At 70.3% G+C, this 57,322-nt stretch carries 52 protein-coding genes (2 of these 52 only partly in view); 16 read left to right on the top strand and 36 right to left on the bottom strand.

Annotation, left to right across the window (positions count from 1 at the left end):
• On the bottom strand, nucleotides 1–176 hold the beginning of the coding sequence (gene rpe, locus OG194_RS39125; RefSeq protein WP_327405456.1) for a ribulose-phosphate 3-epimerase. 511 nt of this gene lie to the left of the window's left edge; 176 of the gene's 687 nt are visible here — the first part of the coding sequence; the start codon lies at nucleotides 174–176; the stop codon falls past the left edge of the window.
• 337 nt (nucleotides 177–513) lie between these two features.
• On the opposite strand from rpe, the gene OG194_RS39120 reads away from it, so the two are divergent.
• From OG194_RS39120 to OG194_RS39090, 7 genes are all read left to right on the top strand, one after another.
• Nucleotides 514–1,680: an aspartate aminotransferase family protein gene (locus OG194_RS39120; RefSeq protein WP_327405455.1), complete on the top strand. Its 1,167-nt coding sequence runs from the start codon at nucleotides 514–516 to the stop codon at nucleotides 1,678–1,680.
• Nucleotides 1,681–1,739: 59 nt separating this feature from the next.
• Complete coding sequence (locus OG194_RS39115) at nucleotides 1,740–2,864, top strand: SDR family oxidoreductase (protein WP_327405454.1); 1,125 nt, start codon at nucleotides 1,740–1,742, stop codon at nucleotides 2,862–2,864.
• 72 nt (nucleotides 2,865–2,936) lie between these two features.
• Complete coding sequence (locus OG194_RS39110; protein WP_327405453.1) at nucleotides 2,937–4,100, top strand: acyl-CoA dehydrogenase family protein; 1,164 nt, start codon at nucleotides 2,937–2,939, stop codon at nucleotides 4,098–4,100.
• A gap of 53 nt (nucleotides 4,101–4,153) precedes the next feature.
• Nucleotides 4,154–4,633 (top strand): type II toxin-antitoxin system RatA family toxin, encoded by a 480-nt coding sequence (locus tag OG194_RS39105; protein ID WP_327405452.1) that lies wholly within the window; start codon nucleotides 4,154–4,156, stop codon nucleotides 4,631–4,633.
• A gap of 99 nt (nucleotides 4,634–4,732) precedes the next feature.
• Nucleotides 4,733–5,974: a cytochrome P450 family protein gene (locus OG194_RS39100; protein ID WP_327405451.1), complete on the top strand. Its 1,242-nt coding sequence runs from the start codon at nucleotides 4,733–4,735 to the stop codon at nucleotides 5,972–5,974.
• A gap of 132 nt (nucleotides 5,975–6,106) precedes the next feature.
• A complete protein-coding gene (locus tag OG194_RS39095; RefSeq protein ID WP_327405450.1) occupies nucleotides 6,107–7,279 on the top strand; it encodes an alpha-hydroxy-acid oxidizing protein in 1,173 nt (390 codons plus the stop codon).
• Nucleotides 7,280–7,404: 125 nt separating this feature from the next.
• The gene (locus OG194_RS39090; protein ID WP_327405449.1) at nucleotides 7,405–7,971 is read left to right on the top strand and encodes a dihydrofolate reductase family protein; all 567 of its coding nucleotides are present in this window, start codon (nucleotides 7,405–7,407) and stop codon (nucleotides 7,969–7,971) included.
• 72 nt (nucleotides 7,972–8,043) lie between these two features.
• Here OG194_RS39090 and OG194_RS39085 read toward each other — a convergent pair whose 3' ends face one another.
• Nucleotides 8,044–9,462, bottom strand: a complete 1,419-nt coding sequence (locus tag OG194_RS39085; protein WP_327405448.1) for an RsmB/NOP family class I SAM-dependent RNA methyltransferase — start codon at nucleotides 9,460–9,462, stop codon at nucleotides 8,044–8,046.
• A gap of 850 nt (nucleotides 9,463–10,312) precedes the next feature.
• Complete coding sequence (gene fmt / locus OG194_RS39080; protein ID WP_327405447.1) at nucleotides 10,313–11,257, bottom strand: methionyl-tRNA formyltransferase; 945 nt, start codon at nucleotides 11,255–11,257, stop codon at nucleotides 10,313–10,315.
• A gap of 308 nt (nucleotides 11,258–11,565) precedes the next feature.
• Between fmt and OG194_RS39075 the strand changes: the two genes are divergently transcribed.
• The gene (locus tag OG194_RS39075; RefSeq protein WP_327405446.1) at nucleotides 11,566–12,126 is read left to right on the top strand and encodes a hypothetical protein; all 561 of its coding nucleotides are present in this window, start codon (nucleotides 11,566–11,568) and stop codon (nucleotides 12,124–12,126) included.
• Between the two features lie 408 nt (nucleotides 12,127–12,534).
• On the opposite strand, the gene OG194_RS39070 is transcribed toward OG194_RS39075, so the two are convergent.
• Together OG194_RS39070 and OG194_RS39065 are read right to left on the bottom strand one after the other, a co-directional pair.
• Nucleotides 12,535–14,685 carry a primosomal protein N' gene (locus OG194_RS39070; RefSeq protein ID WP_327405445.1) on the bottom strand — a complete coding sequence of 717 codons (2,151 nt, stop codon included), beginning with the start codon at nucleotides 14,683–14,685 and terminating at the stop codon, nucleotides 12,535–12,537.
• Nucleotides 14,686–14,746: 61 nt separating this feature from the next.
• Nucleotides 14,747–15,277, bottom strand: a complete 531-nt coding sequence (locus tag OG194_RS39065; protein ID WP_327405444.1) for a TetR/AcrR family transcriptional regulator — start codon at nucleotides 15,275–15,277, stop codon at nucleotides 14,747–14,749.
• A 77-nt stretch (nucleotides 15,278–15,354) separates the two neighbouring features.
• Here OG194_RS39065 and OG194_RS39060 point away from each other — a divergent pair, with 77 nt between their 5' ends.
• Both OG194_RS39060 and OG194_RS39055 read left to right on the top strand, forming a co-directional pair.
• Entirely contained in the window at nucleotides 15,355–16,269 is a 915-nt protein-coding gene (locus tag OG194_RS39060) for an ABC transporter ATP-binding protein (protein ID WP_327405443.1), read from the top strand.
• A complete protein-coding gene (locus OG194_RS39055; protein ID WP_327405442.1) occupies nucleotides 16,259–17,020 on the top strand; it encodes an ABC transporter permease in 762 nt (253 codons plus the stop codon). The genes OG194_RS39060 and OG194_RS39055 overlap by 11 nt, the downstream gene beginning before the upstream one ends.
• Before the next feature lie 77 nt (nucleotides 17,021–17,097).
• Here OG194_RS39055 and metK read toward each other — a convergent pair whose 3' ends face one another.
• From metK to pyrR, 13 genes are all read right to left on the bottom strand, one after another.
• Nucleotides 17,098–18,306, bottom strand: a complete 1,209-nt coding sequence (gene metK / locus OG194_RS39050; RefSeq protein WP_327405441.1) for a methionine adenosyltransferase — start codon at nucleotides 18,304–18,306, stop codon at nucleotides 17,098–17,100.
• A 249-nt stretch (nucleotides 18,307–18,555) separates the two neighbouring features.
• Nucleotides 18,556–19,758, bottom strand: a complete 1,203-nt coding sequence (gene coaBC, locus OG194_RS39045; protein WP_327405440.1) for a bifunctional phosphopantothenoylcysteine decarboxylase/phosphopantothenate--cysteine ligase CoaBC — start codon at nucleotides 19,756–19,758, stop codon at nucleotides 18,556–18,558.
• 121 nt (nucleotides 19,759–19,879) lie between these two features.
• A complete protein-coding gene (rpoZ, locus tag OG194_RS39040; protein WP_019059732.1) occupies nucleotides 19,880–20,152 on the bottom strand; it encodes a DNA-directed RNA polymerase subunit omega in 273 nt (90 codons plus the stop codon).
• 40 nt (nucleotides 20,153–20,192) lie between these two features.
• Nucleotides 20,193–20,786 carry a guanylate kinase gene (gene gmk, locus OG194_RS39035; RefSeq protein ID WP_327405439.1) on the bottom strand — a complete coding sequence of 198 codons (594 nt, stop codon included), beginning with the start codon at nucleotides 20,784–20,786 and terminating at the stop codon, nucleotides 20,193–20,195.
• A gap of 59 nt (nucleotides 20,787–20,845) precedes the next feature.
• Nucleotides 20,846–21,169, bottom strand: a complete 324-nt coding sequence (locus tag OG194_RS39030; protein WP_019059734.1) for an integration host factor — start codon at nucleotides 21,167–21,169, stop codon at nucleotides 20,846–20,848.
• 289 nt (nucleotides 21,170–21,458) lie between these two features.
• On the bottom strand, nucleotides 21,459–22,304 hold the full coding sequence (gene pyrF / locus OG194_RS39025) for an orotidine-5'-phosphate decarboxylase (RefSeq protein ID WP_327405438.1): 846 nt from the start codon (nucleotides 22,302–22,304) through the stop codon (nucleotides 21,459–21,461).
• Complete coding sequence (locus OG194_RS39020; protein WP_327405437.1) at nucleotides 22,301–23,407, bottom strand: quinone-dependent dihydroorotate dehydrogenase; 1,107 nt, start codon at nucleotides 23,405–23,407, stop codon at nucleotides 22,301–22,303. Before OG194_RS39020 ends, pyrF begins: the two co-directional genes overlap by 4 nt.
• Before the next feature lie 75 nt (nucleotides 23,408–23,482).
• Entirely contained in the window at nucleotides 23,483–26,791 is a 3,309-nt protein-coding gene (carB, locus tag OG194_RS39015; RefSeq protein ID WP_327405436.1) for a carbamoyl-phosphate synthase large subunit, read from the bottom strand.
• The gene (carA, locus tag OG194_RS39010) at nucleotides 26,784–27,926 is read right to left on the bottom strand and encodes a glutamine-hydrolyzing carbamoyl-phosphate synthase small subunit (RefSeq protein ID WP_327405435.1); all 1,143 of its coding nucleotides are present in this window, start codon (nucleotides 27,924–27,926) and stop codon (nucleotides 26,784–26,786) included. Before carA ends, carB begins: the two co-directional genes overlap by 8 nt.
• Nucleotides 27,923–28,516, bottom strand: a complete 594-nt coding sequence (locus OG194_RS39005) for a PH-like domain-containing protein (RefSeq protein ID WP_327405434.1) — start codon at nucleotides 28,514–28,516, stop codon at nucleotides 27,923–27,925. Before OG194_RS39005 ends, carA begins: the two co-directional genes overlap by 4 nt.
• Nucleotides 28,513–29,799, bottom strand: a complete 1,287-nt coding sequence (locus OG194_RS39000; protein WP_327405433.1) for a dihydroorotase — start codon at nucleotides 29,797–29,799, stop codon at nucleotides 28,513–28,515. Before OG194_RS39000 ends, OG194_RS39005 begins: the two co-directional genes overlap by 4 nt.
• A 5-nt stretch (nucleotides 29,800–29,804) precedes the next feature.
• Nucleotides 29,805–30,782, bottom strand: coding sequence for an aspartate carbamoyltransferase catalytic subunit (locus OG194_RS38995; protein WP_327405432.1), 978 nt, complete (start codon nucleotides 30,780–30,782; stop codon nucleotides 29,805–29,807).
• Nucleotides 30,783–30,898: 116 nt separating this feature from the next.
• The gene (gene pyrR / locus OG194_RS38990) at nucleotides 30,899–31,462 is read right to left on the bottom strand and encodes a bifunctional pyr operon transcriptional regulator/uracil phosphoribosyltransferase PyrR (RefSeq protein ID WP_019059742.1); all 564 of its coding nucleotides are present in this window, start codon (nucleotides 31,460–31,462) and stop codon (nucleotides 30,899–30,901) included.
• Nucleotides 31,463–31,714: 252 nt separating this feature from the next.
• On the opposite strand from pyrR, the gene bldD reads away from it, so the two are divergent.
• Nucleotides 31,715–32,215, top strand: a complete 501-nt coding sequence (bldD, locus tag OG194_RS38985; protein WP_019059743.1) for a transcriptional regulator BldD — start codon at nucleotides 31,715–31,717, stop codon at nucleotides 32,213–32,215.
• A gap of 201 nt (nucleotides 32,216–32,416) precedes the next feature.
• Here bldD and nusB read toward each other — a convergent pair whose 3' ends face one another.
• The 13 genes from nusB to OG194_RS38920 all read right to left on the bottom strand — a co-directional run bounded on the left by nusB (nucleotide 32,417) and on the right by OG194_RS38920 (nucleotide 46,217).
• Complete coding sequence (gene nusB / locus OG194_RS38980) at nucleotides 32,417–32,851, bottom strand: transcription antitermination factor NusB (protein WP_019066395.1); 435 nt, start codon at nucleotides 32,849–32,851, stop codon at nucleotides 32,417–32,419.
• A gap of 2 nt (nucleotides 32,852–32,853) precedes the next feature.
• Nucleotides 32,854–33,420 carry an elongation factor P gene (gene efp, locus OG194_RS38975; RefSeq protein ID WP_317882246.1) on the bottom strand — a complete coding sequence of 189 codons (567 nt, stop codon included), beginning with the start codon at nucleotides 33,418–33,420 and terminating at the stop codon, nucleotides 32,854–32,856.
• A 61-nt stretch (nucleotides 33,421–33,481) separates the two neighbouring features.
• Complete coding sequence (locus OG194_RS38970) at nucleotides 33,482–34,588, bottom strand: aminopeptidase P family protein (protein WP_327405431.1); 1,107 nt, start codon at nucleotides 34,586–34,588, stop codon at nucleotides 33,482–33,484.
• A gap of 141 nt (nucleotides 34,589–34,729) precedes the next feature.
• Nucleotides 34,730–35,566, bottom strand: a complete 837-nt coding sequence (locus OG194_RS38965; protein ID WP_327405430.1) for a Pro-rich N-terminal domain-containing protein — start codon at nucleotides 35,564–35,566, stop codon at nucleotides 34,730–34,732.
• Nucleotides 35,567–35,731: 165 nt separating this feature from the next.
• Nucleotides 35,732–36,823 carry a 3-dehydroquinate synthase gene (aroB, locus tag OG194_RS38960; RefSeq protein ID WP_327405429.1) on the bottom strand — a complete coding sequence of 364 codons (1,092 nt, stop codon included), beginning with the start codon at nucleotides 36,821–36,823 and terminating at the stop codon, nucleotides 35,732–35,734.
• Nucleotides 36,820–37,302 (bottom strand): shikimate kinase, encoded by a 483-nt coding sequence (locus OG194_RS38955; RefSeq protein WP_327407352.1) that lies wholly within the window; start codon nucleotides 37,300–37,302, stop codon nucleotides 36,820–36,822. The genes aroB and OG194_RS38955 overlap by 4 nt, the downstream gene beginning before the upstream one ends.
• Before the next feature lie 32 nt (nucleotides 37,303–37,334).
• On the bottom strand, nucleotides 37,335–38,519 hold the full coding sequence (aroC, locus tag OG194_RS38950) for a chorismate synthase (protein ID WP_327405428.1): 1,185 nt from the start codon (nucleotides 38,517–38,519) through the stop codon (nucleotides 37,335–37,337).
• Nucleotides 38,520–39,578: 1,059 nt separating this feature from the next.
• On the bottom strand, nucleotides 39,579–40,418 hold the full coding sequence (locus OG194_RS38945) for a shikimate dehydrogenase (RefSeq protein ID WP_327405427.1): 840 nt from the start codon (nucleotides 40,416–40,418) through the stop codon (nucleotides 39,579–39,581).
• Nucleotides 40,399–42,129, bottom strand: a complete 1,731-nt coding sequence (mltG, locus tag OG194_RS38940; RefSeq protein WP_327405426.1) for an endolytic transglycosylase MltG — start codon at nucleotides 42,127–42,129, stop codon at nucleotides 40,399–40,401. The genes OG194_RS38945 and mltG overlap by 20 nt, the downstream gene beginning before the upstream one ends.
• A 122-nt stretch (nucleotides 42,130–42,251) precedes the next feature.
• Nucleotides 42,252–42,716, bottom strand: a complete 465-nt coding sequence (ruvX, locus tag OG194_RS38935) for a Holliday junction resolvase RuvX (RefSeq protein WP_033282278.1) — start codon at nucleotides 42,714–42,716, stop codon at nucleotides 42,252–42,254.
• Between the two features lie 15 nt (nucleotides 42,717–42,731).
• A complete protein-coding gene (gene alaS, locus OG194_RS38930) occupies nucleotides 42,732–45,404 on the bottom strand; it encodes an alanine--tRNA ligase (RefSeq protein ID WP_327405425.1) in 2,673 nt (890 codons plus the stop codon).
• The gene (locus OG194_RS38925; protein ID WP_019059756.1) at nucleotides 45,404–45,763 is read right to left on the bottom strand and encodes a hypothetical protein; all 360 of its coding nucleotides are present in this window, start codon (nucleotides 45,761–45,763) and stop codon (nucleotides 45,404–45,406) included. The genes alaS and OG194_RS38925 overlap by 1 nt, the downstream gene beginning before the upstream one ends.
• A 7-nt stretch (nucleotides 45,764–45,770) precedes the next feature.
• A complete protein-coding gene (locus tag OG194_RS38920; protein ID WP_063739143.1) occupies nucleotides 45,771–46,217 on the bottom strand; it encodes a DUF948 domain-containing protein in 447 nt (148 codons plus the stop codon).
• Nucleotides 46,218–46,422: 205 nt separating this feature from the next.
• Here OG194_RS38920 and OG194_RS38915 point away from each other — a divergent pair, with 205 nt between their 5' ends.
• Nucleotides 46,423–48,594, top strand: a complete 2,172-nt coding sequence (locus tag OG194_RS38915; protein WP_327405424.1) for an ATP-binding protein — start codon at nucleotides 46,423–46,425, stop codon at nucleotides 48,592–48,594.
• A 31-nt stretch (nucleotides 48,595–48,625) separates the two neighbouring features.
• Here OG194_RS38915 and rpsD read toward each other — a convergent pair whose 3' ends face one another.
• From rpsD to OG194_RS38900, 3 genes are all read right to left on the bottom strand, one after another.
• A complete protein-coding gene (gene rpsD, locus OG194_RS38910) occupies nucleotides 48,626–49,240 on the bottom strand; it encodes a 30S ribosomal protein S4 (protein WP_327405423.1) in 615 nt (204 codons plus the stop codon).
• A gap of 300 nt (nucleotides 49,241–49,540) precedes the next feature.
• Entirely contained in the window at nucleotides 49,541–50,896 is a 1,356-nt protein-coding gene (locus OG194_RS38905; RefSeq protein WP_327405422.1) for a replication-associated recombination protein A, read from the bottom strand.
• 47 nt (nucleotides 50,897–50,943) lie between these two features.
• A complete protein-coding gene (locus OG194_RS38900) occupies nucleotides 50,944–51,600 on the bottom strand; it encodes a vitamin K epoxide reductase family protein (RefSeq protein ID WP_327405421.1) in 657 nt (218 codons plus the stop codon).
• 142 nt (nucleotides 51,601–51,742) lie between these two features.
• Between OG194_RS38900 and OG194_RS38895 the strand changes: the two genes are divergently transcribed.
• From OG194_RS38895 to OG194_RS38880, 4 genes are read left to right on the top strand one after another with little or no spacing between them, the layout of a single operon-like run.
• Nucleotides 51,743–52,609: an ABC transporter ATP-binding protein gene (locus OG194_RS38895; protein ID WP_327405420.1), complete on the top strand. Its 867-nt coding sequence runs from the start codon at nucleotides 51,743–51,745 to the stop codon at nucleotides 52,607–52,609.
• A complete protein-coding gene (locus OG194_RS38890; protein WP_327405419.1) occupies nucleotides 52,606–53,457 on the top strand; it encodes an ABC transporter permease in 852 nt (283 codons plus the stop codon). Before OG194_RS38895 ends, OG194_RS38890 begins: the two co-directional genes overlap by 4 nt.
• Nucleotides 53,454–54,698 carry a sensor histidine kinase gene (locus tag OG194_RS38885; RefSeq protein ID WP_327405418.1) on the top strand — a complete coding sequence of 415 codons (1,245 nt, stop codon included), beginning with the start codon at nucleotides 53,454–53,456 and terminating at the stop codon, nucleotides 54,696–54,698. The genes OG194_RS38890 and OG194_RS38885 overlap by 4 nt, the downstream gene beginning before the upstream one ends.
• Entirely contained in the window at nucleotides 54,695–55,318 is a 624-nt protein-coding gene (locus tag OG194_RS38880) for a response regulator transcription factor (RefSeq protein ID WP_327405416.1), read from the top strand. The genes OG194_RS38885 and OG194_RS38880 overlap by 4 nt, the downstream gene beginning before the upstream one ends.
• A 223-nt stretch (nucleotides 55,319–55,541) precedes the next feature.
• On the opposite strand, the gene hisS is transcribed toward OG194_RS38880, so the two are convergent.
• Entirely contained in the window at nucleotides 55,542–56,804 is a 1,263-nt protein-coding gene (gene hisS / locus OG194_RS38875) for a histidine--tRNA ligase (protein WP_327405415.1), read from the bottom strand.
• Nucleotides 56,805–56,816: 12 nt separating this feature from the next.
• A protein-coding gene (locus tag OG194_RS38870) for an MBL fold metallo-hydrolase (protein WP_327405414.1) crosses the window boundary here: on the bottom strand, nucleotides 56,817–57,322 show its 3' portion. It continues 205 nt past the right edge of the window; only the last 506 of its 711 coding nucleotides appear in the window; its start codon lies beyond the right edge, outside the window; it ends in the stop codon at nucleotides 56,817–56,819.

The following is a 57,322-nucleotide window of genomic DNA, read 5'->3' as shown; positions in this document are numbered from 1 at the left end:
GTGTCCGTCGCCCGGGCCAGCGACTCTACGACCGGTACACCGAGGGTGAGGTTCGGGACGAAGTGGTTGTCCATGACGTCGACGTGGAGCCAGTCGGCGCCGGACACCGCGTTCGCTTCGTCGGCGAGGCGGGCGAAGTCTGCGGACAGGATGCTGGGGTTGATCTGGACGGCCATGCCCCAAGCCTGCCATGCCCTCCGGGGGTTGGCCGCATCGGTCCGGTTGGGATGCGGTGGGATTTCGGGTGCCGGTTCGCTGTGGCTGGGCGCGCCCCGCGGCGGAGCCGCAAATCGACACTGCCCCGCGCCCCTTCGGGGGCGCCCCCTGCGGACGGTGTGGAGGCCGTGCCGTTCCGGTGAGTGGACCCGGGCGTGACCCGGGGTTCGGGCAGCGCCCATGCTCGGCGGCACGTCACACGTCGTCACGGGGGAATGCGTAGTGGGTCGGACAGAGACAGAGTTGGTCGCGCTGCACGCACGGCATCTCAGCAGCGGTCGTGGGCGGCTGGCCGCAATGTTCGGAAACATTGTGGAGGAGTCCGCGCGCGGCGCTGAAATCACCTCCACCGACGGCACGAACTACCTCAACTGCGGTGGGTACGGCGTGTTCTTCGTCGGGGGTGGGCATCCTCGGGTCGTCGCGGCGGTGCGGGAGCAGGCGGGGCGGCTGGCGTTGTCGACCCGGCTGTTTCTGGACCCTGTCTCCGGGCTCGCCGCCGAGGCCCTCACCGGGGTCGCGCCGGCCGGTCTGGACCGGGTGCACTTCTCCGGCTCGGGGACGGAGGCCGTCGAGGCCGCCGTGAAGCTCGCCCGCGCGCACGGCCGACGGCGGTTGATCTCGATGCGGAACGGCTATCACGGCAAGACGCTCGGCGCGCTGTCCCTGACGGCGAAGGCGCTCTACCAGGACCCGTTCCGGCCCCTGCTGCCGGATGTCCAGCATGTGCCGTTCGGCGACACCGATGCGCTGGCTGCGGTGCTGCGTGATGGCGGCGCAGATGCCTGTGTGGTCGTCGAGCCGGTGCAGAGCGAGGCCGGGGTGATCGTGCCGCCGTCCGGATATCTGGCGGCGGTGGCCGCGCTGTGCCGGGAGCATCGCGCGTTCCTGGTGGTCGACGAGGTGATGACCGGGCTGGGTCGGCTCGGTTCCTGGTGGGGCTGCGCCGCCGAGGGGGTACGGCCCGACGTGCTCGTGACGGGCAAGGCGCTGTCCGGCGGGGTGATGCCGGTGGCGGCCACGCTCGCCACCCAGGAGGTGTTCGAGCCGTTCGACAGCGACCCCTTCCTGCACACCTCCACCTACTCCGGCGCTCCGATCGCCATGGCCGCCGTCAGCGCGACCGTCGGGGTCATCCGGGACGAGGGGCTCGTCGAACGGGCCGCCGCCATCGGTGCCCGGCTGCTTCCCGCGCTCCGGGCCGTCGCCGCCGACCGCGCGCCCGGCCTGGTCCGCGAAGTCCGCGGTGCGGGGCTGCTGATCGGGATCGAGCTGGTGGACGCGGGGGCGGCCGGTGAGTTCGTGCTGGAGATGGTCGACCGCGGGGTGGTGGTCAACCACTCCCTCAACGCCCATCCGGTCGTCCGGCTGACCCCGCCCGCCGTGCTCTCGCCATCCCAGGAGGCCCGGCTGCTGGAGGCCGTCGAGGGTGCCCTGACCGCGATGGCGAAGTCCCTGACCTGACCCGGCGAACCCACCCGGCGACCCGCACCCGGCCACGAGGCTCCCGAAAGGCTGACGACATGCCGACGCACCCCGAGAACCCCAACCACCTTGAGAAGACGGCGAGTTCGCGCACCCCGACCGACCCACCGCACCCGGCACGCCCGCAGACCGTGTTACTCACCGGCGCCACCGGCGTCCTCGGCACCGCCCTGCTGCCGTATCTGCGTCTGCGCCACCACAAGGTGATCGCGCTGGCGCACCGCAGGCAGCCGTCCGCGTGCGCCGAGGTCCTGGCCGGTGACATCACCCGGCCCCAACTGGGCCTGGACTCCGTCTCCTACCGCCGCCTGTGCGCACGTACGGACGCGGTGGTCCACGCCGCCGGCATGGTCGCCTTCGGGTCCGGCCGCACCTCGATGCACACGGTCAACGTCGAAGGGGCCGGACGGGTCGCCCGGTTCGCGGCCGACGCCGGTGTTCCGCTGATCCATGTCAGCACCGCGTACGTGGCCCGCTACCGGGAGATCCTGGCCGCCGGGGGCAACCGCGCCGAGCGGGCCGGGAACAGTCCCGCGGACTACGTGGCCTCCAAGATGGCCGGCGAGGAGGCGGTCGCCGCGGCGGGCGGCAGCGTGACGGTCGTCCGCCCGTCGATCATCATCGGCGACTCCGTCACCGGCGAGATCGCCGAACCGCAGGGGCTGCACACCTTCGCCCAACAGGTGCTCCGCAACCGCCTGCCCTTCGTGCCCAGCGACCCCGCGAGCTACGTCGACTTCGTACCGCAGGACGTGGTGGCCCGCGCGATCGTGTCGCTGCTGGACGACGGCGCACACCCCGCCGAGCACTGGCTCAGCGGCGGGGCCCACGCGCTGGCCTGCGACCGGTTGGTCCGGGTGATCGTCGAGGAGGCGGCGGAGGCGGGCATCGCGGTCCGGCCGCTGCGGGTGCTGGCGCCCGATGTCGTCGAACGGCTGGTCCGCCCCGCGTTCTTCGACGTGGTGCCGGAGTGGGCGCAGACCCGGTTGGACCGGCTGCTGGACATGTCGTCGGTGCTCTTCAACGAGGAGCCGCTGCCCAGTTCGCTCGCGGACCTCCCGGGTCTGGAGGCCGCGGCGGAGACACAGGCCAACGAGGACGCGTGGCGGGCGTCGGTGCGGCGCCTGATCGCCGACCGGCTCGGCGCCCGGGCGTCGGCGTGAGCGCCCGACCGAGGACACTCACGGTCGGTATGGGCGCCCGGCCGAAGACACCAGCGGTCCCCCGTGGCTCCCGTGGCAATCCCGCAGATCGAGGAGGAGACGGCGATGTACTTTCTTGAACCCGAACGCGCGGTGCTGGACCGGTTCCTGCCCGGTCTTGACGAGCGGCTCGCCGAACTGCCGCAACGCGAACGGGAGCGTCCGGGCGGACCCGCGCTCCCCCTGTTCAAGGCCGCGGGCGGCCCCGCCCTGCTGGTACCGGCGGAACACCGCGGTCTCGGCATCGGCGCCGAGGACGCCGTGTCGTTGCAGCGTGCGATCGGCGCGCGCAGCCCCTCGCTGGCGGTGGCGACCACCATGCACCACCTGTCGGTGGCCGGGCTGGTCCAGGCGTACGAGGTCGCGCAGGGCATGGAGTGGATGCTGCTGGAGGCCGTGGCGGACCAACGGCTGCTGGTCGCCTCGGGGTTCGCCGAGGGCCGGTCGGGACAGTCGATCCTCGACTCCTCCATCAAGGCGCACCAGGACGGCGACGACGTGGTGCTCAACGGCGCCAAGAAGCCGTGCAGTCTGTCCGCCTCGATGGACCTGCTGAGCGTGTCGGTGACACTCGACGACGGGCAGGGCCCGGAACTCGCCGTGGCCGTGGTCCCCGCGGCCACACCCGGCATCTCCGTGCACCCGTTCTGGGGCAGCTTCGTCCTCGCCGGCGCGGAGAGCGACGAGGTCCGGCTGCACGACGTCCACGTCCCGCCGGATCTCGTGGTCCGCACCGGGCTCGGCGAGGACCGCACGCTGGACCCCGTCCAGACCGTGGGCTTCGTGTGGTTCGAGCTGCTGATGGCCGCGTCGTACCTGGGGATGGCCAGCGCGCTGGCCGAGCGCGTACTGCTGGCGAAGCGGGCGAGCGCCGCCGAACGGGCCGCGATCCTGGTCGAGTTGGAGTCCGCCATGGGCGGCATCCGCGGTGCCGCCGCCGTGATGGACACGGGCCGGCCGCTCGGCCAGGACGACCTGCTCCGCGCACTGGTCTGCCGCTTCTCGACGCAGGACACCATCGACCGGGTCGTGCCCCGGTGCCTGGAGTCGTTGGGCGGCATGGCGTACGTCTCCACCGACGACACCGCGTATCTCGCCGCTTGCTCGGCCGCGCTCAAGTTCCATCCACCGTCGCGCAGATGGGCCGCGGAGGGCATGTGCGCGGCCTTCGCGGGCGGCCCGCTGGTGCTCGGCTGAGCACGGTGCCCGCACTCGCCCCGAAAGTCCGAAACCCTTACGGAGAAACCCCTATGACCTGCCACGTACGCATCGAGGCGATCGTCCCGGACGGAGACGCCACCCATGTCTTCGACCGGGTCCAGGACTACGAGCGCTACACCGACCACACGGACACGGTCCGGTCCGTCACCGTGACACCCGACGGTCCCGACACGGTGGAGTCCGCCTGGGAGGTGCACTTCCGCAGCGGTCTGCTCCGCTGGACCGAGCGGGACGTCATGGACCCGGTCGCCCGGCGCATCACCTTCGACCAACTCACCGGCGACTTCGCGAGTTTCGCGGGCACATGGGACATCACCCAGGCCGGTACGGACGTGAGCGTGCTGTTCACGTGCGAGTTCGACCTGGGCATCCCCAGTCTGGAACCGATCATCAACCCGGTCGCGATGCGAGCCCTCGACGAGAGCATGGGCCTCATCCTGCGCGGCCTGCTGGGCGAGGACATACGGCTCACCGGCAGCCGACGCGACACGGCCGCGGCGATGCGGTGAACGTCTGCGGGTTCCGGCGGCCCGCACGCCCACCCCGCCTCCAACTGCCTTACCGGAAAGCCTACTTGCCTACCACCCGCCAACCCTGAGGAGAGCCCCGTGGACCAGCGCCGAACCGTCGTGCTCGACCCCTACGGCAGGGCAGTCCCCGAAGAGGCCGCACGCCTCCGCGCGCTCGGCGCCCTCGTCCCCGTGGAACTGCCCGGCGGTGTCCCCGCCTGGGCCGTCACCCGGTACGACCTGCTGAAGTCCCTGATGCTCGACCCCCGCGTCAGCCGCGACGCCCGCCGCCACTGGGCCCTGTACGACAAGGTCGCCGGCGAACCGGGATGGGCCTGGCTCTACAGCTGGACCAGCATCGTCAACATGCTCAGTTCCTACGGCGAGGACCACACCCGCCTGCGGAAGCTCGTCGCCCCGAGTTTCACCCGGCACCGTACCGAGGCCATGCTCCCCCGGGTGCGGGAGATCACCGCGAGTCTGCTCGACGCGATGGCGGAGGTCCCGGCGGGCCAAGTCGTCGATCTGCGGGCGGAGTTCGCGCACCCGCTGCCGATGCGGATGATCTGCGACCTGTTCGGCGTGCCCGAGCGGATGCGGGACGCGGTCGCACGGCTCATCGAGGGAATCATGGACACGACCGGCACCCCGGAGCACGCCGCGGACATCCTCGAACAGATCGTGACGGTGCTGCCGGCGCTGATAGCGGAGAAGAGCGAGCACCCCGGCGACGACCTGACGACCGAGCTGATCACGGTCCGCGACCAGGGCGACCGGCTCTCCGAGGAGGAGCTGATCCACACCCTTCTCCTCGTCATCGGCGCCGGTTTCGAGACGACCGTCAACCTGATCGGCAACGCCGTCCACGCCCTGCTCCGCCACCCCGACCAGCTGAAGCAGGTGCTGGCCGGGCAGTCGACCTGGGACCAGGTGATCCAGGAGACGCTGCGCTGGGCCCCGTCGATCGCCAACGTGCCGTTGCGCTACGCGGTTTCCGACATCACGACCGCCGACGGTACGACGATCCGCGCCGGGGAGGCCATCCTCACGACCATCGCCGCGGCGGGACACGACCCGGAGCGCTTCGGCCCCGACGCCCACCTGTTCGACGTGGCCAGGAACGCGGACGGGCATCTCGCCCTGGGCATCGGCGTGCACCGCTGCGTCGGCGCCCCGCTGGCCCATATGGAGGCGCTCACCGCGCTGCCCGCACTCTTCGCGCGCTTCCCGGGCATCTCCCTGGCGGTGGAGGACGACGACCTGGAACAGGTCCCCTCGTTCATCGCCCAGGGCTGGCGCGAACTGCCCGTCCGGCTCACTCCCCCAACTCCCTCCGCCTGACCGGGAGTCGACACGACAGCAGCCCCTCCCTCCGCACACCCCGCTCGGCGATGTCCCACCCGAGGTGCGAGAATCCTGCACTTCACCGGCCTTCAGCAGCGGGCAGGGCACCTCAGCGCAGAGGGAGATGGCATGGGCACGGGACAGCCGTTCGGCTCCTACCAGAACGAGATCTACCTGAACGGGCTCGGCGGCATCGTGCCGTCCTACCCCATGGCCTTCGCGGAGTTGGAGGACCGGGCGAGTTCGGCGCTGCCGCCCTCCGTGTGGTCGTACGTCGCGGGCGGCGCCGGCGACGAACGCACCCAGCGGGCCAACACCACCGCCTTCGACCACTGGGGCCTGGTCCCCCGCATGTTCGTCGGCGCGGCCGAACGCGACCTGTCCGTAGACCTGTTCGGCATGCGGCTGCCCTCCCCCGTCTTCATGGCACCGATCGGCGTCATCGGCCTGTGCGCCCAGGACGGCCACGGCGACCTGGCGACCGCAAGGGCCGCCGCGCGCACGGGAGTTCCGATGGTCGCCTCCACGCTGACGGTCGACCCGTTGGAGGAGGTGGCAGGCGAGTTCGGTGACACCCCGGGCCTCTTCCAGCTCTACACCCCCACCGACAAGGACCTCGCCGCAAGCCTCGTCCACCGCGCCGAACAGGCCGGTTACAAGGGCATCGTCGTCACCCTGGACACCTGGGTCACCGGCTGGCGCCCCCGCGACCTGTCCACCGCCAACTTCCCCCAGCTGCGCGGCCATTGCCTCGCCAACTACACGAGCGACCCGGCCTTCCGCGCCCTTCTCGCCCGCACCCCGGAGGAGGACCCCCAGTCCGCGGTCCTCCTCTGGACCCAGCTCTTCGGCAACCCCCTCACCTGGGACGACCTCCCCTGGCTACGGTCCCTCACCGACCTCCCCCTGATCGTGAAGGGCATCTGCCACCCCGAGGACGTACGCCGCGCGAAGGACGGCGGCGTGGACGGCATCTACTGCTCCAACCACGGCGGCCGCCAGGCCAACGGCGGCCTTCCGGCGCTGGACGCGCTGCCCGCCGTGGTCGAGGCGGCGGACGGCCTCCCGGTCCTGTTCGACTCCGGCGTCCGCAGCGGAGCCGACATCGTCAAGGCCATCGCCCTGGGCGCCGCCGCCGTAGGCATCGGCCGCCCGTACGCCTACGGCCTCGCCCTCGGTGGCACGGACGGCATCGTCCACGTCCTCCGCTCACTCCTCGCGGAGGCCGACCTGATCATGGCCGTGGACGGTTATCCGACACTCGCCGACCTCACGCGGGAAGCGCTTCAGCGCGTGGCGTGACGGCTCGCGCCAGACGCAGAGCCCCGAGCACGAGGGCTACCGGCGAGCCCGGATCGCGCATCGATGAGTTTCCCGCACAGCGCCGGTCTATTACACCGGAGTCCGACTCACGGAAAGCTGGCGCCATGCGGAAACTGATCTACGGCATGAACCTGACCCTGGACGGCTACATCGCCGCGGCCGGCGACGACATCGGCTGGAGCGGACCGCCGAGCGACGAGCTGTTCCAGTGGTGGCTCGACCACGAGCAGGCCAGTGAGCTGTCGCTGTACGGGCGCAAGCTGTGGGAGACGATGAGCTCCTACTGGCCGACCGGCGACCAGCAGCCGGGCGCCACCCCGGCGGAGATCGAGTTCGCGCGGAACTGGCGGGACACGCCGAAGGTGGTGTTCTCCTCGACGATCGACAAGGTCGACTGGAACACCCGCCTGGTCACCGGCGACGCGATCGCCGAGATCACCCGGCTCAGGGCCGAGGACGGCGGCCCGATGAGCATCGGCGGCGCGATGCTCGGCGGGGCGGCCATGCGCGCCGGGCTGATCGACGAGTACGCGATCGCCACCCATCCGGTCCTGCTGGGCGGCGGCACGCCGTTCTTCGCCGCACTGGACAGCTGGGTGAACCTGAACCTGGTGGAGACGCGGACGCTTTCCGACGGCGTGATCCTGACCAGGTACGAGACGAGGCGCTGAGCAGCGGCACCCACGCACCGGTCTCACGGCGATCAGCCGCGAGACCCTGCACGCGGCCGACAGATCACCAGGTCACCCGGTGCGGCGGATGAGCGCCAGGTACATCGCGTCGGTGCCGTGCAGATGCGGCCACAGCTGTACGTCGGGACCCGCGCCGAGTGCCGGGACGTCCGGCAGGAGCGGGCGGGCGTCGATCAGTTCGGTGTGCGGGTACTGCTTGAGGATGTCGTCGACGACGGCCCGGGTCTCGGCGAGGTGCGGTGAGCAGGTCGCGTAGCCGACGACACCGCCGACGCGCACGGATTCGAGCGCGGTGCCCAGCAGATCGCGTTGCAGGGGCGCGAATCCTTCGAGGTCCTCCGGACGGCGGCGCCAACGGGACTCGGGGCGGCGGCGCAGTGCGCCGAGCCCGGTGCACGGCACGTCCATCAGCACGCGGTCGAAACTGCCGGGACGCCACGGCGGCCGGGTCCCGTCGGCGGTGATGACCTGGTACGGCCCCGGGTTCCCGGCAAGGGACTTCGCCACGAGTCCGGCCCGGTGCGGCGCCTTCTCGGAGGCGAGCAGCATCGCCCCGCGCTCGGCGGCCACGGCGGCGAGCAGCGCGGCCTTGCCACCGGGCCCGGCGCACCCGTCGAGCCACTTCTCGTCGGGCCCGTCGAGGGGCGCGTTGGCCAGCGCAAGAGCGACCAACTGACTGCCCTCGTCCTGCACCCCCGCCCGGCCCTCCTTCACCGCTGCCACGGCCCCGGGCTCGCCACCCTCACTGAGCCGCACGGCGTACGGTGACCAGCGCCCGGGCACCGCGGCCTCCTCGCGGAGCAGTTCCTCGGTGGTGGACCGGCCGGGCCGGGCGACCAGGGTCACCTCGGGCCGTTCGTTGTCGGCCTCCAGCAGGTCCTCGATACCGGCGCGTCCGCCGCCGAGCGAGTCCCACAGCGCGGAGACGATCCAGCGCGGGTGCGAGTGCACGATCGCGAGGTTGTCCTCGGGGTCGTCGTCGTAGGGCGGCGCGACCCGCTCGATCCAGGTGTCGAGGTCGTCCTGCGCGACCTTCCGCAGCACGGCGTTGACGAACTTGGCCCGCCCGTCGCCGAGGACGACCCGGGCGAGTTCGACCGAGGCCGACACGGCGGCATGCGTCGGGATCCGCGTCCCGAGCAACTGGTGCACCCCAAGGCTCAGCACGTCCAGCACCGGCGGGTCGACCTCGCGCAACGGCCGGTCGACACACGAGGCGATGATCGCGTCGTAGGTCCCCTGCTTGCGCAGCGTCCCGTATACCAGCTCGGTCGCCAGCGCCGCGTCCCGGGCATCGAAGTCGCCCTTCTCGCGCGCCTTCCGCAGCAGCGGCGGCAGCACGAGGTTGGCGTACGCGTCCCGCTCGTCCACGGCCCTCAACGCCTCGAACGCGAGGAAACGGACGGGGTCCTTCTGCGGCCGACGGTAGGGCTTGCCGGGCTTACGGGGTCGCGGGGACTGCTCACTCACGAAAAAGGTGCTCCGGATTTCTGGCTGAGATGTGTGCCCAGGGTACGTCGCACCGGGGTGCCTGTGCGCGGGACGTCGGGCGCGTGGGGGTGCTGGGGGGCGGGGGGCCCGGAGGTCCTGGGGATGGGGCGGGTCCCGGGGGCCTGGAAGTCCCGGGGAGGCGGCGGGTTCCGGGGGGCCAGGGGTGCTAGGGGGTCCCTGGGTTCCGGGGTGCCCGAAGTGCCGGGGTGCCAGGACTCCCGGGGTTCCGGGGTTCCGGGGTTCCGGGGTTCCGGGGTTCCAGGGGTCCAGGGGCCCAGGGGCCCAGGGGCCCAGGGGCCCAGGGGCCCAGGGGCCCAGGGGCCCAGGGGTTCCAGGGGTTCCAGGGGTTCCAGGGGTTCCAGGGGTTCCAGGGGTTCCAGGGGTTCCAGGGGTTCCAGGGGTTCCAGGGGTTCCAGGGGTTCCGGGGTACCAGCGATCCCGGGCTGCTGGGGGTACCCCGGGTGATGGGGTACCGAAGGCCCTGCGGCGCCCTGGGTGCCGGGGTTCCGGGGTGCCGGGGTGCCGGGGTGCCGAAGACCCTGTAGTGCCCAGGGGTGCCAGGGGTCCCGGGGTGCGGAAGGCCCTCCGGTGCCAGGGGCCCCGGAGGGCTCAGCGCGTCAGGAGTACCTGGGCTCCCGGAGTGCCCGAGATACCAGGGTGTAGAGGGTTCTGCGGTGCCCGGGGCGCCAGAGGCCCCGGAGCGCCCAAGATGCCAGAGTGCCGAGGATCCTGCGGTGCCCGGAGCGCCCAAGACCCCGGGGTGCCAAGGGTCCCGAAGTACCGGGGTCCCGAAGCGCCGAAGCACGCGGGGTCCAAGAGCGCCCAAGGCCTAGGAAGCCTCGAGCGCCCCGACGCTCTCCCCCGCCCGGATCCGCGCCCCGCGCGCCCAGTCCGCCGCCCGCATCGGCTTCTTGCCCTGGGCCTGTACCCACAGCAGCTCGACGGCGTACGAACCGCTGCCCACATACACATTGTTCTTGCCGACGGCCAACGCACCGGGCGCGAGGTCGGTCCGCTCCGGCACGGGTACCGCCTGGATGAGCTTGAGCCGCTCGCCGCGGAACACGGTCCAGGCACCGGGCGCGGGCGTGCACCCGCGCACCACCCGGTCCACCCTCAGCGCGGGAGCCGCCCAATCCACCTGCGCGTCCTCGACGTTGATCTTCGGGGCGAGGGTGATGCCCTCGTTCGGCTGCGGTACGGCCTTCAGGGTGCCGTCCTCGATGCCGTCCATGGTCGCGGCGAGCAGCCCCGAGCCGGCGAACGCGAGCCGGGTGAGCAGGTCGCCGCTGGTGTCGGTGGGGCGGATCTCCTCGGTGACGGTGCCGTAGACGGGCCCGGAGTCGAGGCCCTCCTCGATGAGGAAGGTGGAGGCGCCGGTGATCTCGTCGCCGGACATGACGGAGTGCTGCACGGGGGCCGCGCCGCGCCAGGCGGGGAGCAGCGAGAAGTGCAGGTTGACCCAGCCGTGGGCGGGGATGTCGAGGGCGACGCGGGGCAGCAGTGCGCCGTAGGCGACGACGGGACAGCAGTCGGGGGCGATCTCCCGCAAGCGCTCCAGGAACTCCGGGTCGCGGGGCTTGCCGGGCTTCAGCACCTCGATGCCCGCCTCCTCGGCCCGCTCGGCGACGGGACTCGCCACCAGCCTGCGCCCACGACCGGCCGGCGCGTCGGGCCGCGTGACGACGGCGGCCACCTCGTGCCGCCCGGAGGCGATCAGGGCGTCCAGGGCGGGAACGGCGACCTCGGGGGTACCGGCGAAGACGAGCTTCATGGGAGGGTTCGGGCCTCTCGGGCGGAGGTGGGCGGGCAGCGCACCAGTCTATGGCGCGTCCCGGCAAGCGCGCCCGGCGGCTCACACCCGTCAACTCACTGACAACTCACCGTCAACTCACCGAGAACTCCCCCCAACTCCCCGGCGCCCGCAGCGCACACCGATTCAGCGGGGGCGTACGCATATGCCCCTACGCCCCCTTCGCGTGACCAGCGGAGCGCACACGCGTTGGTCAAGAAAGAGTTGACCTCCTTGGGCCGCATTCGCGCGGCCCGATCCTTTTCAACGCCGGTTCGAGAGGCTTGTTCATGGCCGACCACGCAACCCACGACGCCCAGGCTCGGGCCAGCCTGCACTTGCTGGTGCGGGACATCGAGCGGGTCCGCCGGCAGGTGGACGCACTGCGCACGCTCACCGCCCAGCTGGGCAACGTCTACCGCCCGCGCCGCTCCGGCCCGTCCACGGGCTTCGTCGTCTACGGACGTGCTCCCGCCCCGACGGTCCGTCTCGCGCAGGAGCTGCGGGACAGTGTCGAGACCCTGGTCACGGCCGCCGTGGACTTCGACCGCTCACTCGGCTTCTCGTGGGACGCGGTGGGCTCGGCCCTGGGTGTCACCAAGCAGGCGGTCCACCGCCGCTACGGCGCCCGCCGCGCCGCGACCCAGGCCGCGGCCGACGCCGAGCGCACGACGGAGGCGGCGACGACCCGCCCGGTGGCCGTCAACACGGGCCTCCCGACCATGCCCACGATGCCCGTCCTCCCCACGGTCCCCGCGGCCCGCTCCATGCCGACCCAGCCCACAGCAGGCAGCCCCACCCTCCGCGAAGAGACCAGGCCCACAGCCTTCCCCAGCCCCCGCAACGGCTGACCCCCACCCGAACCTTGCCTGCCTCCCGGCGAAAACCCGGGAGGCAGCGGCATACCAAACCCCGCTCGCCTGCATGCAGCACCCACGAACGGCGGACCGCCGACGGCGAGAACCCACGGCAAAGGTCGATGTCTCAGCCAGCCGTAAACGCCGGGAACGCGGACGCACTCACACCGAACAGCCGCCAGCGGCGAACCCCGCGACGCCAAAGCCCTACCCTCAAAAGACGGCGACCGGCGAGCGCCCCCGCGACAACCGCTGCCCGCTGCCCGCTGCCCGCTGCCCGCTGCCCGCTGCCCGCTGCCCGCCAACGGCGAGAACCCCCACAGGAAACGTCCACCTCTCAACGAACGGTGAACGGGCGGTGCGCGGGTGGGAGACAAACCGAGGCCGAAGGCCGAGGGAACCTCACCCAATATCCGGCGGATCAACCCGCACCCGCACCACATCCCCCCCACCCCGAGCCATCCGAGCAGCCTGCGCAGCCTTCAACGCCGCAGCCAACGCCCCCCCGCTCCCCGGCCGCACCCGAATCAACGCCCGCACCCACTCCTCCCCCACAGCCGGCCCCCCCACCCGCCGAGCTGCCCCCCCACCCAAAACAACCGGCACCGCCACAGGCCCCAACACCTCGGCATCAGAAGGCAGTTCAGCAGCGGCAAGAAACTCCGCGACAGCCCCCGCGACCCCCGCCACCGCGGCCATCCGAGAAACCGGCGGAAACCCCAACTCCCCCCGCTCCGCAAGCTCCCGCACCGCATGCCCAACGGGATCCCACCGCACCAACGCCTGCACAGGCCGCAAGGTAGGTTCCGCCACCACAACCACAGTCCCCCCACCCCCCTGCGGCCGCACCAACGAACTCGCCGCGATCCACCGCCGCAAAGCGTCCTCCCCGGCCCGCAGATCAGGCCGCCCCAGCATCGCCCACCCGTCCAGCAACAACGCCGCCGCATACCCCCCGTCGGCAACCGGCTCGGCCCCCGGCGTACTCACGACCAACGCAGGCGTCCCCGGCACCGTGTCAAGCACCTGCTCCCGCCCGGACGTCCGCACCGGCACCGCAGGAAACGCCCGACCCAACTCCTCCGCGGTCCGCCGCGCGCCCACCACCTGAGCCCGCAACCGGAACCCCCCGCACTCGGGACAGTGCCAGGAGCTCTCCTCGACCCCGCACCACCCACACCGCAGCACGCCCCCGTCCTGCCCCTCCAACGGCCCCGCACAGTGCCGGCACCGCGCGGCGGCCCGACACTGAGCACACGCCATCCGCGGCACATACCCCCGCCGAGGCACCTGCACCAGCACGGGCCCATGCTTCAGCCCTTCTCTCACCGCCTGCCAAGCCAACGTAGGCAACCGCGCGGCCCGAGCCGCCTCGTCCCGCGCCAAGTCCCCGTCCCCCACGGTCCGTACGAGCGGCGCGGCCCCCCGCACCTGCTCCCGCGACGCGACCAACGGCCGCGCCCACCCGCTCTCCACGAGCTGCGCGGCCTCCACCGTGCAACTCCAACTCCCCAACAAGAAACCGCACTTGTCCAACGCGGCCCGCAACAGCAGCACATCCCGCGCATGCGGCTGCGGCGCGTGCGGCTCGCTGTGACTCCCGTCCCCGTCGTCCCAGATCGCGACAAGCCCCAGATCCTGCACCGGCGCGAACATCGCGGCCCGCGTCCCGACGACCGCGCGCACGGACCCCCGCCGCACGGCCAGCCACTGCCGATACCGCTTCTCGGGCCCGGCATCGGCGGTGAGCAGCGCATGCCGCCCCTCCCCCAACAGTGCGGTCAACGCGGCGTCGACCCGCCCGGCGGCCCGCCCGTCCGGTACGACGACGAGCGCCCCGCGCCCGGAGGCTAGCGTCGCGGCGACGGCCCGAGCGATCTCCTCGCTCCACTCGGGCCCCGGCAGCGTGTTCCACACAGCCCGCGGCGCACCCCCCGAGGCAAGCGCCTCCAGAAACCCGGCCCCCCGCTCGTACCGCGCCCAGGACCCCACCTCGGGCACCTCGGGCGGCGGCAACGGCGCCGGCGACGCCTTCTGCTCGGCGCGAGCACTACGCGGCGGCACGGCGAGTTGCAGCACATCGGCAAGGCTCCCGGCATACCGATCGGCAACGGCCCGAGCGAGCCCCAACAGCTCTTCACTCAGCACCGGCTCGGGCGACACGACCTGCGCCAGCGCGGCAAGCGGCCCGGAGTAGTCGGACTCGGCCAGCCGCTCGACAAGAAACCCGTCGATCAGCCCCCCGCCCTCGCGCCGCCCGTCCCGCACCCGATGCCGCCCGGCCCCGAACCGCACCCGAACCCGCACCCCGGGCTGCGCGTCGGCGTCCAGCTCCTCCGGCACCGCATAGTCGAAGTACCGATCAAGATGCAGCACCCCCTTGTCGACAAGCACCCGCGCGACGGGCAACTCCTTGGCCAACGCGGCCCCCCGCCACGTCCGCGGCTTGGCCTTCGGCCCCTTCGCCTGCCGCACACTCTCCCGAATCAGCGCAAGCTGCTCAGGCGGCGCACCCTCCGCCCCACCGTCCCGTTCCCCATCAGCGCTGCTCACCCTTGCATTCTTACCAAACCCGACTGACAACGACCGCAGCCCGCCGTACGCACACGCCCCGCTAGCCCTCGGCGAGGAGCCGGACGATGAGGTCTTCGGCGAAAGCCATGTCCGCGTCCGGGTCGCTCTCCCGGAACCGCCCCCCGGCCTCCGAGGCGGCGAACCCGAGCATGAACGTGGACAGCAGCCGCTCGGCCCGCGGAATCCGCTCCTCCTGGAGACCGGCGGCGCGTAGGGCACCGTAGACCGCGTTCCGAGGCCCGACGGCCCCCGGTGTGACCGCCGGCCGCTGGAAGAGCAGCAGGAACAGGTCGGGGTGGCGCCGGGCCGTGGCCCGCATGCTGCGGGCGAGCAGGCGCAGTTGCTCACGCCAGTCGAGCCCGGGACCGGGCACCTCGATCTCCAGCAGCAGCCGCTCCACGAGGCCGTCGAGGAGTCCCTGCTTGTCGCCGACATGCCGGTAGAGCGTCATCGGGTTCACGTCGAGCTCCTGCGCGACGGCCCGCATCGTGACGGCCGCCAGCCCCTTCCGGGTCGCCAACTCCCATGTCACGTCCAGCACTTGATCACGACTGATCCGCCGTGGCGTCACTTGACATCCTCCCTCGGAGCTACGTATACACAGTATACGTATACGTTGTATATACCGACGGAATCGAGGGAGTGCCCATGCTGACCGTCACCGGCCTGCGCAAACGCTGGGGCCCCGTCCAGGCCCTCGACGGCTTCGACCTCCACATCGAACCCGGCGAGATCTGCGGCCTGATCGGCCACAACGGCGCCGGCAAAACCACCTTCGCCCGCACGGTCGCCGGCCTGGAGCACCCCGACGCGGGCACAGTCCACGCAGCCGGAGTGGACCTCGCCACGGCCCCACGCTCCGCCCACACCCTGATCGGCCTGGCCCCCCAGGAACTGGCCCTCTACCCCACCGCCACCCTCCTCCAGAACCTGCGCCTCTACGGCGGCCTCGCCGGCCTGCGCCGCACCGAACTCCGCGCCGAACTGACCGCCGTAGCCGAGGAGTTGCTCCTCACCGACGTACTCGACCGCCCCGTCGCGACTCTCTCCGGCGGCCAGCAGCGCCGCGCCCAGGCGGCCACGGTCCTCCTCCCCCGCCCCCGCGTCCTGCTGCTCGACGAACCCACCGTCGGCGCCGACCCCACCACCCGCGAAGCGCTGCTACGACTCGTCAGGACCCGCGCCGACGAAGGCGCCGCGATCTGCTACACCACGCACTACCTACCGGAGTTGGAGCACCTGGACGCCACGCTCGCGGTCGCCGCGTCCGGCCGCGTGATCGCCCGCGGCAACCGCGCCGACCTCCTCGACGGCCTGCCCGGCGAGGTCACCATGACGTTCAACGGCCCCGTACCCGGGCACCTGACACAAGCCTCGACCGCCCCCGGCGAACTGCGCTTCAGCACCACGGACCCGGCACAGGAACTGACCCGGATCCTCCGGGACTTGGGCCCCGACACCACCCGAGTCCGCTCGGCCGCGATCCGCGAACCATCACTGGACGACCTCTACCGCGGCCTGGCCACCGGCCAACTCCCCACGGAGACCAGCGATGCGGCCTGACCTCACATGGACCACGTCCCGCCGCACCTGGGCCATGACCCGCCACACCCTCGTCCTGCTCGTCCGGGACCCGGGAACCCCCGTCGCCTACACCGTCATGTCCCTGGTGCTGCTGAGCGTGCTCCACCCGGTGTACGACCGCCTGGCCACCCCCGGCACACCGGGCATCGTGCAGGCCGCTCCGGGCATCGCGGTGATGTTCACACTGCTGGCCCTGGACGTGGCCGGCCAACTCCTGCTCTCCGAACGCACTTGGCACACCTGGGACCGCCTGCGCTCCGGCCCGGCGTCCCCCACGACCATCCTGGCCGGCAAAGCGGCCCCCTTGATCGCACTCTTCCTGATCCAGCAGGCCGTCCTCTTCCTCTTCGCGACCGCGGCCTTCGGCTTCCCTCTCGCCGCCGGCACCTGGCGCGTCCCCCTGCTGGCCCTCCTCTGGGCGGCCTGCGTCACCTCCTGCGGCCTGGCACTCGGCGTCCACGCCCGCACCCAGGGCCAGTTGGCCGCCGCCTCCGACATCGGCGCCCTCACGATCGCCTGCCTCAGCGGCTGCCTGGTCCCCCTCACCCCCCTCACCGTCCTCCCCCACTGGGTCTCCACGGTGGCCCCCGCGACCCTGGGCTACTGGGCCCTCCACGGCTTCCAGTCAGCCGTCACCGGCGACACCCAGGCCTACGCACACTCGACGGCGGTCATCGCGGCCGTCACAGCGGCGGCACTCCTCATCTCGGCCCGCGGCATCCGCCGCTGACGCCGGTGAGAAACACCGAGGCCCGGCTCCCCCCAAGGGAAACCGGGCCTCGCAGAGCCTGACGAACGACGCGGAACCTACAGTCCAGCGGCCTTGCGCAGCGCGTCCACGCGGTCGGTGCGCTCCCACGTGAAGTCGGGGATCTCGCGGCCGAAGTGGCCGTAGGCCGCGGTCTGGGCGTAGATCGGGCGCAGCAGGTCCAGGTCGCGGATGATGGCGGCCGGACGCAGGTCGAAGACCTCGTCGATCGCCTTCTCGATCCGGTCCGTGTCGACCTTGGCCGTGCCGAACGTCTCGACGAACAGACCCACCGGCTCGGCCTTGCCGATCGCGTACGCCACCTGGACCTCGCAGCGCGAGGCGAGGCCCGCGGCGACGACGTTCTTGGCGACCCAGCGCATCGCGTACGCCGCCGAACGGTCCACCTTGGACGGGTCCTTGCCCGAGAACGCGCCGCCACCGTGACGGGCCATGCCGCCGTACGTGTCGATGATGATCTTCCGGCCGGTCAGACCGGCGTCGCCCATCGGGCCGCCGATCTCGAAGCGGCCGGTCGGGTTGACGAGCAGGCGGTAGCCGTCGGTGTCGAGCTTGATGCCCTCTTCCACGAGCGCCTTCAGCTCGGCCTCGACCACGAACTCGCGGATGTCGGGGGCGAGGAGGGACTCCAGGTCGATGTCCGACGCGTGCTGCGAGGAGACGACCACGGTGTCGAGGCGGACGGCCTTGTCGCCGTCGTACTCGATGGTGACCTGGGTCTTGCCGTCGGGGCGCAGGTACGGGATCGTCCCGTTCTTGCGGACCTCCGAGAGGCGCTTGGCGAGGCGGTGCGCCAGGAAGATCGGGAGGGGCATCAGCGTCGGCGTCTCGTCCGTCGCGTAGCCGAACATCAGGCCCTGGTCGCCCGCGCCCTGCTTGTCGAGCTCGTCGTCGTCGCCCTCGACACGGTTCTCGTACGCCGTGTCGACACCCTGCGCGATGTCCGGGGACTGCGCGCCGATGGACACCGACACGCCGCAGGAGGCGCCGTCGAAGCCCTTCTTGGAGGAGTCGTAGCCGATCTCCAGGATCTTGTCGCGGACGAGCTGCGCGATGGGCGCGTAGGTCTTGGTGGTGACCTCACCGGCCACGTGCACCAGGCCGGTCGTGATCAGCGTCTCGACGGCGACCCGGGAGGTCGGGTCCTCCGCCAGAAGCGCGTCGAGAATGGTGTCGCTGATCTGGTCAGCGATCTTGTCGGGGTGACCTTCGGTCACGGACTCCGAGGTGAAAAGGCGACGGGACACAACGCTCCCTGAGGTTGCAGCGGCTGCTGGCTGATCATTGGCGGACGGACGGGAGCTGCGCCCGACATCGTCCGAGAACAGTTTATCGGTCGCGGTCGACAGACGGTCCACCTGTCTCGCCTCTCGGGAAACGCTGTGACCTGCGGCACGCGCATTTTGCCGAATGCCGAGTGCCGTTGGCCAGACCCGCCACGCACCAATGTCAGGTTTCGGCGAACTGACAGACGACTGACAGATGGCTGAAACAATTCAGGCGAGACGGTGTGCGACCAGGTCCCACACGGTCTCGGCCAGGGCTTCCTTGGGACCGTACGGAATGGCGGTCTCGCTTCCGTCGACGCCCAGTACAACCGCCTCGTTCTCCTCGGAGCCGAACGTCTTGCGCTCCCCCACCTCGTTCACCACCAGCAGATCGCACCCTTTGCGGGCCAGTTTGGTACGGCCGTTGGCGAGGACGTCGTCCGTCTCGGCGGCGAACCCGACGACCACCTGGCCGGGGCGGGCCCGGTCGGCGGAGATCTCCGCGAGGATGTCCGGATTCCGCACCAGGACGATCGGGTCGGGTTCCTTGTCGTCCTTCTTCTTGATCTTCCCGGTCGCGTACTCCGCCGGCCGGAAGTCCGCGACCGCCGCGGCCATGACGACCGCGTCCGCGTCCGCGGCGGCCTTCAGCACCGCTTCCCGCAGCTGTACGGCGGTCCCGACCGGGACGACGTCCACGCCCGCCGGGTCCGGCAGTCCCGTGTTCGCGGCGATCAGCGTGACCCGGGCCCCCCGGGCGGCGGCGGTGCGCGCGAGGGCGTAACCCTGCTTGCCGGAAGAGCGGTTGCCGAGGAAGCGGACCGGGTCGAGGGGCTCGCGGGTGCCGCCGGCGCTGACGACGACGTGCCGGCCCGTGAGGTCGGGCTCGGTGACACCCCGCGCGAGCACCCGGCGGCAGACCTCGAAGATCTCGGTGGGGTCGGGCAGTCGGCCCTTGCCGGTGTCGACGCCGGTCAGCCGGCCGACGGCCGGTTCGATCACGACGGCGCCGCGGCGGCGCAGTGTCGCCACGTTCTCCTGGGTGGCCGGGTGTTCCCACATCTCCGTGTGCATGGCGGGCGCGAAGACGACCGGACAGCGGGCGGTGAGAAGGGTGTTGGTGAGGAGGTCGTCGGCCAGGCCGTGGGCCGCCTTCGCCAGCATGTCGGTCGTCGCCGGTGCCACGATCACCAGGTCGGCGCTCTGTCCGATACGCACGTGCGGGACCTCGTGCACGTCGTCCCACACCTCGGTCGAGACGGGGTGCCCGGAGAGCGCGGACCAGGTGGCCGCGCCGACGAAGTGCAGGGCGGACGCGGTGGGTACGACACGGACGTCGTGCCCCGACTCCGTCAGTCTGCGCAGCAGCTCGCACGCCTTGTACGCGGCGATGCCACCGCTGACCCCCAGAACGACCTTGGGCTTGTCCACCGTCTCTCCCCGAATTCGGAAACGTGCGTGCGACTCGTACGACTCGTGCGACCTGTACGACTCCATGACACACCACAGGCCCGACAGTCGCTGCCGGGCCTGTGGATAAAGCTGCTGCGTCTCAGGTCGCGGGGCCCTCGACGGCCTCGGAGGTCAGCAGACCCGCGTTGATCTCGCGCAGGGCGATGGAGAGCGGCTTCTCGTGGACGTGGGTGTCGACGAGCGGACCGACGTACTCCAGGAGGCCCTCGCCGAGCTGCGAGTAGTACGCGTTGATCTGACGGGCACGCTTGGCGGCGTAGATCACGAGGCTGTACTTCGAATCGGTGGCCTCAAGAAGCTCGTCGATCGGAGGGTTGATGATGCCCTCGGGAGCGGTGATGGAAGAGGACACGCTCTGCCTTCCGAAAGATGGGATGAGATCGGAAAAACGATCACACAACTTCCATCAAGGCTAGCAGCTCGCGCGCTACGTCCTCGACGGAGGTGTTGACCAGGGTCGCGTCGAACTCGGGCTCCGCCGCGAGCTCGATCTTGGCCGCGTCCAGGCGGCGCTCGATCACCTCGGGCGGCTCGGTGCCCCGTCCGGTGAGCCGGCGCACCAGCTCCTCCCAGGAGGGAGGGGCCAGGAACACCGAGTGCGCCTCGGACATGGACTCGCGGACCTGCCGGGCACCCTGGAGATCGATCTCCAGGAGGACCGGCACACCGGACTCCAGGTGTTCGAGCACAGCCGTACGCGGCGTGCCGTAGCGGTTGCCGGCGAATTCGGCCCACTCCAGCAGCTCGCCGTTGGCGATCAGCTTGTCCATCTCCTCGTCGGAGACGAAGAAGTAGTGGACGCCGTGCTTCTCGCCGGGGCGGGGCCTGCGGGTCGTCGCCGACACCGAGAGCCACACCTCGGGGTGTTGCTTGCGCATATGGGCGACGACCGTGCTCTTGCCGACCCCAGAGGGGCCGGAGAGCACGGTCAGCCGCGGACGTACGTCCGGGGGCTCGGGGGTCGTCCCCCGGAATGTTGCAGCCATGCAGCGATTATTCCAGCAATCCCGGTGTGCCCGGGACTCCTGGTCCGGAGTGACCGGACTCAGGAACCAGTGCTGCCGAACTCACGCTCCAGGGAGGCGATCTGGTTGGAACCAAGGCCACGGACACGGCGGCTCTCGGAGATACCGAGTCGCTCCATGATCTGCTTGGCGCGGACTTTGCCCACGCCGGGCAGGGACTCAAGCAGGGCGGAGACCTTCATCTTGCCGATGACGTCGTTCTCCTGGCCCTGCTTGATGACGTCATGCAGGGAGGCGCCGGAGTGCTTGAGTCGATTCTTGACCTCGGCCCGCTCCCGGCGAGCCGCGGCGGCCTTTTCGAGCGCGGCTGCGCGCTGTTCAGGGGTAAGGGGCGGAAGAGCCACGCCTACGTCACCTCGGATGTCGAACTGTCGGATACGGACCGGTGAGGAACCTAGTCGCCCCACACCTGGGGAGCTACGAGCAACACGCTTGCCCGTTAACTCTGCTCGGAGACTAGCGGCCAGGGACGCCAGAGTCAGCGAGAACAGAGGAAAAGTCCTGGTCAGCCTGCGCCAGGACGGACATTTCCGGCATAACGCCCCTGATTTGAGGATGTATTCAGACTCAAGTCGCTCCGGAGTCGCTCGTCGAGCCACTCATCGGAGGACTCGATCGACCCGTTCGAACACCTCAGACGGTCGCAAAGGCGACGCGGATCTCCTCCGCGAAGCCGTCCGAGGCCGTCCGCAGGGCTCCCACGTCGGGACCGTGACGTAGAACACTCCGGCTCACGTTCGGGACGACGTTGCGCAGCGCCTTCCCGAAGACCCCGGGGAGATCGGCCGGAGTGGCCCCCTGAGCCCCGACTCCGGGCGCGAGGAGCGGACCGTTGATGTCGAGGTCGTACGACGACAGGTCCCCCAGCGTGGCGCCGATGACCGCCCCGAAGGAGCCCAGGGGCTTCTCCCCCGTGTTCTCTGCGGCGAGGTGGGCCAGCATGGTCGCTCCGACGTTCCGGCCGTCCGCGCGGACCGCGTGCTGCACCTCGCCGCCCTCCGGGTTGGAGGTCAGCGCGAGCACGAAGAGCCCGGCGCCGCTCTCGCGGGCCAGGGCGATCGCCGGGGCGAGCGAGCCGTAGCCGAGATACGGCGAGACGGTCAGCGCGTCGGAGAACAGCGGGGAGTCCTTCCGGAGGAAGGACTCGGCGTACGCGGCCATGGTCGAGCCGATGTCGCCGCGCTTGGCGTCCATCACGACGAGCGCGCCGGCCGCCCGTGCCTCCTCGACGGACTTCTCCAGGACGGCGATCCCGCGTGAGCCGAAGCGCTCGAAGAACGCGCTCTGCGGCTTGAGGACGGCGACCCGGTCGGCGAGAGCCTCGACGACCGTGCGGCTGAACCGTTCCAGGCCGGCCACGTCGTCGTTCAGGCCCCACTCGGTGAGCAGCGAGGCGTGCGGGTCGATGCCGACGCAGAGCGGGCCGCGTTCGTCCATGGCCCGGCGGAGACGTGCGCCGAAGGGTTCGAGAGGGCTCATACCGGCTTCCTTGCGTCGGCGCCGACCGCGTCGGCGAGAGTGGCGTACGGGCTCGTGCGCAGGCGTGCGGCGAGGCCCTTGTGGATGGTGCGGCCCCAGAAGGGCCCTTCGTAGATGAAGGCGCTGTAGCCCTGCACGAGCGTGGCGCCGGCGAGGATGCGCTGCCAGGCGTCCTCGGCGTTCTCGATGCCGCCGACGCCCACGAGGGTGATGCGGTCACCCACGCGTGCGTAGAGGCGGCGCAGTACCTCCAGGGAACGAGCCTTCAGCGGGGCTCCGGACAGTCCGCCGGTCTCCTTGACGAGTTCGGGTTCGGATGTCAGACCGAGGCCCTCGCGCGCGATGGTGGTGTTCGTGGCGATGATGCCGTCCAGGCCGAGTTCCAGGGCAAGGTCGGCGACGGCGTCCACGTCCTCGTCGGCGAGGTCCGGGGCGATCTTCACCAGGAGCGGGACGTGTCGGTCGGTCACGGCGCGGTCGGCGGCCTCGCGGACGGCGCTCAGCAGCGGGCGCAGCGCCTCGGTCGCCTGGAGGTTGCGCAGCCCGGGCGTGTTGGGTGACGACACGTTGACGACGAGATAGTCGGCGTGCCGGGCGAGCCGCTCGGTCGACTTCACGTAGTCGCCGACGGCCTCCTCCTCGGGTACGACCTTGGTCTTGCCGATGTTGACGCCCACGACGGTCCGGAAGACCGCCGCACGCGCCTCCAGACGGGCCGCCACGGCCGCGGAGCCCTCGTTGTTGAAGCCCATGCGGTTGATGAGCGCCCGGTCCGGCACGAGGCGGAACAGCCGCTTCTTGGGGTTGCCGGGCTGCGGCTCCCCCGTGACCGTGCCGATCTCGACGTGGTCGAAGCCGAGCATCGACATGCCGTCGATCGCGACCGCGTTCTTGTCGAAGCCCGCCGCGAGCCCGAAGGGGCCGTGCATGCGCAGCCCGAACGCCTCCGTGCGCAGCTCCTCGTACCGGGGCGCGAGGGCGGCCGCGACGAACGTCCGCAGCACGGGGATGCGGGCGGCGAGCCGGATCCAGCGGAAGGCGAGGTGATGGGCCTGCTCCGGGTCCATCCGTTTGAAGACCAGACGGAAGAAAAGCTTGTACATGTCTCAGGTGTCCTTCGAAACCTCGTGAGCCTCATGAAGAGGGGGACACCGTTTCCGGTGTCCCCCTCAGGGCTGCTAGTCGCGGGCCGCGGTCAGGTGTTCGGCGTGTTCCTGGAGTGAACGCACTCCCACGTCCCCGTGGTTGAGGGCGTCGATGCCCTGGACGGCGGCGGCGAGCGCCTGGACCGTCGTGAGGCAGGGCACGGACCGCGCCACGGCCGCCGTACGGATCTCGTAGCCGTCGAGGCGGCCGCCGGTGCCGTAGGGCGTGTTGACGATGAGGTCGACCTCGCCGTCGTGGATGAGCTGGACGATGGTCTTCTCGCCGTTCGGGCCGACGCCCTCGGACTGCTTGCGGACGACCGTCGCGTTCAGGCCGTTGCGCCGCAGGACCTCGGCGGTGCCGGACGTGGCGAGCAACTCGAAGCCGTGGGCGACCAGTTCGCGCGCCGGGAAGATCATCGAGCGCTTGTCGCGGTTGGCGACCGAGATGAACGCGCGGCCCTTGGTGGGCAGCGGGCCGTAGGCGCCCGCCTGGGACTTGGCGTACGCCGTGCCGAAGACGGAGTCGATGCCCATGACCTCGCCGGTGGAGCGCATCTCCGGGCCCAGCACCGTGTCGACGCCGCGCCCGTGGATGTCGCGGAAACGCGACCACGGCATGACGGCCTCCTTGACGGAGATCGGCGCGTCCAGCGGGAGTTCGCCGCCGTCGCCGTGGGCCGGTAGCAGCCCCTCGGCGCGCAGTTCGGCGACGGTCGCGCCCAGCGAGATGCGGGCGGCGGCCTTCGCGAGCGGTACCGCGGTCGCCTTCGAGGTGAAGGGGACCGTACGGGACGCGCGCGGGTTGGCCTCCAGGACGTAGAGGATGTCGCCGGCCATCGCGAACTGGATGTTGATCAGTCCGCGGACGCCGACTCCCTTGGCGATGGCTTCGGTTGAGGCCCGCAGGCGCTTGATGTCGAAGCCGCCCAGGGTGATCGGCGGCAGGGCGCAGGCCGAGTCGCCGGAGTGGATGCCGGCCTCCTCGATGTGCTCCATGACGCCGCCGAGGTAGAGCTCGTGGCCGTCGTAGAGCGCGTCGACGTCGATCTCGATGGCGTCGTCCAGGAAGCGGTCGACCAGGACCGGCCGGGAGGGGCTGATCTCGGTGGACTCGGCGATGTACGACTCCAGGCGGGTCTCGTCGTAGACGATCTCCATGCCGCGGCCGCCGAGGACGTACGACGGGCGGACGAGGACCGGGTACCCGATCTCGTCGGCGATGGCCTTGGCGCCCACGAAGGTCGTCGCGGTGCCGTGCTTGGGGGCGGGGAGGCCCGCCTCCGCGAGGACCTGGCCGAAGGCGCCGCGGTCCTCGGCGGCGTGGATCGCCTCGGGCGGGGTGCCGACGATCGGGACGCCGTTGTCCTTGAGGGCCTGGGCGAGACCGAGCGGGGTCTGGCCGCCGAGCTGCACGATGACGCCCGCGACCGGACCGGCCAGGGACTCCGCGTGGACGATCTCCAGCACGTCTTCCAACGTGAGCGGCTCGAAGTACAGGCGGTCGGAGGTGTCGTAGTCCGTGGAGACGGTCTCGGGGTTGCAGTTGACCATCACGGTCTCGTAGCCCGCGTCGCTCAGCGCGAAGGAGGCATGGACGCAGGAGTAGTCGAACTCGATGCCCTGGCCGATGCGGTTGGGGCCCGACCCCAGGATGATGACCGCGGGCTTCTCGCGCGGGGCGACCTCGTTCTCCTCGTCGTAGGACGAGTAGAAGTACGGGGTCTTCGCGGCGAACTCGGCGGCGCAGGTGTCGACCGTCTTGTAGACCGGGCGGATGCCGAGCGCGTGCCGGACCTCGCGGACGACATCCTCGCGCAGCCCGCGGATCTCGCCGATCTGCTGGTCGGAGAAACCGTGCCGCTTGGCCTCGGCGAGCAGCTCCGGGTCCAGCTTGTCGGCGGCGGCCAGCTCGTCGGCGATCTCCTTGATGAGGAAGAGCTGGTCGACGAACCAGGGGTCGATCTTCGTGTACTCGAAGATCTCCTCCTGGGTGGCGCCCGCGCGGATGGCCTGCATGACGGTGTTGATCCGGCCGTCGGTGGGCCGTACGGCCTCCTCCAGGAGCTGGATCTTGTCGCCGGGCTCGCCGACGAAGGTGAACTGGCTGCCCTTCTTCTCCAGCGAGCGCAGCGCCTTCTGGAAGGCCTCGGTGAAGTTCCGGCCGATGGCCATGGCCTCGCCGACCGACTTCATGGTGGTCGTCAGGGTCGAGTCGGCGCTCGGGAACTTCTCGAAGGCGAAGCGCGGTGCCTTCACGACGACGTAGTCGAGGGTCGGCTCGAAAGAGGCCGGGGTCTCGCGCGTGATGTCGTTCGGGATCTCGTCGAGCGTGTAGCCGACGGCCAGCTTGGCGGCGATCTTGGCGATCGGGAAGCCGGTCGCCTTGGAGGCGAGGGCCGAGGAACGGGACACGCGCGGGTTCATCTCGATGACGATGACGCGGCCGTCGACCGGGTCGATCGCGAACTGGATGTTGCAGCCGCCGGTGTCGACGCCGACCTCGCGGATGATCGCGATGCCCACGTCACGCAGTACCTGGTACTCGCGGTCGGTCAGCGTCATCGCCGGGGCGACGGTGATCGAGTCGCCGGTGTGCACGCCCATGGGGTCGAAGTTCTCGATGGAGCAGACGACCACGACGTTGTCGTTCTTGTCGCGCATCAGCTCCAGCTCGTACTCCTTCCAGCCGAGGATGGACTCCTCCAGGAGGACCTCGGTGGTGGGAGACAGCGTGAGGCCCTGGCCGGCGATGCGGCGCAACTCCTCCTCGTCGTGCGCGAAACCGGAGCCGGCGCCGCCCATGGTGAACGAGGGGCGGACGACGACCGGGTAGCCGCCGAGGGTGTCGACGCCGGCGATCACGTCGTCCATGGAGTGGCAGATGACCGAGCGGGCGGACTCGCCGTAGCCGATCTTCTGGCGGACGGCCTCGACGACATCCTTGAAGAGGTTGCGGTCCTCACCCTTGTGGATGGCCTCGACGTTGGCGCCGATCAGCTCGACGCCGTACTTCTCCAGGGTGCCCGCCTCGTGCAGCGAGATGGCGGTGTTGAGCGCCGTCTGACCGCCCAGGGTGGGCAGGAGGGCGTCGGGGCGCTCCTTGGCGATGATCTTCTCGACGAAGTCCGGGGTGATCGGCTCGACGTAGGTGGCGTCGGCGATCTCCGGGTCGGTCATGATCGTCGCCGGGTTGGAGTTGACCAGGATGACGCGGAGGCCCTCGGCGCGCAGGATGCGGCAGGCCTGGGTGCCGGAGTAGTCGAACTCGGCGGCCTGGCCGATGACGATCGGGCCGGAGCCGATGACCAGGACGGACTGGATATCGGTGCGCTTAGGCACGCTGGCCCTCCATCAAAGACGTGAAGCGGTCGAACAGGTAGGCGGCGTCGTGCGGGCCGGCTGCCGCCTCGGGGTGGTACTGGACGCTGAACGCCGGCCGGTCGAGCAGTCGCAGCCCCTCGACGACCTGGTCGTTCAGGCAGACGTGTGAGACCTCGGCGCGGCCGTACGGCGTGTCGGAGACCTTGTCGAGGGGCGCGTCGACGGCGAAGCCGTGGTTGTGCGCGGTGACCTCGACCTTGCCGGTCGTACGGTCCTGCACGGGCTGGTTGATGCCCCGGTGGCCGTACTTCAGCTTGTACGTGCCGAAGCCGAGCGCGCGGCCGAGGATCTGGTTGCCGAAGCAGATGCCGAAGAGCGGGGTGCCGCGCTCCAGGACCGCCCGCATGACGGCGACCGGGTGGTCGGCGGTGGCGGGGTCGCCGGGTCCGTTGGAGAAGAAGACCCCGTCGGGCTGTACGGCGTAGACGTCCTCGACGGTCGCGGTGGCCGGGAGCACGTGCACCTCGATGCCGCGCTCGGCCATGCGGTGCGGGGTCATGCCCTTGATGCCGAGGTCGACGGCGGCGACGGTGAACTTCTTCTCACCGATCGCGGGGACGACGTACGTCTCCTTGGTGGCGACCTCGGCGGAGAGGTTCGCGCCCGTCATCTCGGGGGCCTGGCGCACCTCGGCGAGCATGGTGTCGTCGTCGGGCAACGTGGGCCCGGAGAAGATGCCGACGCGCATGGCGCCGCGCTCGCGCAGATGGCGGGTCAACGCGCGCGTGTCGATGCCGGAGATCCCGACGACGCCCTGGTTGCGCAGTTCCTCGTCCAGGGAGCGGCGGGAGCGCCAGTTGGACGGCACGCGCGCGGGGTCGCGCACCACGTAACCGGCGACCCAGATGCGGGCCGACTCGGAGTCCTCGTCGTTCACCCCGGTGTTGCCGATGTGCGGGGCGGTCATCACGACGACCTGGCGGTGGTACGACGGGTCGGTCAGGGTCTCCTGGTAGCCGGTCATGCCGGTGGAGAACACGGCCTCGCCGAAGGTCACCCCCACGGACCCGTAGGCGCGGCCGCGGAAGATCCGGCCGTCCTCCAGGACGAGTACGGCGGGAACCTTGGCGGCTCCCCTGGTGGAGGTCGTCATCGTGCGCCTTCCGTGTCGGTCGTTTCGAGACTCTTGTTGATCATGCTGTTCAGGGTGTCGACCCACTCCGTGTGCTCGGCCGCGTGGTCGGAGCGGAACCCGGAGTCGATCAGCCGGTCCCCGTGCGCCCACGTCACGACCAGCAGCCCGCCCTCGCTGAGGACCTTCCCGGCGATGCCCTTGCCGAGCAGTGCCTCGCGCAGCGCGCCGGCCGGGATGAAGAAGTCGGTGGCTCCCGGTCGTACGACATCCAGGCCGGCCTCAGTCAGCGTCAGCTCGACCCGGCTGCGGGTGCCCAGGCCGTGCGCCACGATGCGGTCGAGCCACTGGCCTGCGGTGGTGGAGCCGTGGTAGCGGCCACTCATCGACAACACAGCCAGTTTCGCCTCGCCCACCTCTTCCGGCGCGGTGGGCAGCTCCGGGACGTCACCCTGGAGCGTGCCGCGCCACTTCCAGCCCTCGCGCATCAGCCAGTAGACGAGCGCGATGAAGAGGGCGAGGCCGACGAGCCAGCCGATACGGGCGGCCCAGTCGGTCACCGGGGCGGACTTCTCCCCGGCCGCGAGGTGGGTCAGTTCCAGAGGTGTCACGTGAGCTTCCCGTCGACGAGCGTGGCCTTGCCCCGGAGCCAGGTGTGCGTCACACGGCCCGGCAGCTCACGCCCCTCGTACGGGGTGTTGCGACTGCGCGAAGCGAAGCCCGCGGGGTCCACCGACCCACGGTATTCCGTGTCGACGAGCGTGAGGTTGGCGGGCTCACCAGCCGAGACGGGACGGCCGTGCCCCACCGCCCGCCCGATCTCGGCGGGCTTGACGGACATGCGCTCGGCGACCCCGGTCCAGGTGAGGAGCCCCGTGTCCACCATGGTCTCCTGCACCACTGACAACGCGGTCTCCAGGCCGACCATCCCCATGGCGGCGGCGGCCCACTCGCAGTCCTTGTCCTCGTGCGGGTGCGGGGCGTGGTCGGTGGCGACGATGTCGATCGTGCCGTCGGCGAGCGCCTCGCGCAGGGCCAGCACATCGCGCTCGGTGCGCAGCGGCGGGTTGACCTTGAAGACGGGGTTGTAGGAGCGCACCAGCTCATCCGTGAGGAGGAGGTGGTGCGGGGTGACCTCGGCGGTGACGTCGATGCCCCGGGACTTGGCCCAGCGGACGATCTCGACGGACCCGGCGGTCGACAGGTGGCAGATGTGGACGCGGGAACCGACGTGCTCGGCGAGCAGGACATCCCGGGCGATGATCGATTCCTCGGCCACCGCGGGCCAGCCCCCGAGCCCGAGTTCGGCGGAGACGACACCCTCGTTCATCTGGGCGCCCTCGGTGAGGCGCGGCTCCTGCGCGTGCTGGGCGACGACTCCCCCGAAGGCCTTCACGTACTCCAGCGCCCGGCGCATGATCACCGCGTCGTCGACGCACTTGCCGTCGTCGGAGAAGACGGTGACCCCGGCGGCCGACTCGTGCATCGCGCCCAGCTCGGCGAGCTTCTTGCCCTCCAGGCCGACGGTGACGGCGCCGATGGGCTGCACATCGCAGTACCCGTGCTCCTGGCCGAGCCGGTAGACCTGCTCGACGACACCGGCGGTGTCGGCGACCGGGAAGGTGTTGGCCATGGCGAACACGGCCGTGTAGCCCCCGCTGGCGGCCGCGCGGGTGCCGGTCAGGACGGTCTCGGAGTCCTCGCGGCCGGGCTCGCGGAGGTGGGTGTGCAGGTCGACGAGGCCGGGCAGCAGCACCTTGCCGTCGGCCTCGACGACCTCGGCACCTTCGGCGGACAGTCCGCTGCCGACCTCGGCGATGGTGTCCCCGTCGATCAGCACGTCCTGCGGCTCGCCGCCGAGGACCTTCGCACCGCGGATCAGGATCTTGCTCATGTGACTTACTTCTCCTCGATACGGGCGTGGCTGACGGCGGGTTCGTTGCCGCCCAGAAGCAGATAGAGCACGGCCATCCGGATGGACACTCCGTTTGCGACCTGCTCGACGACGGTGCAGCGGTCCGAGTCGGCGACCTCGGCGGTGATCTCCATGCCCCGGACCATCGGCCCCGGGTGCATCACGATGGCGTGCTCGGGCATCTTCGCCATGCGGTGGCCGTCGAGACCGTAGCGCCGCGAGTACTCGCGCTCGGTCGGGAAGAAGGCCGCGTTCATCCGCTCGCGCTGGACGCGCAGCAGCATCACCGCGTCGGACTTGGAGAGCGTGCTGTCGAGGTCGTACGAGACCTCGCAGGGCCAGGCCTCGACGCCGACCGGCACCAGGGTGGGCGGGGCGACGAGGGTGACCTCGGCGCCGAGGGTGTGCAGCAGATCGACGTTCGAGCGGGCCACCCGGCTGTGCAGGATGTCGCCGACGAGCGTGATCCGCTTGCCGTCCAGGTCCTGCCCGAGCCCGGCGTCCCGGCCGACGAGCCGGCGCCGCATGGTGAACGCGTCCAGCAGGGCCTGCGTCGGGTGCTGGTGGGTGCCGTCACCGGCGTTGATGACGGCCGCGTCGATCCACCCGGAGGTGGCGAGCCGATACGGCGCTCCGGAGGCGCCGTGCCGGATGACGACCGCGTCGACGCCCATGGCCTCCAGGGTCTGCGCGGTGTCCTTCAGGGACTCGCCCTTGGAGACGCTCGACCCCTTGGCGGTGAAGTTGATGACGTCGGCGGAGAGGCGCTTCTCGGCGGCTTCGAAGGAGATACGCGTGCGCGTGGAGTCCTCGAAGAAGAGGTTGACGACGGTACGGCCGCGCAGGGTCGGCAGTTTCTTGATCGGCCGGTCGGCGACCCTGGCCATCTCCTCGGCGGTGTCGAGGATCAGGACGGCGTCGTCGCGGGTGAGGTCGGCGGCCGAGATGAGATGACGCTGCATCTGTCAGGCTCCGTAAGGCAGTTCAGGTCGGGATCCGGGGTCTGGGGGAGGTCCCCCAGAAGGCGCGGCCGGGCATGCGGGGGCGCGGCGTGCCACAGGGGCACGGCGTCCGGCCGCTAAGGGGTCTGCTTGACGCCGAGCAGCACGGTGTCGCGACCGTCCTCCTCGGCGAGCTGGACCTTGACCGTCTCCCGCAGCGACGTGGGGAGGTTCTTGCCGACGTAGTCGGCGCGGATGGGCAGTTCGCGGTGGCCTCTGTCGACCAGGACCGCGAGCTGCACCGCGCGCGGGCGCCCGATGTCGTTCAGGGCGTCGAGGGCGGCGCGGATGGTGCGGCCGGAGAAGAGCACGTCGTCGACGAGGACGACCAGGCGGCCGTCGATGCCGTCACCGGGGATGTCGGTGCGGGCCAGCGCGCGGGGCGGGTGCATGCGCAGGTCGTCGCGGTACATGGTGATGTCGAGGGAGCCGACCGGGATCTTGCGGTCGGTGATCTCTTCGAGCTTGACGGCGAGCCGCTGGGCGAGGAAGACGCCCCGGGTCGGGATGCCGAGGAGCACCACGTCGTCGGCGCCCTTGGCGCGCTCGACGATCTCGTGGGCGATGCGGGTCAGGACCCGCGCGATGTCGGGGGCTTCGAGAACCGGCCGGGCATCGGACTCGTACTGCTGGGTGTCCATAAGAAACGGACCTCCTTCTCCGCCTCACGGGACGGACCTTAAAGGACGTCGGATTTGCGCCATCCACGGTAGCAGGCCGGGGCGACACCCCTGATCACCCCTATGGAGTAATCGGACACCGGTACCACGGAAGAGCCGGTGCGGACCATTCGGCTTGACGCAGCAGCGTAACGCTGCGTAACCTCACAGTGAGTTACCAGCCGCGCGGCGCGGAAACACTGCAGCCGCGTCGACACAGTGTCCGGGAGCTATATGTCCAGCGAATACGCCAAACAGCTCGGGGCCAAGCTCCGGGCCATCCGCACCCAGCAGGGCCTTTCCCTCCACGGTGTCGAGGAGAAGTCACAGGGACGCTGGAAGGCGGTCGTGGTCGGGTCGTACGAGCGCGGCGACCGTGCCGTGACCGTGCAGCGTCTCGCCGAGTTGGCTGACTTCTACGGGGTTCCGGTGCAGGAGCTGCTGCCGGGCACCACGCCGGGCGGGGCCGCCGAGCCGCCGCCGAAGCTCGTGCTGGACCTGGAGCGGCTGGCCCACGTGCCCGCCGAGAAGGCCGGCCCGCTGCAGCGCTACGCGGCGACGATCCAGTCCCAGCGCGGCGACTACAACGGCAAGGTGCTCTCGATCCGCCAGGACGACCTGCGCACACTCGCCGTCATCTACGACCAGTCGCCCTCGGTCCTCACCGAGCAGCTCATCAGCTGGGGCGTACTGGACGCGGACGCGCGTCGCGCGGTCTCCCACGAGGAGAACTGAGCCGCTCCCGCCGAGCCGCTTCCCGTCTCAGCAGAAACGTGCCGCCGGGGTGGCCGGAACTTCACCGTTCCGGTCACCCCGGCGGCTTTCTGCGGGCCTCAGGAGCCTCACGCGTACGGGAACGCCCCCATGCCCACGGGAACGCCGGAGGGCCCGCAGCGGTCGTGCTGCGGGCCCTCCGGCGTTTCGCTCGCGTACTGCTTACGCCTCGTCGCGGCGCAGCGAGGGCTTCAGGTCCTTGAAACGGCCCAGCAGGCCGTTCACGAACGAGGGCGACTCGTCCGTGGAGAACTCCTTCGCCAGCTGCACCATCTCGTCGAGGACGACGGCGTCCGGGGTCTCGTCGGCCCAGATCAGCTCGTAGGCGCCGAGGCGCAGGATGTTGCGGTCCACCACGGGCATGCGGTCGAGCGTCCAGCCGACCGAGTACTGCGCGATCAGCTCGTCGATGCGGCGCGCGTGCTGCGCGTACCCCTCGACCAGCTCCATCGTGTACTCGCTGACCGGGGGCTGCCGGGTGTCGTCCCGGGAGAGCCGGATCCAGTCCGCGAGGACGGTCTGGACGCCGACACCGCGCTGGTCGCCCTCGAAGAGGATCTGGAAGGCGCGCTTGCGGGCCGTATTGCGGGCAGCCACGGTTAGCTGTTCACCCGGCCGAGGTAGTCGCTCGTGCGGGTGTCGACCTTAATCTTCTCACCGGTGGTGATGAAGAGAGGCACGTTGATCTGGTGGCCGGTCTCCAGGGTGGCGGGCTTGGTGCCGCCGGTGGAGCGGTCGCCCTGGACGCCGGGCTCGGTCTCCTGGATGACCAGCTCGACGGCGGCCGGCAGCTCGACGAAGAGCACCTCGCCCTCGTGCTGGGCGACCGAGGCGGTGAAGCCCTCGATCAGGAAGTTGGCGGCGTCGCCGACGGCCTTGCGGTCGACCATGAGCTGGTCGTAGGTCTCCATGTCCATGAAGACGAAGTACTCGCCGTCCATGTACGAGAACTGCATGTCGCGCTTGTCGACAGTGGCCGTCTCGACCTTGACGCCGGCGTTGAACGTCTTGTCGACGACCTTGCCGGAGAGCACGTTCTTGAGCTTGGTGCGCACGAAGGCAGGGCCCTTGCCGGGCTTGACGTGCTGGAACTCGACGACGGACCAGAGCTGGCCCCCGTCGAGCTTGAGCACCAGGCCGTTCTTGAGGTCGTTCGTGGAAGCCACGGTTGCGGAATCTCCTGGACTGACGTGGACGACCACGGGACCCGCGCACAGCTCGGAAAAGCTAGAGCGCGAGCAGCTCCTTGGTCGTGATGGTGAGTAGCTCGGGTCCGCCGTCCGCCTGAGGGCGTACGACGAGCGTGTCATCGATCCGGACACCGCCCCGGCCCGGGAGGTGAACCCCCGGTTCGACGGTGACCGGCACGCAAGCGTCCAGTTTACCCATGGCCGCGGGGGCCAGCTGCGGCTCCTCGTCGATTTCGAGTCCGACACCGTGACCGGTGAGGGCCGCGAGGCCTTCCGAGTACCCCGCGGAGTCCAGTACCTGGCGGGCCGCGCGGTCCACATCACGGTAGGCGGCGCCGGGGGTCAGGGACTCCCGTGCAGCGCGCTGGGCGGCGAAGACGAGGTCGTACAGCTCGATCTGCCAGTCGGCGGGAGAGGTCCCGATGACGAACGTACGGCCGATCTCACAGCGGTATCCGCGATACGTGGCGCCGAGGCAGACGGAAAGGAAATCTCCTTCCTCGACCCGGCGATCGGTCGGCCGGTGGCCGGGTCTGCCGGAGTGCGGACCGGTGGCGACGGAGGTGGCGAAGGCCGGGCCCTCCGCGCCGTGGTCGACGAGCCGTCGCTCCAGTTCGAGGGCGAGGTGGCGTTCGGTACGGCCGACGAGGATCGACTCCAGCAGCTCTCCGAGGGCCTGGTCGGCGATCTCGGCGGCGATTCTCAGACAGGAGATCTCCTCCTCGTCCTTGACGACCCGGAGTTGCTCGACCGCGCCGCCGATGTCGGTGAGGCGGAGTGTGGGGGCGATCGAGCGGAGGGCTCGGTGGCGAGTCACGGTGAGGTGATGCTCCTCCACGGCCATGGATTCGGCACCGTGCGCTGCCGCGAGGTCCGCGGCGGACACGGCGGGGTCGCCGTCGGGGCCGGGGAGTGTATGGACGCGCAGGGTTTCGTCGGGACGGCCCTCCGCGGGGCGCTCGTCCAGCGGGACCGTGCAGACCAGCAGGTCCTCGCGCTTGCCCAGGAGCAGAACGGTGCCCTGCGGGGCTGGACCGGCCAAGTAGCGCACGTTGGCTGGATTGGTGACCAGCGCGGATTGGCTGCCGCCGGCTTGGGCTCGGTCCCTGAGCCTTGCTCGGCGGGCTGCGTAGACCTCTGACATGAGATGAGCGTAGGAGGGGTGGCTGGATTGTGCTGGTTGGGAGAGTGCCGTTCGGGGGACGGAGCTTGCGTTTCGGCTGCGCGCCGGTGGGGGCTGGGCGCGCAGTTCCCCGCGCCCCTTGGGGAATGACCCTCCCCTTGGCTACCAGCTCGGGGGGCTTGCTATCGAGCGGGACAGGACGTCGTTCAGGACCTGGGCCGTCTGTTGGACGTCCATCTGGGAGTTGTCGATGATCGGGAGGCCCGAGCCGTACCAACCCGCCATGCGGCCGTGGATGCGGGCGACCTCTTCGTCGGTGAGGCGGCGGTTGCCGGCGCGTTTGGCGTTGCGTTCCAGGACGATTTCCAGGCCCGGCAACAGGACCACCGGGAGGAGGCCGGGGCCCACGTGGCGTTTCCAGCCGCCGAGGCCTACGACCGGGCGGTCGGGGAAGACCGCGTCGTCGAGGATGCAGGAGATGCCGTTGGCGAGGAAGTTGCGGGCGGAGAAGCCGCAGGTGCGGCGGGCCAGGCGGTACTGGGCCTCGGAGTGGTCGTTCCAGCCCGACTGCGGATCGGCGAAGCCCGAGCGGACCCACTCACGGACGTCGTCGAGGCTGATGTGGGCGGTGGGGACCCGGCGGTGGTCCGCCCAGTACTTGGCGACGCTCGTCTTGCCCGCGCCTGCGGGGCCGATGAGCAGCACCGCGAGGGTGGTGGAGGTCGGGTCGGGTGCTGCCGTGGCCGGTGGAGCGCTGGGCATGGGCACGGGGCCGCCCGGCGGGAGCTGGATGTGGCCGGTGGTGTCCGGGGTGCGGCTCGGCATCGTGTGCGGCACCGGCGGGGTGGGCGCGAAACCCGGGGCCGGTGGCGGGGGTGGCACGGGGGCCGGGCCCGGTTGGGGCGGTCCCGAGTGTTGTCCGGCCGGGGACCAACCGGTGGTCGGTCCCTGCCCCGGCTGGTGGGGCGGCGGCAGCGGTGACCCCACTGCATGCTGCATCCGGTGCCACTCCGTCTCGTACAAGGCAATTGGCGCTGGCAGCGGGCCCGAACCCCGCTCCGTACCGAACGGTACCTTCCCCGGCCGCCATTTGGTGAACGGCCGGGGAGCGGCCGAAGTGCCCATCCCCGTAAGGCAAATGGGAGGGAACGGGCGTCGCCGGACTTACTCGCCCACTTCGCCGTACGCGGCGAGCAGGACGGCCGGGTCGGGGCCCTCCAGGACGGTCGGCTTGGCGAGGCCGTCGAGGACGATGAAGCGCAGCAGGTCGCCGCGGGACTTCTTGTCGACCTTCATGTTCTCCAGCAGCTTGGGCCACTGGTCGTAGCGGTAGCTGAGGGGCAGGCCGACCGATTCGAGGACCGTGCGGTGCCGGTCCGCCGTCGCGTCGTCCAACCGGCCCGCGAGACGGCCGAGTTCGGCCGCGAAGTGCATGCCTACGGCCACTGCCGCGCCGTGGCGCCACTTGTAGCGCTCGTTCTTCTCGATGGCGTGCGCGAGGGTGTGGCCGTAGTTGAGGATCTCGCGCAGGCCCGACTCCTTGAGGTCGGCGGAGACGACCTCGGCCTTGACCTTGATGGAGCGTTCGATCAGCTCGGCGGTGTGCGGACCCGCCGGGGTGCGGGCGGACTCCGGATCGGACTCGATGAGTTCGAGGATCACCGGGTCGGCGATGAAGCCGGCCTTGATGATCTCGGCGAGCCCGGAGACGTAGTCGTTGACCGGGAGTGAGTCCAGCGCGGCGAGGTCGCAGAGCACGCCGGCCGGCGGGTGGAAGGAGCCGACCAGGTTCTTGCCCTCGGCGGTGTTGATGCCGGTCTTGCCGCCGACGGCCGCGTCGACCATGGCGAGCACGGTCGTCGGAACGGCGATCCAGCGGACCCCGCGCAGCCAGGTCGCGGCGACGAAGCCGGCCAGGTCGGTGGTGGAGCCGCCGCCGACGCCGACGATGACATCGGAGCGGGTGAAGCCGGACTGGCCCAGTGCCTTCCAGCAGTAGGCGGCGACCTCGGCGGTCTTGGCCTCCTCCGCGTTGGGCACCTGGATGGCGACGGCCTCGAAGCCCTGCCCGGCCAGGTCGGCGCGCAGCGCCTCACCCGTCTCGTCGAGCGCCTCGGGGTGGATGACGGCGACCCGCTTGGTCCTGTCGCCGACCAACCCGCCCAGTTCGCCCAGGAGTTGACGGCCCACCAGGACCTCGTACGGGTCGCTGCCCGCCGTGCCGCCGACCTGGATCCGCGTCACTGACTCGCTCATGCTTCCTTCAACTCCAGTGCGTCCAGGACGGCTTGGGTGACGTCCTCGGGGGTGCGGCCATCCGTGGGTACGACGGCCTGCGCGACCTCGGCGTACAAGTGCCGCCTGGCTTCCATCAGTTCGCGCCACTGCTTGCGCGGGTTGATCGTGAGCAGCGGGCGGGCCGCGTTGAGGCCGGTGCGCTTGACCGCCTCGTCCACGTCCATCGAGAGGTAGACGACCCGGTGTCCGGCGAGCTGCGCACGCGTGTCCTCGTCGAGGATCGAGCCGCCGCCGAGCGCGAGGACACCCTCGTGCCCGGCGAGTGCCTGGTGCACGGCGCGCTTCTCGATCGCGCGGAAGACGGGCTCGCCCTCGTCGACGAAGATCTCGGCGATGGTGCGGCCCTCGGCGGTCACGATGTCGTCGTCGGTGTCCCGGTAGGCGACGCCCAGCCGCTCCGCGAGCTGCTGCCCGACGGTGGACTTGCCGACACCCATGGGACCGACCAGGACGACGAGCGGGGTCGCGGTCACCGGATGACCAGGTTCTCAAGGTACGAGCGCACGTTACGGCGGGTCTCGGGCACCGAGTCGCCACCGAACTTCTCCGCGACAGCGTCCGCGAGGACGAGCGCGACCATTGCCTCGGCGACGATGCCGGCGGCCGGAACCGCGGACACGTCGGAGCGCTGGTGGTGGGCCTGCGTGGCCTCACCGGTGACCACGTCGACGGTCTGCAGGGCGCGCGGCACGGTCGCGATCGGCTTCATCGCGGCACGCACGCGCAGCAGTTCACCCGTGGACAGCCCGCCCTCGGTACCACCGGAGCGCCCGGAGACCCGCCGAATACCCTCATCAGTGTTCACGATCTCGTCGTGCGCCTGCGAACCGGGCACCCGGGCCAGTTCAAAACCGTCACCGATCTCGACACCCTTGATCGCCTGGATGCCCATGAGGGCACCGGCGAGACGGGCGTCCAGCTTGCGGTCCCAGTGCACATGCGAACCGAGCCCGACGGGAACGCCGTAGGCAAGGATCTCGACGACCCCACCGAGCGTGTCGCCGTCCTTGTGGGCCTGGTCGATCTCGGCGACCATCGCCTTTGAAGCGTCGGCGTCGAGGCAGCGCACGGGGTCGGCGTCCAGCTTCTCGACATCGGCGGGCGTGGGCAGGACACCCTGCGGGGCCTTGGCGGAGGCCAGCTCGACGACGTGCGAGACGATCTCGATCCCGGCCGTCTCCTTGATGTACGAGCGGGCGACGGCGCCCAGCGCGACACGGGCCGCGGTCTCCCGCGCGGAGGCACGCTCCAGGATCGGCCGGGCCTCGTCGAAGCCGTACTTCTGCATACCGGCGAGGTCGGCGTGGCCGGGGCGCGGCCGGGTAAGCGGCGCATTGCGGGCGAGCCCCGCCAGAATCTCGGGGTCGACCGGGTCGGCCGCCATGACCTGCTCCCACTTGGGCCACTCGGTGTTGCCCACCATGATGGCGACCGGCGAACCGAGGGTCAGACCGTGCCGCACACCGCCGAGGAAGGTGACCTCGTCGCGCTCGAACTTCATGCGCGCGCCGCGTCCATAACCGAGCCGGCGCCGGGCCAGGTGGTCCGCCACCATGTCCGTGGTGATCGGCACACCGGCGGGAAGACCCTCCAGCGTCGCCACGAGTGCGGGACCGTGGGACTCCCCCGCGGTCAGCCAGCGCAACCTGCTCAACGGTGCTCCTCATGCTCGCGCCCTGGTACTGCTGCGTACGCGCGTCCTCGCATACGCCAACGGCGCGACCGGGTGCGCGGCCCTGGCCCGCCGCCCCCGATCCTCCCACGTCCGGGGCACAGACCTGGCCGACGGTCCAGGGGGCGGACGGGGGTGGTGGTGGGGGCGGCGGGCCAGGTGTGCCCTCACCCCGCTGTTCCAGGCCAGGGTCAGGAGTCGGCCGCCGCGGCGCTCGGCCGCCTTGCGGGGGCCGGGCGAGCGGTCGAGCGGCGGCTTCTTGGGGAGCCTTGCCAGGGCGGGGGCAGGAGGCGGCCGCCGCTCGCCTGCGCGCCCTACCCGGGTCGGGGTCGGCTGTCCGCCTGAGCCTGTTCGACAGCCCTACCGGGTCGAGGTCCAGAGACGGCTGACACTCACTCGCCTGCCCTGCCGGGCCAGGATGAGCGGACGTGCAGCGGCTCCTTGAGGGGCCATGCCAGGGCGGGGGCAGGAGGCGGCCGCCGCTCGCCTGCGCGCCCTACCCGGGTCGGGGTCGGCTGTCCGCCTGCACCTGCTCGGCAGCCCTACCGGGTCGAGATCCAGAGACGGCTGACACTCACTCGCCTGCCCTGCCGGGCCCGGGTCGGCGGTCTGTCGGCGTTTTCTCCACAACCCTGCCGGGCGAGGCCATGAGTCGGCCGAAGTGTCTGCATCCGACCAACTGACTCCGGGGCCACGGTCAACCAGCGCGTTCTCAGCAGCCCCGCCAGGCCAAGGCCAAGAGCTGGCCAGCGCACACCTCACCGCCCTACCAGGACGGGTCCAACAGGCGAACGGCGGACTCTCACCCTCGTCGCGGACTCAGGGCCGACGGCCGGTCAGCCCCCTGTCGCCCACCCACCAGGCCCGCGACAACAGCCCACCGACACCTACTCCCCCGCACTGCCAGGTCAGGGCCAGTAGCCGCCCAACGCTCTCCGCGTAAGCACCCGGCCAACCCCGTCCAGCCCGCCCTGCCCGCGTCGCCCCAGGGTCAGCAAGCAGCCGGCCGCACCACTCACCCCGCCCCCACCCAAACCCACCTCACCGCCCCGCCAACGCCCTCTCCCCCGCCCTCCGCATCGCGTCCACCGGCGCCGGCCGGCACCCCGTCATCTGTTCCACCTGAAGTACCGCCTGGTGCACCAGCAGATCGAGCCCGCTCACAACCGCGCCGCCGTAGCCGGACCAGCGGGCCGCGAGGTCCGTGGGCCAGGGGTCGTAGAGGACGTCGAAGAGGGTGGCGGGGCGTTCCGGCACCGCGGAGGAGAGCGCGTCTGTCGTGCCGGCCGGGGTGGTGGCGAAGACCAGGGGGGCGCGCAGGCCTTCCGCCGCGTCGGACCAGTCGGCTGTGCGTACCTCTACGTCCAGCCGCTTCCCCCACTGCCGCATCTCCGCCGCGCGCGCCTCGCTGCGGACGTATGCGACGACCTCGCCCGTGCAGACGCGGGCGAGGGCGGCGAGGGCGGAGGAGGCGGTGGCGCCGGCGCCGAGGATCGCGGCGGAGTCGACCTGTTCGATGCCGTGTTCGCGCAGGGCGGCGACCATGCCTGGGATGTCGGTGTTGTCGCCCAGGCGTCGGCCGTCCTCCGTGACGACGACCGTGTTCACCGCGTCCACCGACGCCGCCGTCTCGCTGATCTCGTCGAGCAGCGGTATCACCGCCCGCTTGAGCGGCATGGTCAGCGACAGGCCCGCCCACTCCGGGCCGAGCTCCTTGAAGAACCCCGGCAGGGCCGCCTCGTCCACGTCGAAGCGGTCGTAGGACCAGCCGTCCAGCCCCAGCTCCCCGTATGCCGCGCGATGCAGCACCGGGGAGAGGGAGTGGGCGATGGGAGAACCGAGCACGGCGGCGCGGCGGGCGTCAGTTGCCCGAACTGGCATTGAACTTTTCCTTGAGTGCCTGGAATTCGGCGTACGTCTTGGCGAATTCGGTCTTGTTCTCGCCGTCGGTCGCCACGAAGTAGATCCAGCCGTCGTGGGTCGGATTCAGCGCGGCGGCGAGTGCCTCGTCACCGGGGTTGTCGATCGGACCGGGCGGCAGGCCCTTTTGGGTGTAGGTGTTGTACGGGTCCTTGTTGCTGTTGATCTCGGACTCGCTGATGCGGATGTTACTCTGACCCTTCAGGTAATTGAAGGTCGAGTCGAATTGCAGGTAACGGTTCGTCTCGGTGTTCGTGGTCTTGAGACGGTTGTAGACGACTTCGGCCATCTTGCGGAAGTCCTCGTGCGTCTTGCCCTCGGCCTGGACGAGGCTCGCGACCGTGATGACCTGCAACGGGTCGTCCAGATTGAGCGCTTTCGCCTTCCCTTCGAGGTCGATCGCGCCGTATTTGTCGCTGGCCTGGGCGACCATCTGCTTGAGGACCGCTTCGGGTTTCATACCCTTTGCGGCGCCGTACGTGCCGGGGTAGAGGAAGCCCTCCAGCGGGTCCTTGATGTCCTTGTTGTTGTTCGCCCAGCTGGGGAGTCCGAGCGACTTGTAATCCTTCTTGGCGACGGCCTTGGTGGTGCCTTCGGAAAGCCCGAGTTTCTTGTCGATCGCCGCGTAGACCTTGGCGTTTCGCACACCCGGGGCGACGATCAGGTTGTCCTGGCTCTTGGGGTCGAGCATCAGCTTGACAGCGCTCGCGGCGGACATTTCCTTCTTCAGCAGAAAGACGCCGGCCTGGATCTTCTTCCCGTCGGGATTCTGCGACTGGGCGGCGACGAACGCGTCGACGCTCTTCACGACGCCCTGTTTCTTCAGCTCCTGGCCGATGGTGTAGCCACCCGCCCCCTTGGGGATGGTGACGCTCACCGATCCGGTGCCGTCGCCCGCGTAGTCGGGCGCCGTGCCGAAACGATCCTGGTAGAACTGGTAGCCGAAGTAGCTGACCGTGGCCAGGCCGCCGCCGAACACCATGACGACCGCGAGGCAGGCGCAGCCGTTGCGGCGCTTTCTCTCCTTGCCGCCTTTGTCCTTGCCTTTGCCTTTGCCGCCCTTGCCCCGCCGGCGCCCGTCCGGCTCGTCGTCGGCCTCGTCGTCATCGTCACCGCCGCCGCCCGCGAAGAACGCGTGTTCGCCCTGATCGGGGCCCGGGTCCCAGTCGGTCTGCTCCGGTTCCGGCTCGGTGCGTCGCCTGCTCGGCGGCTCCGGCGGCGGGAACGCGTCGGGCGTGCCGTAGAAATCGGGCTGCTGTTCGCCATAGGCGGCGGCCTGTTGCCCGTACGGGTCGACGGGGTCCGCGGCGTACGGGACATGCCCGGGCGCACCGGTGCCGTCCCAGCCGCCCTGCTGATATTGCTGCTGCTGACCGACGTACTGCTGTTGGCCCTGATCGGCGTACTGCTGCTGGTCGGGGTAGTACGGGTTGCCCTGTTCGTCGTAGACCGGGTACTGCTGCTGCGCCTGACCGTAATCGGCCTGCTGGCCATGGCCCCAGTCGCCGTACTGCTGCGGCTGCTGCGGCTGTTCCGGATAGTGCTGCGGCTGGCCGCCGTAGGAGGACTGCTGCCCCGACTGGGCCTGCTGTCCTTCCCATCCGACGTCCCCGAACAACGGGTCCTCCGGATGCCACGGTTCGGAGCCTGGGCCCCGGCCATACTCAGTCATCGATCCCCTAGAGCCGCGAGGCGGCGGTCGCGGCGCTTGCGGCTCCGGCTCCCGTCCCGCCTCTTGCTGTGCCATGGCTGTTCGAACACCATCGCATCGCGCGGAACGTTACCGTATCGCGATCAGATGACCACTTCGACGCCCTCGCCGGGTGGTTTACCTGACACCCGTTCGGATTCCAGCGCCTGCTGGAGGATGATGACCGCGGCCGCCTGGTCGATGACCGACCGGCCCTTCTTGGACTTCACCCCTGAGGCGCGCAGTCCCTGACTGGCCGTCACCGTGGTCATCCGTTCGTCCAACAGTCTGACCGGTACCGGAGCGATGCCCTTCGCGAGTTCCTGGGCGAAGGCCCGGACCTTCACCGCGGCCGGTCCCTCGCCGCCCTTGAGGGAGCGCGGGAGACCGACGACGACTTCGATCGGTTCGTACTCCTCGGCGAGTTGCTTCAGCCGGCGGTGCGCCGCCGGGATGTCGCGGCCGGGGACCGTCTCGACGGGAGTGGCGAGGATCCCGTCGGGGTCGCACGAGGCGACCCCGATCCGGGCGTCCCCGACGTCGATCGCGAGTCGACGTCCTCTTCGCATGTTCGCGGCCGTTTCTTACTTGGCCGTGTCGGCGACGAGGCGTTCGACGGCGTCCACGGCCTCGCCGACGGCGGCCGGGTTCTGGCCGCCGCCCTGGGCCACGTCCGGCTTGCCGCCACCGCCGCCGCCGAGGGTCTTGGCGGCCGCGCGGACCAGGTCGCCGGCCTTGAGACCGCGCTCGCGGGCGGCTTCGTTGGTGGCGATGACCGTCAGCGGCTTGCCGTTGTTGACCGTGAAGAGGGCTACTACGGCAGCGCGTCCACCCTGGATGCGGCCGCGCACGTCGAGGACCAGCTTGCGCAGGTCGTCGGCGCTCGTGCCGTCCGGCACCTGGCCGGTGACCAGCGCGACACCGTGCACGTCCTTGGCGGACTCGACGAGACCGCCCGCGGCTTGCAGCACCTTCTCGGCGCGGAACTTCTCGATCTCCTTCTCGGCGTCCTTCAGCTTGCCGAGCATGGCGGAGACCTTCTCCGGAAGCTCCTCCGGGCGCCCCTTGATCAGCTCCTGGAGCTGGGCGACGACCGTGTGCTCACGGGCGAGGAAGTTGTAGGCGTCGACACCGACGAGCGCTTCGATACGGCGGACCCCGGAGCCGATCGACGACTCGCCGAGCAGCTTCACCAGGCCGAGCTGCGAGGTGTTGTGGACGTGGGTGCCGCCACACAGCTCCTTGGAGAAGTCGCCGATGGTCACGACGCGGACCCGCTCGCCGTACTTCTCGCCGAACTCGGCGATGGCGCCCTGCTTCTTGGCCTCGTCGAGGCTGAGGATCTCGGCGTGCACGTCCAGGTCGCGGGCGAGCACCTCGTTGATCTTCTGCTCGACGTCGGTCATCACGGCCGTGGGAACCGCGGACGGCGATCCGAAGTCGAAGCGGAAACGGCCCGGCTGGTTCTCGGAACCGGCCTGCGCGGCCGTCGGACCCAGCGCGTCACGCAGCGCCTGGTGGGTGAGGTGGGTGGCCGAGTGGGCGCGGGCGATGGCGGTACGGCGGCGGATGTCGATCGCGGCCTCGGCCTTGGCGCCGACGGTGACCTCGCCGTACTGGACGACGCCCTTGTGGACGTAGACCCCGGGCACCGGCTTCTGGCAGTCGCGGATCTCGATCACGGCACCGGACTCGACCTTGATGCGGCCGGTGTCGCCGATCTGGCCGCCGCCCTCGGCGTAGAAGGGGGTGCGGTCGAGGACGATCTCGACCTCGTCGCCCTCGGTCGCGGCCGGGGAGGAGACGCCGTCGACGAGGATGCCGACGATGGTGGACTCGCCCTGGGTGTCCGAGTAGCCGATGAAGTCGGTCTCGCCGGCCTTGTCGGCGATCTCGCGGTAGGCACCGACGCCCGCGTGGCCGGTCTTCTTGGCCTGCGCGTCGGCCTTGGCCTGGTCGCGCTGCTGCTTCATCAGGCGCCGGAAGCCGTCCTCGTCCACGGAAAGGCCCTGTTCGGCGGCCATTTCGAGGGTGAGGTCGATCGGGAAGCCCCAGGTGTCGTGGAGCAGGAACGCCTTGTCGCCGGCGAGGACCTTGCCGCCCGACTGCTTGGTGTCGGCGATGGCCGTGTCGAGGATGTTGGTGCCGGCCTTCAGCGTCTTGACGAAGGCGGCCTCCTCGGCGAGGGCCACGGTCTCGATGCGCTGGCGGTCGGTGACGAGCTCGGGGTACTGCCGGCCCATCATCGCGATGACCGTGTCGATGAGGTCCTTGACGACCAGACCCGTGGCACCGAGCAGCCGCATGTTGCGGATGGCGCGGCGCATGATGCGGCGCAGGACGTAACCGCGGCCCTCGTTGCCGGGACTCACGCCGTCGCCGATGAGCATCACGGAGGTGCGCATGTGGTCGGTGACCACGCGCAGGGAGACGTCGGACTCGTGCGAGTCGCCGTACTCGACGCCGGTCAGCTCGGTGGCCTTCTTGATGACGGCCATGGAGGTGTCGATCTCGTACATGTTCTGCACGCCCTGCAGGATCATCGCGAGGCGCTCCAGGCCGAGGCCCGTGTCGATGTTCTTGCTGGGCAGCTCGCCGAGGATCTCGAAGTCCTCCTTGCCGATGCCCTCGCCGCGCTCGTACTGCATGAAGACGAGGTTCCAGATCTCCACGTACCGCTCGTCGTTGACGGCCGGGCCGCCCTCGACGCCGAACTCGGGGCCGCGGTCGTAGTTGATCTCGGAGCACGGGCCGCAGGGTCCGGGGACACCCATCGACCAGTAGTTGTCCTTCTTGCCCAGGCGCTGGATGCGCTCGGCCGGGACGCCGATCTTCTCGCGCCAGATGGTCTCGGCCTCGTCGTCGTCAAGATAGACCGTGATCCACAGGCGCTCGGGGTCGAGGCCGTAACCACCCTTGTCCTGGGGCGAGGTGAGCAGCTCCCAGGCGTAGGTGATGGCGCCTTCCTTGAAGTAGTCGCCGAAGGAGAAGTTGCCGCACATCTGGAAGAAGGTGCCGTGCCTGGTGGTCTTGCCGACCTCTTCGATGTCGGGCGTGCGCACGCACTTCTGCACGCTGGTGGCGCGCGGCCACGGCGGCTTGACCTCGCCGAGGAAGTACGGCTTGAAGGGGACCATGCCGGCGGGGACCAGGAGCAGAGTCGGGTCGTCCGCGATGAGCGACGCCGAGGGGACGACGGTGTGGCCGCGCTCCTCGTAGAAGCTCAGCCAGCGGCGGCGGATTTCAGCCGACTCCATCAGTGGTCCTCATTCCGGTTGTACGAGTACGTCGTCCTGTCGTTTCTTTCGACGGACATGGGGGTGTTGCGGTTCTCGATGGCGATGTGCTGCCGGGGCGCCGGGAGTTCGGGGTCGACCGGGGCGTTGATCCCCAGCGCGTCGCCGAGTTCGGCCTCGCGCTGGGCCATGCCCGCGCGGACGTCGAGCGCGAAGTGCACCGCGCTGTCCTTGAGCTTGTGGCCCGCTTCGAGCGCCTTGTTGGCCGCGGCGACGGCGAGGTGCTCGGGGGTCAGCTGCTTCAGCTTGCGATTGACCTTGGTGGTCGCCCAGACACCGGCGGCCACGCCCGTGCCGAACCAGAACGTACGGCGGAACATCGCTCGGTCAGTCCTTCTTCCGGGTGCGCTTGCCCCGCCGTCCGGCCGGGACGGTACGGCCCACGATCACCGTACGACGGGACGCCCCGGACGGCGCGGGCACGTCCTCGCGGCGGCCGCCCAGGGCCCGGCGGACGCCGTAGCCGAAGGCCGCGACCTTCACGAGGGGCCCGCCGAAGGTGGAGGCGACGGTGGTGGACAGTGCGGAGGCGTTCGAGGTGACTTCCTGGACGTCGGAGGCGATCGCGTCGACCCGGTCGATCTGGGTCTGCGCGGAGCGCACCGCCGCGGAGGCGTCGGCCAGCAGCGGCACGGCCTGGTCGGTCACGTCCGCGACCAGCTTGGTGGTCGCCTTGAGCGTCTGGGCCAGCCTCACCAGTGCGACGGCGAGGAACGAGACCAGGATCGCCCAGAAGACGGCCACGAGGATCCCGGCCACCTCTCCACCGGACACCTGACACCCGCTCTCGTAAACACCTGTTGATGACTCGTCCGAGCCTATCGCGCCGGAGGCGGCGCCCCGTGAACACCTGTGGATAACCGCCGCTGAGCCTATCGCGCCGGGTGTGGCGCTCCGTACCGCATTTCCGCCCCGCGCACGGTGGAGTTGCGCGAAGCGATTGTACGGACTGAATACGGTTCAGTACGCTCCGTGTTCCATGCGAGCTTCCCATGGCGGCGACGCCACCGCGGACGGCAATCTGCCCCTCGAACCCGACCGGTTCGTGGGCCGCTCGGCCGAACTCACCGAGCTGGCCCGGGCACTCGACGCCTCGCGCCTGGTCACGGTGACCGGTCCCGGCGGGGTCGGCAAGTCCCGGCTCGCGGCCCACGCGGCGGCCCTCTCCGCGCCCTCGGACGGGGTGTGGCGGGTGGAGCTGGCTGCGGTGCGCGACCCGGAACTCGTGGACTTCGCGGTCGTAGAGGCGCTGGGGCTGACGGATCACACCGCGCGGTTGCCGCGTGAGGCGCTGTTCTCACATCTGACGGATCGTCAACTTCTGTTGATGCTGGACGGGTTCGAGCATCTGGTGGAGGTGTGTGCCGAGCTGGTGGCCGAGTTGCTGGGGCGGGTGCCGGGGCTGCGGGTGCTCGCGGTGGGGCGGCGGCCGTTGGAGCTGGCGGGTGAACGGGTGGTCGCGGTCGCGCCGTTGGGCGAGGACGAGGCGGTGGAGCTGTTCGCCGACCGGGCCGCGCAGCAAGGGGTCGCCCTCGGCGAAGACGATCCGGACGTACGGGAGTTGTGCCGACGGCTCGACGGGATCCCCCTCGCCGTCGAGCTGGCGGCGGGGCGGTTGCGGGCGTTGTCGCCCGGGGAGTTGCTGGCGCGGTTCGACGACCGGTTCCGGCTGCTGGCCGGCGGGCGCAGGGACGCGTTACCTCGGCACCAGACGCTGCGGACGGCGATCGGCTGGAGCCATGAACTGTGCACGCCCGAGGAGCGGTTGCTGTGGGCGCGGCTGTCGGTGTTCGCCGGGCGCTTTGATCTGGAGGCAGCCGAGTACGTGTGCGGCGGCGACGGACTGCATTCGGACGACGTCCTCGACGTGCTGTCGGAGCTGCTCGCGCAGTCCGTGGTGGTTCGTGAGGAGACGGCGACGGGCGTGCGCTACCGGATGCTCGACACGATCCGGGCCTACGGCGCCGACTGGCTGGAGGCGACGGGTGACGCGGCCCGGCTGCGGCGCAGACACCGCGACTGGTACCTGGGCCTGGCCACCTGGTGCGAGCTGGACTGGTTCTCGCCGCGCCAGGGTGAGGTCGCCGCGCGGGTCGAGGCGGAGTTGCCGAATCTGCGCGGCGCCCTGGAGTACTGCCTGACCGAGCCGGACGAGACGCACCTGGGCCAGTACCTCGCGGGCTCCCTGTGGTTCTACTGGGCGGGCTGCGGGCGCCTCGCGGAAGGCCGGCACTGGCTGGAGCAGGCCGTGCAACTGGACGCCGAGGACACGGCGAACGACCAGTCCCGCCTGAAGGCCCTCTGGGTGCTCGGCTACGTCGCGATCCTCCAGGGCGACACCGTGCCCGCGCTGGCCGCGCTCCAGGAGTGCCGCGAGGAGGCGGACGAGGCCGCGAACCCCACGGCGGTCGCGTACGCCGAACACCGCACCGGCTGCCTGGCGTTGGTCACGGACGACATGCCGCGCGCGGAGACCCTGCTGCGCTCGGCGCTCGACCGCTATCAGCAGATCGGCGAGCTCAACAGCAACGTACTGATGGGCCAGGTCGAACTGGCGATGACCCGCGCGTTCCAGGGCGACCTGGCGGACGCGGTGAAGCTGTGCGAGGACGTCCGCCGCGTGTGCGAGGACCACGGTGAGCGCTGGACCCGGGCGTACGCGCTGTACGTCCTGGCCTACGTCGCCTGGAGCGACGGCCAACTCCCGCTTGCGCGCGACCTGTTGGCGGACTGCCTGGGCAGCGCCCACGGCTTCCGCGATCTGCTCGGCTCGGTCCTCGCGGTCGAATTGCTGGCTCTCGTCACGGTGGCGGAGGGCGATGCCGCCGAGGCCGCACTGTTGCAGGGCGCGGCGGGCGGGATGTGGCCGTCGGTGGGGCTGCCGCTGTTCGGTTCGGCGTACTACAACGCGCCGCACGAGCTGTGCGAGGCGATGGCCCGCGAGCGCCTCGGCGACGAGCGGTACGCGGAGTGCGCACGGGAAGGGGCGCTACTGGGCCGGGAGGCGGCCGTGGCGCGGGCGTTGGGGCAGGAGCGGTCGCTCGACGCGGTGCCGGTGCCGCGCGGGCCTGTGCGGCCCGCGACGGTGAGCGTGGACATGCGAAAGCCCGCCGCCTCGCCCACCCGGAAGGGCGGGGAGACGGCGGGCTGACGCGAAAGGTGGTGCTACGTCCGTGAGGTGATCAGCGGGCGTAGTACTCGACGACGAGCTGCTCGTCGCAGATCACCGGGATCTCCTTGCGGTTCGGCTCGCGGTCCAGGCGGAACGCCAGGGCGCCGAGGTTCACCTGGAGGTAGCGCGGGGTCTCACCGTCGGGGGCGAAGCCACCGGCGCGGGAGACCTCGAACAGCGTCTTGCTGCGGCTGCGCTCGCGGACCATGACGACGTCGTCGGGCTTGACGCGGAAGGACGGCTTGTCGACCTTCTGGCCGTTGACCTCGATGTGGCCGTGGACGACCATCTGGCGGGCCTGGTAGATCGTGCGGGCGATGCCCGAACGCAGAACCAGGGCGTCGAGACGACGCTCCAGCTCGATGACCAGGGCCTCACCGGTCTTGCCCTGCGTCTTGGCGGCACGCTCGTAGGCGCGGACGAGCTGGCGCTCGGACACGTCGTACTGCGCGCGCAGACGCTGCTTCTCCAGCAGACGGACCTTGTAGTCCGAGTTCTGCTTGCGGCCACGACCGTGCTCACCCGGCGGGTAGGGACGGGCCTCGAAGTACTTGACGGCCTTCGGGGTCAGCGCGATGCCGAGGGCACGCGACTTCTTGACCTTGGGGCGGGGCTGATTCGCCACTGCTTATTCCTTTTCCTTTTCGGCTGCCTCAGGGTTAGGGGAGGTCGCATCCGCAGCCGGGGGAATCCCGACAGGTCCACGAGGGACTTGCCAGGCTGCCGTTCCCCTGGTCTGGGCACATGTGCAGCACACGAACGGCCCACCGACCGGTCCCGGAACCCCGGGTGGTGGTGGGCTGCCCGCGACACCTACGACGGTGCGCGACGCTCCTGGATCAGAAGATCCGGCTGGTTGTCCCGCCTGAGGCGCCGACCGGAGTCGGACACGGGACGCAGCACTGGGCAGGATTCTACAGGGTGCTCAGGACCGCTTTCGACCGAGGCGTTTCCTGGTCCACTCGACCGCGTCCGCGTACCGGGCCTCGGCGCCGTGCCGGGTCGGTTCGTAGTACGTACGGTCCTTCAGCTCCTCCGGGGCGTACTGCTGCTCGGCGATGCCCTCGGGCAGGTCGTGCGGGTAGACGTACCCCTGGGCGTGCCCGAGCTTGGCCGCGCCCTTGTAGTGCCCGTCCCGCAGATGCATCGGCACCGGGCCGGCGTGCCCCTTGCGTACGTCCTCCATGGCGGCGCCGATCGCCGTGGTCGCCGCGTTCGACTTGGGCGCGAGGGCGAGGGCGATGGTGGCGTGGCTGAGGGTGAGCGCGGCCTCCGGGAAGCCGATCATCGCCACGGCCTGGGCTGCGGCGACCGCGATCGGCAGGGCGTTGGGATCGGCGAGGCCGATGTCCTCGCTCGCCGAGATCATCAGGCGGCGGGCGATGAAGCGGGGGTCCTCGCCGGCCTCGATCATGCGGGCCAGGTAGTGCAGCGCCGCGTCGACGTCCGAACCCCGGATGGACTTGATGAGGGCGCTGGCCACGTCGTAGTGCTGGTCGCCGTCGCGGTCGTACTTCACCGCCGCGCGGTCGACGGTCTCCTCCAGGGTCTGGAGGGTGATGTCCGGCTCGCCCTTGTCGAGGGCGGCCCCGGCGGCGGCCTCCAGGGCGGTGAGCGCGCGGCGGGCGTCGCCGCCGGCGATGCGCAGCAGGTGGTTCTCGCTGTCCTCGGGGAGGGCGACCGCGTCCTTGAGACCACGCTCGTCGGACAGCGCGCGGCGGATCAGGGCGCGCAGGTCGTCGTCCGTGAGGGGTTCGAGGGTGAGGAGGAGGGAGCGGGACAGGAGCGGGGAGATCACCGAGAAGTACGGGTTCTCCGTGGTCGCCGCGATCAGGGTGATCCAGCGGTTCTCGACGGCCGGGAGCAGGGAGTCCTGCTGGGCCTTGCTGAAGCGGTGGATCTCGTCGAGGAAGAGGACGGTCTCCTTGCCGAAGCCCCCGGTGGCGCGGCGGGCGCCGTCGATGACCGCGCGGACCTCCTTGACCCCTGCGGTGATCGCGGAAAGCTCCACGAAGCGCTTGTCGGTCGCCTTGGAGACGACGTAGGCCAGGGTCGTCTTTCCGGTGCCGGGCGGGCCCCAGAGGATCACCGAGGAGGGTCCGGCCGGGCCGCCCGCCCCCTCGCCGACCAGTCTGCGCAGGGGTGAGCCCGGCTTCAGCAGGTGCTGCTGGCCCACGACCTCGTCGAGGGTGCGCGGGCGCATCCGTACCGCCAGGGGACTGCTGGACGGGTCCTTCTCCTGGCGTTCTTCGGCTGCGGCGGTGAATAGGTCGGGCTCCACGTCCAAAACCCTATGTGACGCCACTGACAATCCCGTCGGGGTCGGTGTCAGGCCCAGAGCTGGGTGCCCCAGCGGGTCAGGATCAACATCGCGATGATGCCGACGTGGGTGACCGGGAGGACCCAGGTGAACTCGCCCAGGAAGTTCTTGACCGGACGCGGGGCCTTCAGGAAGTCGTTGCGGATGTTGAACGACGTGACGTACCAGAACATGGTGATCGTGGCGACCCAGGCCAGCGAGCACCACAGGCACAGCGCGTTGATCCGGTACAGCGACTGGAACTGCAGCCAGGTGCAGAAGGCCACCCCGAAGAGCGTGCCGAAGTTGAAGGTCAGCCAGTACCAGCGCGGGAACTGGACCCGGGTCAGCAGGCTGACGCCGACGCAGATCACGATGCCGTAGGCGACCAGGCCGAGCATCGGGTTCGGGAAGCCGAAGGCCGCGGCCTGCTTGCTCTCCATGACGCTGCCGCAGGAGACGATCGGGTTGATGCTGCAACTCGGGGTGAACGTCTTGCCCGCGAGCTTGCCTTCGAGGATCTTGAACTTGTCGATCGTGATGACCCAGGCGGCGAGCAGTCCGGCCGCTCCGGTGATCACCAGCAGCACGGCGAAGGCCCGGCTGGCGCCGACCGTGCGCGGCTCCGCGGCCGTGTGCTCCGGCTCGGAGTCGGTGTCGACGTCCTTCACTGTCGTCTTGCTCATCACGCCGATCCGTCACTTGAGAGTTGGACCTTCTTCGGGCAGGGCCATTGTGCCGCACGCGCACCTCTGTCCACCGTTCGATGGACATAAGGAAGTACGCACGGTCGTCCCTGAGCGCTCGATTCCGGACGATGCTCGTCGCATGACAACACAGGCGAACGAACTCGCAGTGGATGTGCGGGGGCTGCGCAAGCAGTACGGGGACGTGACCGCCGTGGACGGAATCGACCTGGAGATCCGCACGGGAGAGGTGTTCGGCCTGCTCGGACCCAACGGGGCGGGCAAGAGCACCACGGTCGAGATCCTCCAGGGCAACCGCGGCCGGGACGCGGGCGAGGTCTCGGTGCTCGGCTCGGACCCGGCGACGGGCACACGCGCGTGGCGTTCGCGGGTCGGAATCGTCTGGCAGGACGAATCGGCACCCGCGGAGTTGACGGTCGGCGAGACCGTACGGCATTTCGCGCCCTACTACCCCCGCCCGCGTGACCCCGAGGAGGTCATCGGCCTGGTCGGTCTGGAGGCCAAGGTGGACAGCCGGATCAAGGCCCTGTCGGGCGGCCAGCGCAGGCGTCTCGATGTGGCCCTCGGGGTGATAGGTGGCCCCGATCTCCTCCTCCTGGACGAGCCGACGACCGGTTTCGACCCGGCGGCCCGGCGCCAGTTCTGGGACCTGATCCGCAAGCTCGCCGACGAGGGCACGACCATCCTCCTCACCACCCACTACCTGGAGGAGGCGGAGAACCTCGCCGACCGCCTGGCCATCGTCGCCAAGGGCCGTGTGGTCGCCGAGGGCGAACCAGCCACCCTGCGCGAACGCCACGGCACCGGAGCAACCGTCGAGTGGACGGAACCGGACGGCACCCCGCGCGCGGAGCACACGGACACTCCGACCAAGGTCGTAGCCGAACTCATGCACCGCTTCGACGGCGAGATCCCCGGGCTGCTGGTCAGCCGCCCCACCCTGGAGGACGTCTACCTCCGGCTGACCGGACAGGAGGACGCGCGATGACCGCGACCACGACGGTGGCGCAGGCCCGGACGAAGACCTCCGGAGAACGGCTTCCCAGTGCCTGGGGACTCGGCCTGCAACGAGGTGTGCTGGAACTCAAGCAGTTCTTCCGGCAGCGCGACCAGGTGGTGTTCACCTTCGCCTTCCCGGTCGTCTTCCTCTTCCTCTTCGCGTCGATCTTCAAGGACGACGTCCGGGGCGCGGGCATCAACGCCTCCCAGCTCTACGTCCCGGCGATGATGGCCGCCGGCATCATGTCGACGAGTTTCCAGTCCCTCGGCATCTCGATCGCGATCGAACGCGACGAGAAGGTGCTGCGCCGGCTGCGCGGCACGCCGATGCCACCGGCCGCGTACTTCCTCGGCAAGATCTGGCTGGTTCTGGTCACGGGCCTCATGGAGACCGCGATCCTGCTCCTCGTCGGCACCACGCTCTACGACGTGGACCTGCCCTCGTCCGCCGTGAAGTGGCTGGACTTCGGGTGGATCTTCGTGCTCGGTCTGACGGCGTGCGCACTGCTCGGCATCGCGGTCAGCTCGGTCCCCAAGTCCGGCAAGAGCGCGACCTCCGTGGTCGTACTCCCCTTCCTGGTCCTCCAGTTCATCTCCGGGGTGTACATCTCCATCGACACCATCCCGGACTGGATGCTCAACATCGGCGCCCTGTTCCCGCTGAAGTGGATGTGCCAGGGGCTGCGCGGGGTGTTCCTGCCCTCGTCGGCCCAGGTGCTGGAGCAGGCCGGAAGCTGGGAGTTCGGGAAGATCGCGCTGGTGCTCGGGGCGTGGTGCGTCGGAGGATTGCTGCTGTGCCTGCTGACCTTCCGGTGGAAGAACCGGCGCGACGGATGACCGCTCCGCACGGGGCGACGGGTTCGTACACCTGGGACCGCTCGTTCCGCCTCTGGGACACGTACTTCGCCCTGATCTGGCTGGCCACCCTGGTGTTCGTGCTCGGCACGAGCCAACCGGGGTGGCCGGTACGCGTCACGGCGGCCGCGCTGCTCGTCCCGCTGATCCCGCTCTACGTCCGGGTCGGGCGCCCGGTCCTTCAGGGCGACCCCCCGGACGAACGCCGGGCCGTCGGCTACCTCATCGCGGAGATGGCGCTGTTCCTGCCCTCCGCGGTCCTGGTCGGCGAGACCCGGCTGCTGGCCTTCGCCCTCGTCCCGCCCTGCTTCATGGTGCTGCGGCTGCGCTGGGCGCTGATCGCGGTGACCGTGATCAACATCGCGCCGGTGATCGGCTGGGCGCTGCTGTGGTGGCCGGGCGCGCAGGACGTGTTCTTCAATTCCGTCTTCGCGGTGGTGACTCTGGTCTTCTCGATGGCCCTCGGCACCTGGATCATCCGCGTCATCGAACAGAGCCAGGAGCGCGCGGAGTTGATAGCCGAGCTGGATGCCAGCCGCCACGAGGTCTCCCGACTGTCGTCGGCCCACGGCGCGTTGGCCGAACGGGAGCGCATGGCCCGCGAGATCCACGACACCCTCGCCCAGGGCTTCACCAGCCTGCTGATGCTGGCCCAGGCGGTGGAGGCGGAGCTGGACGACGATCTCCCGCAGGCCAGGCGGCACTTGGCCCTGATGGACGAGACGGCCCGGCAGAACCTCGCCGAGGCCCGCGCCCTGGTCGCCGGCGGCACACCGGCCGACCTGGAGGGCGCGTCCCTCTCGGACGCCCTGCGCCGGCTCGCCGCCCGCCATGACGCGACCCTCCAAGTCACCGGTCCGGTACGCGCGTTGCCTGCCGGTCCTGAGGTGGTGGCCCTGCGTTCCTGTCAGGAGGCGCTCGCCAACGCCCGTAAGCATGCGGGGAGTTCGGCGAAGGTGAGCCTCGCGCTGGTGTACACCGACGAGCAACTCACCGTGGCGGTACGGGACGACGGATGCGGCTTCGACCCCGGGGCGGTGTCCGGCGGTTACGGTCTGGCGGGGTTGCGGACGCGGGCGGCGGAGGTGGGTGGGACGGCGGTGGTGCGGAGCGCGGTGGGCGAGGGGACGACGGTGACGGTACGACTGCCGGTATCGCCCGCATTGCCTGAATCCCCTGTGCCGCCTGCATCACCCGTATCGCCCCTGAGGAGTTCTCGATGATCCGGATCATCCTGGCCGACGACCATCCCGTCGTACGCGAGGGTCTGCGCGCCATGCTCAGCGCCGAACCGGACCTCGATGTCGTCGCCGACGCGTCGAGCGGGCCGCAAGCGGAGGCGCTGGCCGCCGAGTTGAGGCCGGACATCGTGCTGATGGACCTGCGGATGCCGGGTGGCGGAGGAGTCGACTCCATCGTGCGGATGAGTGCGGCCGGGTTGTCGTGCCGGGTGATCGTCCTCACCACGTACGAGACCGACCGGGACATTCTGCGGGCCGTGGAGGCGGGGGCTGCGGGCTACTTGCTGAAGGATCTGCCGCGGGGTGAGCTCGCGGACGCGGTACGGGCCGCTGCGCGGGGCGAGACCGTGTTGGCGCCGTCTGTGGCAGCGCGGTTGGTGGACCAGTTGCGGACCAGGCCGGAGCGGCCTCGGTTGTCCGAGCGGGAGATCGCGGTGTTGCGGTTGGTGGCGGAGGGGTGCACCAACGCGGAGATCGGGCGGCGGTTGTACATCGGGGAGTCGACGGTGAAGACCCATCTGCTGCGGGTCTTCGGGAAGTTGGGGGTCGATGACCGGACTGCGGCTGTGACGAGTGCGATGCGGTACGGGTTGCTGGACTGAGGATTCTCGCCCCCTCCGCCCCTACCCGTCCCATCCTTCTGGGGCTCCGTCCCAGACCCCGCTCCTCAAACGCCGGAGGGGCTGAACTATCGCCGGCCGGAGCTTGATCTTTTAGCCCGTCCGGCGTTTGAGGACGAGGCCGTTCAGGCCGAAGCGGGGGTCTGGGGGCGGCAGCCCCCAGGGACGGGACGGGTAGGGGCGGCGGGGGCGAAGAAGCCAGGCCTCAGCCCAGCTTCGACTCCAGTTCCGCCACGATCTCGTTCACCCCGACCGCCCGCTGGTCCCCGGACTCCATGTCCTTGAGCTGCACGACACCCTCGGCGAGATCACGCTCGCCGGCGACGATCGTGTACCGGGCCCCACTGCGGTTGGCGCTCTTCATCGCACCCTTGAGGCCCTTGGAGCCGTAGGAGAAGTCCGCCGCGATACCGAGCTTGCGGAGTTCGGTGACCTTGGTGAAGAGGACGCGGCGGGCCTCGTCGCCGAGCGGGACCGCGAACACGCTGGTGGACGCGGGGAGTTCGAGTTCGACGCCCTCCGCCTCCAGGGCGAGGACCGTACGGTCGACGCCCAACGCCCAGCCCACGGAGGGCAGTGCGGGACCGCCGATCATCTCGGACAGGCCGTCGTAACGGCCGCCGCCGCCCACCGCGGACTGGGAACCCAGACCGTCGTGGACGAACTCGAAGGTCGTACGAGTGTAGTAGTCCAGGCCGCGGACCAGCTTCGGGTCGTCCTCGAAGGCGACGCCCGCAGCCGTGATCAGTTCGCGGACCTCCTCGTGGTACGCCTTGCACGCGTCGCACAGGTAGTCGCGGAGCAGCGGGGCGTCCGTCAACTGCTTCTGGACGTCGGGGCGTTTGTCGTCGAGGACGCGGAGCGGGTTGATGTCCGCGCGGCGCAGGGTCTCCTCGTCGAGGTCCAGGCCGCGGAGGAAGTTCTGGAGCGCCTCCCGGTACACCGGACGGCATTCCTTGTCGCCCAGGCTGTTGAGGAGGATGCGGAAGGTGCGCAGGCCCAGGGAGCGGTACGCCTGGTCCGCCAGGATGATCAACTCGGCGTCCAGCGCCGGGTCCTCGGCACCGATCGCCTCGGCGCCGACCTGGGAGAAGTGGCGGTAACGGCCCTTCTGGGGGCGCTCGTAGCGGTAGTAGGAGCCCGAGTACCAGAGCTTCACCGGCAGGTTGCCGAGCTTGTGCAGGTTGGCCTCAAGTGCCGCGCGCAGTACGGAGGCCGTGCCCTCGGGGCGCAGGGCGAGCTGGTCGCCGCCCTTGGTCTCGAAGGCGTACATCTCCTTGGTCACGATGTCGGTGGACTCACCGACCCCGCGCGCGAACAGCTCGACGTTCTCGAAGCCGGGCGTCTCGATGTAGCCGTAGCCGGAGTTGCGCAGCGGAGCGGCGATCGCCTCGCGCACGGCGAGGTACTTGGCCGACTCCGGCGGAATCAGGTCGTACGTGCCCTTGGGGGCCTGAAAGGTGCTCACGAAAATCTCTCGTCACATTCCTCGTCGGGGAGCGTCCTGGGCTCCCTGGCCGCCGGAGGCCACCTCCCGCAGGTACGGGTTGGTGGCGCGCTCCTGGCCGATGGTCGTCTGGGGGCCGTGGCCGGACAGCACCACGGTCGAGTCGTCGAGCGGCAGGCACACACGGGCCAGCGAGTCGAGGATCTCGGCGTGGGAGCCGCCGGGCAGGTCGGTGCGTCCGATGGAGCCGGCGAAGAGCAGATCCCCGGAGAAGAACACGGACGGGATGTCCGTGGTCTCGGGCATCTGGAAGGTCACCGACCCCTTCGTATGGCCCGGCGCGTGCGCGACCGAGAACTCCAGTCCCGCGAGCGCGAGCCGTGCGCCGTCGGTCAGCTCCTTGACGTCGTCCGGCTCCCCCACGGTCAGCTCGCCCATCAGCGGCATCCCGATCGAGCGGCCGAGCGCCTTCTCGGGGTCGCTCATCATGTACCGGTCCTCGGGGTGGATCCAGGCCGGCACGTCGTGCGCGCCGCACA

This window comes from Streptomyces sp. NBC_01288 (assembly GCF_035982055.1).
Taxonomy (GTDB): Bacteria; Actinomycetota; Actinomycetes; order Streptomycetales; family Streptomycetaceae; genus Streptomyces.
Note: the sequence above shows the minus strand (reverse complement) of the source record. Positions and strands in the feature narration are given on the sequence as shown.

Bases quoted from the DNA above. Each gene is read 5' to 3' on its own strand.
- OG194_RS39120 (WP_327405455.1), top strand. From the start codon at position 514: ATGTTCGGAAACATTGTGGAGGAGTCCGCGCGCGGCGCTGAAATCACC.
- OG194_RS39115 (WP_327405454.1), top strand. From the start codon at position 1,740: ATGCCGACGCACCCCGAGAACCCCAACCACCTTGAGAAGACGGCGAGT.
- OG194_RS39105 (WP_327405452.1), top strand. From the start codon at position 4,154: ATGACCTGCCACGTACGCATCGAGGCGATCGTCCCGGACGGAGACGCC.
- OG194_RS39095 (WP_327405450.1), top strand. From the start codon at position 6,107: ATGGGCACGGGACAGCCGTTCGGCTCCTACCAGAACGAGATCTACCTG.
- OG194_RS39090 (WP_327405449.1), top strand. From the start codon at position 7,405: ATGCGGAAACTGATCTACGGCATGAACCTGACCCTGGACGGCTACATC.
- fmt (WP_327405447.1), bottom strand. From the start codon at position 11,257: ATGAAGCTCGTCTTCGCCGGTACCCCCGAGGTCGCCGTTCCCGCCCTG.
- OG194_RS39075 (WP_327405446.1), top strand. From the start codon at position 11,566: ATGGCCGACCACGCAACCCACGACGCCCAGGCTCGGGCCAGCCTGCAC.
- OG194_RS39060 (WP_327405443.1), top strand. From the start codon at position 15,355: ATGCTGACCGTCACCGGCCTGCGCAAACGCTGGGGCCCCGTCCAGGCC.
- OG194_RS39055 (WP_327405442.1), top strand. From the start codon at position 16,259: ATGCGGCCTGACCTCACATGGACCACGTCCCGCCGCACCTGGGCCATG.
- gmk (WP_327405439.1), bottom strand. From the start codon at position 20,786: ATGGCTGCAACATTCCGGGGGACGACCCCCGAGCCCCCGGACGTACGT.
- pyrF (WP_327405438.1), bottom strand. From the start codon at position 22,304: ATGAGCCCTCTCGAACCCTTCGGCGCACGTCTCCGCCGGGCCATGGAC.
- OG194_RS39020 (WP_327405437.1), bottom strand. From the start codon at position 23,407: ATGTACAAGCTTTTCTTCCGTCTGGTCTTCAAACGGATGGACCCGGAG.
- carA (WP_327405435.1), bottom strand. From the start codon at position 27,926: ATGACGACCTCCACCAGGGGAGCCGCCAAGGTTCCCGCCGTACTCGTC.
- OG194_RS39000 (WP_327405433.1), bottom strand. From the start codon at position 29,799: ATGAGCAAGATCCTGATCCGCGGTGCGAAGGTCCTCGGCGGCGAGCCG.
- OG194_RS38995 (WP_327405432.1), bottom strand. From the start codon at position 30,782: ATGCAGCGTCATCTCATCTCGGCCGCCGACCTCACCCGCGACGACGCC.
- pyrR (WP_019059742.1), bottom strand. From the start codon at position 31,462: ATGGACACCCAGCAGTACGAGTCCGATGCCCGGCCGGTTCTCGAAGCC.
- bldD (WP_019059743.1), top strand. From the start codon at position 31,715: ATGTCCAGCGAATACGCCAAACAGCTCGGGGCCAAGCTCCGGGCCATC.
- OG194_RS38970 (WP_327405431.1), bottom strand. From the start codon at position 34,588: ATGTCAGAGGTCTACGCAGCCCGCCGAGCAAGGCTCAGGGACCGAGCC.
- OG194_RS38965 (WP_327405430.1), bottom strand. From the start codon at position 35,566: ATGCAGCATGCAGTGGGGTCACCGCTGCCGCCGCCCCACCAGCCGGGG.
- aroB (WP_327405429.1), bottom strand. From the start codon at position 36,823: ATGAGCGAGTCAGTGACGCGGATCCAGGTCGGCGGCACGGCGGGCAGC.
- OG194_RS38955 (WP_327407352.1), bottom strand. From the start codon at position 37,302: ATGGGTGTCGGCAAGTCCACCGTCGGGCAGCAGCTCGCGGAGCGGCTG.
- OG194_RS38945 (WP_327405427.1), bottom strand. From the start codon at position 40,418: ATGCCAGTTCGGGCAACTGACGCCCGCCGCGCCGCCGTGCTCGGTTCT.
- mltG (WP_327405426.1), bottom strand. From the start codon at position 42,129: ATGACTGAGTATGGCCGGGGCCCAGGCTCCGAACCGTGGCATCCGGAG.
- ruvX (WP_033282278.1), bottom strand. From the start codon at position 42,716: ATGCGAAGAGGACGTCGACTCGCGATCGACGTCGGGGACGCCCGGATC.
- alaS (WP_327405425.1), bottom strand. From the start codon at position 45,404: ATGGAGTCGGCTGAAATCCGCCGCCGCTGGCTGAGCTTCTACGAGGAG.
- OG194_RS38925 (WP_019059756.1), bottom strand. From the start codon at position 45,763: ATGTTCCGCCGTACGTTCTGGTTCGGCACGGGCGTGGCCGCCGGTGTC.
- OG194_RS38915 (WP_327405424.1), top strand. From the start codon at position 46,423: ATGCGAGCTTCCCATGGCGGCGACGCCACCGCGGACGGCAATCTGCCC.
- OG194_RS38900 (WP_327405421.1), bottom strand. From the start codon at position 51,600: ATGAGCAAGACGACAGTGAAGGACGTCGACACCGACTCCGAGCCGGAG.
- OG194_RS38895 (WP_327405420.1), top strand. From the start codon at position 51,743: ATGACAACACAGGCGAACGAACTCGCAGTGGATGTGCGGGGGCTGCGC.
- OG194_RS38890 (WP_327405419.1), top strand. From the start codon at position 52,606: ATGACCGCGACCACGACGGTGGCGCAGGCCCGGACGAAGACCTCCGGA.
- OG194_RS38885 (WP_327405418.1), top strand. From the start codon at position 53,454: ATGACCGCTCCGCACGGGGCGACGGGTTCGTACACCTGGGACCGCTCG.
- OG194_RS38880 (WP_327405416.1), top strand. From the start codon at position 54,695: ATGATCCGGATCATCCTGGCCGACGACCATCCCGTCGTACGCGAGGGT.